Genomic DNA, 57,412 nt, shown 5'->3' with positions numbered 1-57,412 from the left:
TTACCGGCTGGCCGGACAGGACGACTACTTCGGGCAGCCGGTCCCGCCCCGGTAGCGGCCCACCACCAGTGCCGCCACGGCCACCGCGCCGCAACCCAGCACCATGGGCAGCGCGGCCGCCGCGAACGGCCGCTGCGCCGCCCATCCCGCCACCGCCAGCACCCACACCGCCGCCGCCACGACCCGGCCGCCCACCCCCACCGCTCGCAGCGCCACCGCCGCCAGGCCCAGGCACAGCACCTGGAGCAGCGGTGGCAGCGCGCCGAGCACCAGCTCGCGCCCCGCGGGCCCCACCCCGCCGGCGGCCCACCGCGCCAGGACCCCGGCCCCCGGCCCGCCCACCGGGTCGGGGCGCACGCCCACCAGCGGCGGCGCCGAGTGCAGGGCGGCGACCGTCACCAGCAGGGCCGCTCCGGTCAGGGCGGCACGCGGCCGCTCCAGCGCGACGGCAGCGCAGTGCACGACGACCAGCAGGACGCCCGCCGTGACGGTGACCGGCGGCAGCAGCGCCAGCAGCCCGGCCCCCGACAGGCGGCCGCCCCCGGAGACCCGCTCCCCGCCCCGGGCACCGGCCAGCGGCACCCAGAACAGCACGGCGGACAGCCCCAGCAGCAGCCACAGCCACCGGACATGCCACCGCTCGCCGCCCCCCTCGACGGGCCCGGCCGCCGGTACGCGCCCGGGCGGCCCGAGCGCCCGCTCCGCCGACGCGGCGGCACGCCGGCGCGCCCATTCGGTGCCGTACTCCGGCCCCTCGGCGCCCCTCCCCGCCCGGCGCCGCACCCGCCCCGGCGGCCGGCCGAGCAGCGCCCCGCGCAGTCCGGGAACCGACACCAGTGCCATCACCAGCATCGACAGCAGCACCGCGAGCCCCGCCCCGGCGATCCCGGCCGGGCGCATCAGCACGGCCGCGCCGCCGAGCACCAGCACGCACATCGCGCCCTGGACGAGGGCCAGTACGCCGGTGCGGCCCTGGACGCGCAGCACCCCGATGTACAGCTCCACGGCCACGCGCGGCAGGGCGGCCGCCGCCAGCAGCCGCAGCACGAGGCTGCCGTTCCCGGCGTACGCGGGACCGAACGGTGTCAGGATCTGCGGGGCGAACACCACCAGCACCAGCACCACCGGCACCAGCAGCAGCGCCATCCGCCGCAGCGCGCCGCGCACCCCCTCGGCCAGCGACTCCGGGCTGTGCGAGGCGTGCGCGGTGAGGGACGAGGCCATGTTGATGGCCATGAACTCCATCGTCCCGCCCACCGTGTACGCGGTGTAGAACCAGCCGTTGTGGGCGGCGTCGAAGCGGACGGCGACCATCACCGGCAGCAGGTTGATCATCGCCAGGCTGAACAGGGCGCCCACCGCGTCCCCGGCGAGGAACCGCCCCATCTCGCCGAGGACGGGCGGTTCCCGGTGCCGGTCGGCGGCGGCCTGGCGCGGGATGAGGCGGCGGAAGACCAGCCAGCCCAGCGGCAGTACGGACAGGGCGGTGGCGGCGGCCCACGAGACGAAGATCCCCAGGGCGGGCAGCGCGGTCGCGAAGACGACCAGGAGCAGCAGCTTGCCCGTCGAGAAGACGGCGTTGCCCACCGGCACCCACACCGCCTCGCGCAGCCCGGTGAGCACCCCGTCCTGGAGGGTGAGCAGCGCCCACGCCACGCACGCGACGGTGAAGAACAGGCCCGCGGCGGGCCCGCGCAGCGGCGCGTACGACGGCCCCCACAGGTCCAGCGTCAGCAGGAACGCCACGCTCGCCACCGCCACCACCAGCGAACTCACCGCGTAGGCGCGCCACACCAGCGGCCCCGTCGCCCGGCCGGCGCGCGGCACGTACCGCACCACCGCGCCGATCATGGTCGTGGCGGTGAGGGAGGAGAGCAGCCGCATCGCGGCGATGGCGGCCGAGCCCTGGCCGACGGCCTGCTCCGTGTAGTGGCGGGCGGCGACCAGCCAGAAGCCGAGGCCGAGCGCGGCGGAGACGCCGGTGGAGAGCATGAGGGCGTAGGCGTTGCGGAACAGCGAGTCGCCGCCGGCCCGCCCGTCCCGGGCGGCGCCCGCCGGCCCGGCGGCCCCCGCCCCGGTGCCCCGGCGGACCGCCGTGTCAGCCACCGCGGGGCGGCGCGGGCCGGGCGCCCGAGGCACGCAGGACCTCCAGGACCAGGTCCGCCCGGAGCGGGTCGGCGGGCAGCGCGTGGCGGGCGAACCAGCGGGCCGGCCCCGGCGCGGGGGAGGGGTCGACGAACGGTTCGCCGGCGTAGTCGTCCAGCGGCGGGTCGTAGAGGTAGCCGGTGGTCACCCGGGCCCGGGCGAGCGCGGCGACGGCCGCGTCCCGGTCGGCGACCAGGAGCGGGACGCGGAACAGCGGCCGCACCGGGGCGCCGGGTGCCGCCCACCGGGAGGCGAGGAGCTTCTCCGTGCCGGTGCGGTGGGCCGCCAGTGTCGCGCCGAGGCGCCCCAGGAGCCGCCGGGTGCGCCGCAGCCGGGCCCGCCCGGGGGTGAGCCGGTAGTCGTGCAGGTCGACCCGTACCCAGGAGTGGAAGGGGTCGAGTCCCGGGGCGCCGGCCAGGGCGGTCCTCAGCTCACCGGGGCGCAGGGGCATTCTGATCCCGGCGCGCTCCTCCTTTCCCAGCAGCCGCAGTCCGGCGCGCGCGGCCCGCACCAGGCGCAGGCCCCGCACGGCCGCCTCGGCGTAGGGGCGGACGGCGTGGGCGAGTTCGGCGCCGGCGCGGACGGGGTGCAGCAACGCGTCGCGGGCGCCGGCCAGTTCCGTACGCAGGCCGGCGTCCCGCACCGCGAGGAAGCCGCCGGTCCCGGCGCCGGTGTGCTTGGAGAGGCTGAAGACGGCGGCGTCGCCGTACGTGCCGACGGGCCGGCCGCCGACGGTGCTGCCGATCGCGTGCGCCGCGTCCTCCAGCAGCGGGATGCCCGACGCACGGCATCGGGCGGCCAGTTCCGGCGCGGGGTCGGGGTTCCCGTACAGGTTGGTGGTCAGGACGGCCGACAGCCCGCTCCACACGCTCTCGGGGACGGCCGCCACGTCGATCGAGGCGTCCAGGGGGTCGAGCGGTGCCATGACGGGACGCAGCCCGGCGGCCAGGACGACGAACAGGATGACGTCGTCGTTGACCGGCGACATGAGCACCCGGCCGCCGGGCGGGCACCAGTGGCGCAGCGCCACGTACAGCCCGAGCCGACAGGACGGCACGTACAGGCACTCCCTGCCGAGGCGCCCGCGCATCATCTCTTCCAGAGCGGCGTACACCATGTGGTCCCCCCTGAGCCCCGGCCAATGTGGCCCGAAAGGGACGAGGCCGTCAAGACGGCGAAAGGGCCCGTCCCTTGACGGAACGGGCCCTTCCAGGGCTTCCGCTGCTCCCGGGGCCGGTCTTCCGGCTTTCCGGGCTTCCGGGAGCGGGTGCGCGGGAAGCGGGTGCGCGCGGTCACTCGTCCAGGGTCAGGCCCTTGCGGAGTTTGCCCAGCGTGCGGGAGAGCAGGCGCGAGACGTGCATCTGCGAGATGTTGAGCTCCTCGCCGATCTCCGACTGGGTGAGCCCGGCGACGAAGCGCAGGGAGAGGATCTTCCGGTCGCGCGCCGGGAGCGAGGCGATCAGCGGCTTGAGGGACTCGATGTACTCGATGCCCTCCAGCCCGTGGTCCTCGTAGCCGATGCGGTCCGCCAGGGCGCCCTCGGTGTCGTCCTCCTCGGGCTGGGCGTCCAGCGAGCTGGCCGTGTAGGCGTTGCTCGCCGCCATGCCCTCGACGACCTCCTCCTTGGTGATCCCGAGCCGCTCGGCGAGCTCGGCCACGGTGGGGGAGCGGTCGAGCTGCTGGGCCAGCTCGTCCCCGGCCTTGGCCAGGTCGAGGCGGAGTTCCTGGAGGCGGCGCGGGACGCGCACGGACCAGGAGGTGTCACGGAAGAAGCGTTTGATCTCTCCGACGATGGTTGGCATCGCGAAGGTGGGGAACTCGACCCCTCGGCTGAGCTCGAAGCGGTCGATGGCCTTGATGAGACCGATGGTGCCGACCTGGATGATGTCCTCCATCGGCTCGCTGCGGGAGCGGAACCGGGAGGCGGCGAACTTGACCAGTGCGAGGTTGAGTTCCACGAGCGTGTTGCGGACGTACGCGTGCTCGTGCGTCCCTTCCTCGAGCGTTTCGAGGCGCGCGAAGAGCGTCTTGGACAGCGCCCTCGCGTCGAGCGGTTCGACGGTGTCGTACGGGGGGATGTCGGGCAGATCGAACCGGTCGGTCGCGATCCGCTCGTAACGGTGGATCTGCTGGGGCGGAGTTGCCGACGGCGCGTCCGGGGTACGCGTTTCGTCGAGCCGGGGTGACATGGTCTCCTCCATCGTTCTCGGCATATGGCCGCCGATGCCGAAAGAAAGTGGCTGCGGTGTGCGGCGCCTCCAAAGCCGGCCGTGTTGGTTGTGTCCTTACTAGCCCTACCCGCTTCGACTGGATCGTTGCAAGTGTCAATTGTCCCATATGTACGGTTTGTGGTTAAGTCTCGACTACCGGCCACCGTTCAGAAGGCGTAGGGTTCTACCGACTCAACGGCATCGGCGAAGAGGGACGGCATGGACCGCGGGACGGTCGGCAGCGCGAATCAGGGCCGGCTCAAGGTCGGGGTCCGGACGGATGGCCGCAGTGAGGTTCTCACGCCGGCGGGTGAGCTCGATCACCACACGGCCGAGCTGCTGCGCGAGCCGCTGGACTCCGCACTCGAACAGGGCCGCACACGCTTGGTGATCGATTGTTCGCAGCTTGCGTTCTGCGACTCCACCGGGCTCAACGTGCTGCTCGGGGCACGCCTGAAGGCGGAGGCCGCGGGCGGAGGAGTGCACCTCGCGGGCATGCAGCCCGTAGTGGCCAGGGTGTTCGAGATCACTGGTGCGGAGGCGGTCTTCACCGTCCACGACTCGGTGGAAGCGGCACTGGCCGACTGAAGCGACAAAGCGGGTGTCGTCCCGGATCGGCCGGGCAGAAGAACCCCGCGGCAACTGTACGGAGGGGCTCCACACTCTCTGTGACGGCCCTGTGGCTGCCCTGTGACGACGTAATGGCGACTTGGTGAATTCGGTGAGGTGAAGCGCTGATGGGTACCACCCAGCAGCATCCGCCGAGCGATCTCGGCCCCCAGCCGGACGGCTCCGCCCTCGGTGTCGGTGCCTCGGTCCCGGCCTCCCCCACCGCTCCCGCATCGCCGGAGATGAGGTCCGACATGTCAGGTGCGGTGTCCGGGCCCGGCCCCGGGGCCACGCCCGCGGGGCGCCGGACGCGGCGGCTCTCGCTGGGCAGCGCCAGCGGGATCGTTCCGCTCGCCCGGGACTTCACCCGGCAGGCGCTCTACGACTGGGGCTGGCTGCCGGCGGCCACCGCCGACCGGCGGGCCGCCGCCGAGGACGTCCTGCTCGTCGTCTCCGAACTCGTCACCAACGCGTGCCTGCACGCCGACGGCCCGGAAGAGCTCCGCGTCTCGCTGGACTCGAAGGTGCTGCGCCTGGAGGTCGAGGACCGGAGCGAGGGCCGGCCGGCGCCGCGCACCCCGCACCAGGCCGGACGCCCGGGCGGGCACGGCATGTTCATCGTCCAGCGCCTCTGTCTGGACTGGGGGGTGGTCCGGTCGGAGGACCTGCCCGGCAAGACGGTCTGGGCGGAACTGGCGGCCCCCGCTTAGCGCCCCGGATCCCCGGCGCGATGGTGGAGCACGGCGATACGCCGTGCTCTTTGTCTTTCCTCCCCACGACCGCGGGCCCGCCGCCCTCGTGCCGGTCGCCGGTACGGCGGAGGGCCGCCGTACCGGACGTGTCCGGTGCGGCGGCCCTCGGCGCGGGGTCGTACGTGTCAGCGCACGTTGCCCATCATCGTCCGGACCTTCTTGCGGTACATGTACACCGCCAGACCGGCCACGGCCGCCAGGGTCGCCTCCATGGCGATGATCCCGGTGCCGTTCAGGTCGACGCCCGCCAGGGACAGCAGACCCGTGGTGCAGTCACCGGCGGTGACCGCGAGGAACCAGACGCCCATCATCTGGGAGGCGTACTTCTGCGGCGCCATCTTCGTGGTCACCGACAGGCCGACCGGGGAGAGGCACAGCTCACCGATGGTCTGGATCATGTAGATCGAGACCAGCCACATCGGGGAGACCTTGGTGCCGTCGCCCGCCATGCCCATCGGGACGATGAAGACGAAGAAGGACGCGCCGACCAGGACCAGGCCCATCGCGAACTTCACGATGGTGTTGGGCTCCTGGTTCTTACGGGCCAGCCACAGCCACAGCCAGGCGAAGACCGGGGCCAGCGCCATGACGAACAGCGGGTTCAGCGACTGGTACCAGGTGGCCGAGAAGTCGAAGCCGAAGACGCTGCCGGCGGTCTTGTCGTCGGCGAACAGGGACAGCGTCGAACCGCCCTGGTCGTAGATCATCCAGAAGACGGCCGCGGCCACGAAGAACCAGATGTAGCCGTTCATCTTCGACTGCTCGGCGGACGACAGGTCCTTGTCGCGCTTGATGCGGACGAGGACGGCGACCGGGATGACCAGGCCGGCGAGGGTGAGCGGCACCAGGGCCCAGTTCAGCGTGTAGGCGCCCAGCGCGACCACGACGCCGTAGAAGACGGCGACGGCCAGGACGGCGCCGCTGACCTTGAGCAGCACCGCGCGGCGCTCCTCAGGGCTCAGCGGGTTCGGGACGACGCTGCTCTTCGGGCTCAGGTGGCGCGTGCCGAGCAGGAACTGGATCAGGCCCAGGCCCATGCCCAGCGCGGCGAGCGCGAAGCCGAAGTGCCAGTTGTGCTCCTTGCCGACCGTACCGATGACGAACGGGGCGACGAAGGCACCGAGGTTGATGCCGATGTAGAAGAGGGTGAAGCCACCGTCACGGCGCGGGTCCTCGGGACCGTCGTAGAGGTGGCCGACCATCGTGGAGATGTTGGCCTTCAGCAGACCCGAACCGGCCGCGACCAGGATCAGGCCGACGAAGAACATCGCCTGGCCGGGCAGCGCCAGGCTCAGGTGACCCACCATGATCACCGAGCCGGCGATGGCGACCGTCTTGCGGGCGCCCCAGACACGGTCGCCGAACCAGCCGCCCGGCATGGCCATCAGGTAGACCATCGACACGTAGACGGAGTAGATGGCCGTCGCGGTGGCGGCGGTCATCGCCAGGCCGCCGCCCTGGCTGCCCGTCGCGGCGTCGGCGCCGCCCGAGACCAGGTAGTACACGAGGAGGGCGCGCATGCCGTAGTAGCTGAAGCGCTCCCACATCTCGGTCAGGAAGAGAGTGGCCAGGCCGCGGGGGTGGCCGAAGAAGGCCTTGTCGCCGCCGGTGGTCCGGGGCGAGTCCTTCGTCAGGCTGGACGCCATGGTCGATCCTTGCTTGCTCGGGACGCGCGCGCTTCGTGAGCGGTCACGCGCCCGGTGGGGGGCGGCCGGCACCGGCACGGGCCCCGCCCCTACCCCCGCGCCCACGAGGGTCCGCTCCGTACGCGTACGGAGACGGGGGGACAGGCCGCACCGGGATCCACGCCCCGGCGGCGACATCGCGCCACGGGGCCCGGCCCACAGGTCATTCACTGTCTCGAGACCGGCCGGGCCGGCCTCACGCAGAAAGAGACCTTTGGCGCGTAGTGGGCCAAAGGTCCCCGGATAGTGCATCAGGCGTCTCGCCACCATACGACACGACAGGGATGCATATGGAAGGACTTGAGAGATGGATCACAGGTGTCGCTGGAACCGCCAGGCCTGTTTCCAAGGTATTCCGCTGGATGGCACCCCATAGTCGCAGGCCGTGTCGATCATCGTGCGATCCCCCCACGCCCCCTGACCGGCGCGGACTACCATCACCCCATGACCCGTGTACTGCTCGCCGAGGACGACGCATCCATCTCGGAACCGCTGGCCCGCGCCCTGCGGCGGGAGGGTTACGAGGTCGAGGTGCGGGAGGACGGACCCAGCGCGCTCGACACCGGGCTCCAGGGCCATGTCGACCTGGTCGTCCTGGACCTGGGGCTGCCCGGGATGGACGGCCTGGAGGTGGCCAGGCGGCTGCGCTCCGACGGCCTCACCGTGCCGATCCTGGTGCTCACGGCCCGCGCCGACGAGGTCGACACCGTCGTCGGGCTCGACGCGGGCGCCGACGACTACGTCACCAAGCCGTTCCGCCTCGCCGAACTGCTCGCCCGGGTCCGGGCCCTGCTCCGGCGCGGCGCCAGCGAACCCGCCCCCGCCCCCGCGACCCACGGCGTGCGCATCGACGTCGAGTCGCACCGCGCCTGGATGGGCGAAGAGGAGCTCCAGCTCACCGCCAAGGAGTTCGACCTGCTGCGGGTCCTCGTCCGCGACGCCGGCCGGGTCGTCACCCGCGACCAGCTCATGCGCGAGGTGTGGGACACCACCTGGTGGTCGTCCACCAAGACCCTCGATATGCACATCTCCTGGCTGCGCAAGAAGCTCGGCGACGACGCCGCCAACCCCCGCTACATCGCCACCGTGCGCGGCGTGGGCTTCCGCTTCGAAAAGAGCTAGGTACGCACCGTGCGCCGCCGTCTGATCAACTCCACGCTCGCCGTGGTCCTCGTCGTCATCGCCGTCTTCGGGGTCTCCCTCGTCATCGTCGAGACGCGCACCATCAGCAGCAGCGCGCAGGAGAGCGTGGACTCCGAGGCCGTACGGCTCGTCAGCATCGTCGAGAGCCGGCTCGTCGGCGGCGAGCCCGTCAACCCGGCCATCCTCGCCCGGCAGAGCGGCGCCAAGCGGTACGCCCTGGTCGAGATCCCCGGCCGCGCCCCCATCGAGATCGGCGTACGGCCCGGCGGCAGCGTCATCCGCGGCAGCGCCGACGGCAAGCGCGGCGAGAAGGTCACCGTCGAGGAGTCACGCTCCACGGTCACCCGCGAGGTCGGCCGCACCCTGCTGATCATCGGCGCCGTGGCGCTGCTCGCGGTGATCGCCGCCGTCCTCCTCGCCGTACGCCAGGCCAACCGCCTCGCCTCCCCGCTCACCGACCTCGCCGAGACCGCCGAACGGCTCGGCTCCGGCGACCCCAGGCCCCGCCACAAGCGGTACGGCGTGCCCGAGCTCGACCGGGTCGCGGACGTCCTCGACGCCTCCGCCGAACGGATCGCCCGGATGCTCACCGCCGAACGGCGGCTCGCCGCCGACGCCTCGCACCAGCTCCGCACCCCGCTGACCGCGCTGTCGATGCGGCTGGAGGAGATCTCCGAGACCGACGACCCGTCCACGGTCAAGGAGGAGGCGCACATCGCGCTCACCCAGGTCGAGCGGCTCACCGACGTGGTCCAGCGGCTGCTGACCAACGCGCGCGACCCGCGCAGCGGCTCGGCGGTCGCCTTCGACCTCGACGAGGTCGTCAAGCAGCAGATCGAGGAGTGGCGGCCGGCCTACCGCAGCGCGGGACGGGCGATCGTCCGGTCCGGCAAGGTCGGCATGCGGGCCGTCGGCACCCCGGGCGCGGTCGCCCAGGTGCTGGCCGCCCTGATCGAGAACTCGCTGATGCACGGGGGCGGCACCGTCGCCCTGCGCACCCGGGTCATCGGCAACCAGGCCGTCGTCGAGGTCACCGACGAGGGTCCCGGCGTACCGCCCGACCTGGGGGCGCGGATCTTCGAGCGGACCATCAGCGGCCGCAACTCCACCGGCATCGGCCTCGCCGTCGCCCGCGACCTCGCCGAGGCGGACGGCGGCCGCCTGGAACTGCTCCAGCAGCAGCCGCCGGTCTTCGCCCTGTTCCTCAGCCGCGAGGTGCGCGGCCGCGCCGAGCCCGAACCCCCGACCGTCCGCTAGGTCGTGTCCGCGACGTCTCGCCTGGCCCGCGGTGTCCCGCACACGGACACTCCCTAGCGCGCCCCCGCCCGAGGCCCGGCGACCGGCTCGCCGGCCGGCTCCGGCGCGTGGCGGCGCTGCTCCAGGAACGATTCGGCGGTCTGGACCGCCTCACGGGCCGGCAGCGTACGGAACACCCAGGTGCGGTACGACCAGAAGCGGAACAGGGTGGCCACACCGATGCCGAAGAACTTGAAGAAGTTGTTCTGCAACGGGCTGTCCCAGCCCATGCCGTACGTCGCCGCGTACAGCACACCGTTCTCGATCACCAGCCCGACCAGGCTGAACAGCAGGAAGAGCGTGAGCTCCTTCGTCCGCCCGCCCTTGTCGCGGTCCCGGTACGTGAAGTAGCGGAAGCCCACGTAGTTGAAGGCGATGGCGACGACCGTGGCGAGCAGGCTGGCCCGGACGACCGGCAGCTCCGTGGTGTGCCGCACCAGGTTGAAGACCGCCATGTTGACCAGCAGCCCGAGACCGCCGACCAGACCGAATTTGGCGATCTCGCGGACGAGCTGGTCCAGCCGCACCCGCAGTGCGCCTCGTTCACTCATGGTGATCTTTCAGCCCCGTCCGGTCGAGTGGGTCAACCAAGCCATGCTAACCACCGCCCCACGGCCCCGCTCGGGGACGGAGGAAAGGCCGCCGCCCGGGCCGGATACCCTAAGAGGGTGACGTTCCCGGTAGTAGGCATGGTGGGCGGCGGTCAGCTCGCCCGAATGACCCACGAGGCGGGCATCCCCCTCGGCATCAAGTTCAAGCTCCTCAGCGACTCCCCCCAGGACTCGGCGGCCCAGGTGGTGAGCGACGTCGTCCTCGGCGACTATCGCGACCTGGACACGCTGCGTGAGTTCGCACGCGGCTGCGACGTGATCACCTTCGACCACGAGCACGTCCCGACCGAGCACCTGCGGGCCCTGGAGGCGGACGGCATCCCCGTCCGGCCGGGGCCCGACGCGTTGGTGCACGCGCAGGACAAGGGGGTGATGCGCGCCAAGCTCGACGAGATCGGCGCCCCGTCCCCGCGCCACCGCATCGTGACGGACCCGGCGGACGCGGCGGCCTTCGCCGCCGAGACCGGAGGGTTCCCGATCATCCTCAAGACCGTGCGCGGCGGCTACGACGGCAAGGGCGTGTGGTTCGTCCGCTCCGAGGACGAGGCGCGCGACCCGTTCCTCGCGGGCGTGCCGGTCCTCGCGGAGGAGAAGGTCGACTTCGTCCGCGAGCTGGCGGCGAACATCGTCCGCTCCCCGCACGGCCAGGCCGTGGCGTACCCCGTCGTCGAGTCCCGCCAGGTCGACGGCGTCTGCGACACGGTCATCGCCCCGGCGCCCGACCTGTCGCCCGACCTGGCCGGCCAGGCACAGGAGCTGGCGCTGCGCATCGCCAAGGAGCTGGGCGTCGTCGGCCACCTCGCCGTCGAGCTGTTCGAGACCCGCGACGGCCGCATCCTCGTCAACGAGCTGGCGATGCGCCCCCACAACTCCGGCCACTGGACCCAGGACGGCGCGGTCACCTCACAGTTCGCCAACCACGTACGGGCCGTCCTCGACCTGCCGCTGGGCGACCCCCGTCCGCGCGCCACCTGGACCGTCATGTGCAACGTGCTCGGCGGCGACTTCCCCGACATGTACCGGCCCTACCTGCACTGCATGGCCCGGGACCCCCAGCTCAAGATCCACATGTACGGCAAGGACGTGAAGCCCGGCCGCAAGGTGGGCCACGTCAACACCTACGGCGACGACCTCGACGACGTGCTGGACCGCGCGCGTCACGCCGCCGGCTACCTGCGAGGGACGATCGTTGAGTAACCCACAGGACACCCCGCTCGTGGGCATCGTCATGGGCTCCGACTCCGACTGGCCGGTCATGGAGGCCGCGGCCTCCGCGCTCGACGAGTTCGAGATCCCCTACGAGGTCGACGTCGTCTCCGCGCACCGGATGCCGCGCGAGATGATCGCGTACGGGGAGCGCGCCGCCGAGCGCGGCCTCAAGGCGGTCATCGCGGGCGCCGGCGGTGCCGCGCACCTGCCCGGCATGCTGGCCTCCGTCACCCCCCTGCCGGTCATCGGCGTCCCCGTCCCGCTGAAGTACCTGGACGGCATGGACTCCCTCCTGTCGATCGTCCAGATGCCGGCCGGGGTCCCCGTGGCCACCGTCTCGGTCGGCGGCGCGCGCAACGCGGGCCTCCTCGCCGCGCGGATCCTCGCCACCTCCGACCCGGACCTGCTCTCCCGGATGACCGACTTCCAGCAGGAGCTCAACGACCAGGCCACCGAGAAGGGCAAGCGGCTGCGGGCGAAGGTCGAGGGTTCGGCGTCGTTCGGTTTCGCCAAGTGACGCGGCCCGTGGACGAGGCGCGCGAACTGCTCGCCTCGTACCCCGTGGTCGACGGCCACAACGACCTGCCCTGGGCGCTGCGGGAGAACGCCGGCTACGACCTGGACCGCCTCGACGTCGCGGCGGACCAGACCGGCCGGCTCCACACCGACATCCCCCGGCTGCGGGCCGGCGGGGTCGGCGCCCAGTTCTGGTCGGTGTACGTCCGCACCGGCATGGCCGGCGACGACGCGGTCAGCGCGACGCTGGAGCAGATCGACTGCGTCGACCGGCTCCTCGCCCGCCACCCGGCGGACCTGGCGCCCGCGCTGACGGCCGACGACATGGAGGCCGCCCGCGCCTCCGGCCGCATCGCCTCGCTCAAGGGCGCCGAGGGCGGCCACTCCATCAACAACTCGATGGCCACCCTCCGCGCCCTGTACGCGCTGGGCGTCCGCTACATGACGCTCACGCACAACGACAACGTGCCCTGGGCCGACTCCGCCACCGACGCCCCCGGCGTCGGCGGCCTGTCGGCCTTCGGCCGCGAGGTCGTCCGGGAGATGAACCGGCTCGGCATGCTGGTGGACCTCTCGCATGTCGCCGACACCACGATGCGCGACGCGCTGGCGACGTCCGAGGCGCCGGTGATCTTCTCCCACTCGTCCTCCCGGGCCGTGTGCGACCACCCGCGCAACATCCCGGACGACGTCCTGGCCCTGCTCCCCGCGAACGGGGGCGTCGCCATGGCCACGTTCGTCCCCAAGTTCGTCCTCCCCGCCGCCGTCGAGTGGACCCGGCGGGCGGACGACAACATGCGGGCGCACGGCTTCCACCACCTGGACACCACACCGGAGGCGATGCGCGTCCACGCGGCCTTCGAGGAGGCCGACCCCCGGCCGGTCGCCACCGTCGCCACGGTCGCGGACCACCTGGACCACATGCGCGAGGTCGCGGGCATCGCGCACGTCGGCATCGGCGGCGACTTCGACGGCACGGCGTTCACGCCGGAGGGCCTGGAGGACGTGGCGGGCTACCCGAACCTGATCGCGGAGCTCCTCACGCGCAAGTGGTCGCGCACCGACATCGCGAAGCTCACATGGGAGAACCCGGTGCGGGCCCTGCGCGACGCGGAGTCCGTCTCCCGCGCCCTGTCCCACCGCGCCCCCTCCACCGCCACGCTCCCCACCCCCGACGCCTGACCCCGCGGGCACGCCCCGGTACGGCCCCGCCCCCGGTACGGCCCCGCCCGTGTCCCTGCTGGGCGGCGCCTGCCGGTGGGTGAGGGCGCGTCACCCGAACGCAGTACGTCACCGAGACCGCCGTACCGGCTCGTGCCACCTTGGCCGTACGGAACAACGGCTCGTCGTGACACCCCGGAGCGGAGCTCCCCCATGGCAGACCTTCAGGACCACCCGTACGCGGACCCCTCCGCGATCGGTGAGCTCGACGACCCGCCCGACGGTCTCGCCGAGGCGCCCACCCCGGCCGAGGTCGACCTCGAGCGGGCCCGTGTACTGCTCGCCGCGCAGCTCGTGGTCGACGGCCACAACACGCTCGCGCAGGAGCTGGACCGCACGCACTGGCACGACCTCCAGTACGGCTCGGCGCTCCTCGACACCGACATCCCCCGCATCCGCGCCGGCGGCGTCGGCGCGCAGTTCTGGTCGCTGCACGTGGCGCCGGGCCCGTCGGCCGTGCAGGAGACGCTGGACCGAATAGACGCCGTGTCCACCCTGATCGCGTCGTGCCCCGAGGCCCTGCGGCTCGCGCTGACCGCCGCCGACATGGTCCAGGCCCGCGACTGCGGGCGGATCGCGTCCCTGCTGGGTCCGGTGTCGGGCGCCGCCCTGGGGGACTCGCTGGGCACGCTCCGCGCCTACCACGCGCTCGGCGTGCGGAGCGTGAACATCGCCGGTACGCCGTGGACGGCCGATCCCGACGGGCTGACGCCGTTCGGGGAGGAGGCGGTGCGCGAGATGAACCGCCTCGGTGTCCTGGTGGACCTGTCGGGCGCCTCGGAGGCCACCATGGACCGGGTCCTGGACGTGTCCAAGGCGCCGGTCATCCTGTCCCACTCGGCGGCCCAGGCCCTCACACCGCACACGGCCAACGTCCCCGACGACGTGCTGCGCCGGCTGCGCGCGAACGCCGGTGTGTGCATGGTGAGCTTCGCCCCGGACCAGGTCACCCGCCGGGCCGACCAGCCCGCCACCCTGTGGGACGTGGCCGACCACGTGGAGCACGTGCGGGAGGTCGCCGGACCGGAGAGCGTGGGCCTGTCGGGTTCCTACGGCATGACAACCGACGCCCCGCACACGATCGGCCTGGAAGACGCGTCGTGCTACCCGAACCTGATCGCCGAGCTGCTGCACCGGGACTGGGCCGAGGCCGATGTCGCCGCCCTGACCTGGGGCAACGCGGCCCGTGTCGTACGGGAGGCGGCGAACGCCGCGCAACCGGCGTAGCCCATGGCGGGCCGGCCGCCAGGCCCCGGAACCGTCAGGCCCCGGAACCGTCAGGCTCGGCAGAGGCAGAACGGGTGCCCCGCGGGGTCCGCGTACACCCGGAACCCCCGCTCGCCCCCCTTGTCGTCGACGTCCAGCGGCCGCGCGCCCAGCGCGAGGACCCGCTCGTGCGCGTCGTCCATGTCCTCGACGTCCAGGTCGAGGTGGAGCTGCTGGGCGTTGCGGTCGGCCCGGGGCCACTCGGGCGGGCGCAGGTCCGTCGCCCGCTGGAACGCCAGCCGCTGCCCGTCCGGCAGGTGGAGGTCGATCCAGTGGTCGTCCTCGGTCTGGTCGTCCTTGATCTCGCCGCCGAGGACCGCGGCGTAGAACTCGGCGAGCCGGCGCGGCTCGGGGCAGTCGATCGCGGTGAGCGTGAGCGTCGCAAAAGCCATGGCGCCCGGGTGCCCGTGCGGCGGGCGGCCATGCCTGCCGTGGGGTCCGGCCCGGGGGCGTCCCCCCCCCATGCCGCCGCAGGGGTCAGGCCCGGGGGCGGCCCATCGCGCGGAAGGTCCAGCCGGCCTCGCGCCAGCGGTCGGCGTCCAGGGCGTTGCGGCCGTCCAGGATGATCCGGGCGGCCGCGGCCTCGCCCAGCTCGGCCGGGTCGAGCTCGCGGAACTCGCGCCACTCGGTGAGGTGCAGCACGACGTCGGCGCCGCGCACCGCCTCCAGGGCGGTGTCGGCGTACCCGAGGGTGGGGAAGATCCGCTGCGCGTTGTCCATGCCCTTGGGGTCGTACACGGTGACCTGGCCGCCCTGGAGGTGGATCTGGCCGGCCACGTTCAGCGCGGGCGAGTCGCGGACGTCGTCGGAGTCGGGCTTGAACGTCGCGCCCAGCACCGCCACGCGCTTGCCCAGGAACGCGCCGTCGCCGAGGGCCTCGCGGGCCATGCCGACCATCTGGCCGCGGCGGCGCATGTTGATGGAGTCGATCTCACGGAGGAAGGTCAGTGCCTGGTCGGCGCCCAGCTCACCGGCCCGGGCCATGAAGGCCCGGATGTCCTTGGGGAGGCAGCCGCCGCCGAAGCCGATGCCGGCCCGCAGGAACTTCGCGCCGATCCGCTCGTCGTGGCCGATGGCCTCGGCGAGCTTCACCACGTCGCCGCCGGCGGCCTCGCAGACCTCGGCCATGGCGTTGATGAAGGAGATCTTGGTCGCCAGGAAGGAGTTCGCGGCGGTCTTCACCAGCTCCGCCGTGGGGAAGTCGGTCACCACGAACGGCGACCCCTCCGCCATCGGTGTGGCGTACACCTCGCGCAGCAGCTTCTCGGCGGCCGCGCTCTCGACCCCGACGACGATCCGGTCCGGGTGCAGGGTGTCGCGGACGGCGAAGCCCTCACGCAGGAACTCGGGGTTCCACGCCAGTTCCGCGTCGGCGCCCACCGGCGCCCGGTCGGCCAGGAGCCGGGCCAGCCGCTCCGCGCTGCCGACCGGCACGGTCGACTTGCCCACCACCAGCGCGGGGCGCCGCAGGTGCGGGGCCAGCGAGCCGAAGGCGGCGTCGACGTACCGCATGTCGCACGCGTAGTCCCCGTGCTTCTGGGGCGTGTTCACGCACACGAAGTGGACGTCGCCGAACTCGCCGACCTCCTCCCAGGAGGTGGTGAAGCGCAGCCGCCCGGTGGATCCCTCGATGCCGGCGACGTGCTTGCGCAGCAGGTCCTCCAGCCCCGGCTCGTACATGGGGACGCGTCCCGCCGAGAGCATCTCGATCTTCTCGGGGACGACGTCCAGACCGAGGACCTCGAAGCCGAGCTCCGCCATGGCCGCCGCATGGGTGGCGCCGAGGTATCCGGTGCCGATCACGGTGATCTTGAGGGCCATACGGTGCTCCATTGACGTACGGGAGGGAGTGCGGGCCCGAGCATAGTCGTGCCCGCGGCCGGGCACGGTTCCCGCAGGACCGGCGCTGTCGTCAAGCTCACGTATGCCTGGCCCGGCCGCTCCCACTAAAATTCGGGTTACTTAACGGTAGTTAGCAGCAGCTCAGGGGAGTGAGAGATAGTGGCGGGAACGCCTGACTTCGATCTGTACCGCCCGTCCGAAGAGCACGACATGCTCCGGGACACCGTCCGCTCGCTCGCCGAGGCCAAGATCGCGCCGTTCGCCGCCGCGGTGGACGAGGAGGCCCGCTTCCCGCAGGAGGCGCTCGACGCGCTCCTCTCCTCCGACCTGCACGCCGTGCACGTCCCCGAGACCTACGGCGGCGCGGGCGCCGACGCCCTCGCGACCGTGATCGTCATCGAGGAGGTCGCCCGCGTCTGCGCCTCGTCCTCGCTGATCCCGGCCGTGAACAAGCTGGGCTCGCTGCCGGTCATCATCTCCGGCTCCGAGGAGCTGAAGAAGAAGTACATGACCCCGCTCGCCAAGGGCGACGGCATGTTCTCGTACTGCCTCTCGGAGCCCGACGCGGGCTCCGACGCCGCCGGCATGAAGACCAAGGCCGTCCGCGACGGCGACTTCTGGGTCCTCAACGGCGTCAAGCGCTGGATCACCAACGCGGGCGTCTCCGAGTTCTACACGGTCATGGCCGTGACCGACCCGTCCAAGCGTTCCAAGGGCATCAGCGCCTTCGTCGTCGAGAAGTCCGACGAGGGCGTCTCCTTCGGCGCGCCGGAGAAGAAGCTCGGCATCAAGGGCTCCCCGACCCGCGAGGTCTACCTCGACAACGTCCGCATCCCCGCCGACCGCATGATCGGCGAAGAGGGCACCGGCTTCGCCACCGCGATGAAGACCCTGGACCACACCCGCATCACCATCGCGGCCCAGGCGCTCGGCATCGCCCAGGGCGCCCTGGACTACGCCAAGGGGTACGTCCAGGAACGCAAGCAGTTCGGCAAGCCGATCGCCGACTTCCAGGGCGTCCAGTTCATGCTGGCCGACATGGCGATGAAGATCTCCGCCGCCCGCGCCCTCACCTACCAGGCCGCCGCCGCCTCCGAGCGCGGCGACGCCGACCTCACCTACCTGGGCGCCGCCGCGAAGTGCTTCGCCTCGGACATCGCCATGGAGGTCACCACCGACGCGGTGCAGCTCCTCGGCGGTTACGGCTACACCCGCGACTACCCGGTCGAGCGCATGATGCGCGACGCCAAGATCACCCAGATCTACGAGGGCACCAACCAGGTCCAGCGGATCGTGATGGCCCGCAACCTGCCGTAACACCCCCGCACACCGCACGACGGCCCCCGGCGCTCCGCCGGGGGCCGTTGCGGTTAGGCTGCGCTGCCGCACACCAGCACAGCACCAGTGGGAGTCCTCATGAGTGTGGATCGCCAGATCTCCGCACTGCTCAAGCAGATAGCGACCCAGGACGTCGTGGTCGTCACCAACGAGTTCTCCCACGCGGGACGAGCCGCCACGCTCGCGCACGTCGTCGAGCACTACGGCTTCGAGTACGCCGAGACCCGGCGCGAGGGGCACAACAGCCGCACCCTCGCGGTCTACCTGTACCGCGACCCCGCCCCCGAGGCCCGCGCCCGGGAGGCGGCGACCATCGCCGCGCACCCGCGGGCGGGCATGGGCGGTACGGTGCCCGGGCTCCAGCCCGGGACGCTGAAGCCGACCGCCGAGGCGGCGGAGGCGGTCGCCCGGACGAAGGACCGCATCGGGTACGACGTCATGACGCAGATGGCCGGTGCGCGCAAGATGGGCTTCGCCTGGGTGTGCGTGGCCGCCCTGGTGGTGACTCTGCTGATCTGCGGGATGTACGTCGGCGCCCTCGCGGGCGGCGCCGCCCTGGCGGGCCTGCTGGTGGGCGGTGTCAGGATCAGCGAGGCCCGCCGGGAGCGCATCGCCCAGCGCCTCCGCGCGGCCGGCTTCGTACCGGTGCGCGACGAGGACGGCCGCTGCCGCTTCCTCCGCCCCGGCCAGCAGCTCCCCGGCCACACGAACCCCTTCGCCGTCTGACACCCGGGCGCCCGCCGGGTTCGTGGTGGTGGCACCACCACGACAAGCAGGCACTCCCGGGGCGGGGCGGGGCCGGACAGGCTGCTGGCATGACGATCAAGCACCTCGCCGCCGCGACGCTCGCCGCCGCGGCGCTCCTGTCCACGACGGCCCCCGCCGCGCCCGTGGGCACCGCGGCGTACGCCCACGCGCCCGCCCCGGTGCCCCGGGAGATCACCGGACACGCCCGCTCGCTGCACCCGGAGGGCATCGCGTGGGACCCCACCCGCCGGGCCTTCCTGGTGTCGTCCGTGCGGCACGGCACCGTCTCCGTCGTCCGGCCCGACGGGCGTACCAGCACGCTCGTCAGTGACCCGCGCCTGGTCTCCACGTACGGCGTGCACGTGGACGCGGCGCGCGGGCGTCTCCTCGTCGCGTACGCCGATCTCGGGGTCGCCGAGCGGTCGGGTCCCGGCACCGCGCACCGGACCGGTGGGCTCGGGATCTACGACCTGCGCACCGGGCGGCCGCTGCACCTGGTGGACCTCACCGCGCTCTCGCCCCACCAGCAGCGGTACGCCGTCAATGACGTGGCGGTCGGGCCGGACGGCACTGCGTACGTCTCGGACGTGAGCGGCGACGCCCTCTACCGGGTCGACCGGCACGGCCGCGCCTCCGTGCTGGTCCGGGACGCCCGGCTCACCGACGGCCACGGCACCGGCGTCAACGGGCTCGTCGTCCACCCGGCCGGCCATCTGCTCGCCGTCAACTACGGCGACGGCCGCCTGCTGCGCGTACCCCTGCGCGACCCCCGCCGCCTCGGCGAGGTCGCCCTGCCCGCGCCCCTGTACGGAGGCGACGGGCTCGCCCTGAGGCCGGACGGGGCCCTGGTCGCGGTGACCAACGACCTGGCCAACCCCAGGGGCGCCGACGCCGTCCACGTCCTGCGCTCCGGCGACCACTGGCGCACCGCCCGGGTGGCGGCCGGCGGCCCGTGGCCGGTGCGGGGCCCGTCGACGGTGGCGCACTCGCCGTACGGCGACCACGTGCTGAGCGGGCGCCTGGAGGTGGTGTTCGGGCCGGACGGCCGGACCGCGGACGACTTCGTCGTACGGCGCCGGTGAGACCGGCCGCCGGCCCCGGGGGGCGTGCCCAGCTCGTGTCCGCGAAGTCTCGCCCGCCCTCCGGGCGGACGCCGTACTTCGCGGACACCCCCTAGTTGCCGGTGACCGTGACCTTCTCGTCGTTCTGGATCTGCCTCACGAGCTGCTGCACCTTCGTCTTGTCCCAGACGAGGTTGCCGCCGCGGCTGCCGTTGATCGGCATGTTCATCGACACACCGTCGCCGCCGCTGATGCCCTTCATCGCGAAGAACATCTCGCCCAGGTCGAACAGCGACATGTCCTCGTCGACGATCAGCGTGTCCAGCCCGGCGCCCATCATGGGGTAGAGCTTGAAGGGGTTCAGGATCGTCCCCGGCGTCGCCGCCTGGCTGGCGAGCGCGGACAGGAACTTCTGCTGGTTCTTCGTCCGCGCCAGGTCGGACTCGGCGAACGCGTACCGGGTGCGGACGAAGGCGAGGGCCTGCTCGCCGTTGAGGGTCTGCTTGCCGGCCTGGAAGTCGGCCCCGGACTTCTTGTCCTTGAAGCCCTTCTCGATGTTCATCTCCACACCGCCGAGCGAGTCGACGATGTTGGCGAAGCCCGCGAAGCCGATCTCGGCGTAGTGGTCGATGCGCAGCCCGGTGTTGTGCTCGACGGTGCGGACCAGCAGCTCGGGGCCGTCCTCCGCGTACGCGGCGTTCAGCTTCACCCGGCGGCCCTGGGCCGGGAAGGTCTTGCCGGACTCGGAGCCGACGAACTTGGGGATCTCCACGTCGGAGTCGCGGGGCAGCGAGATCATGGTGTTGCCGCTGCCGCAGGCCGCCAGGATCATCATCGAGTCGGTGCGCTTGCCCTCGGCGGAGCCGGTGTGCAGCTTCTTCTTCTCCTCGGCCGTCATGCCCTCACGGCTGTCGGAGCCGACGATCAGGTACGTCGTGCAGTCGCCCTCCTGCGGGCGGTCGATGACCTTGGAGAGGTCGACCTCGCGGCGCATCCTGCCGTCGGCCCAGAAGTACGTGCCGACGCTGGTGCCGAGGACCGCGACCAGCAGCACGATGGAGCCGATCTTGATGCGGCGGCGCCAGTCCGGGGCGGGTCCGGGCGCCCGGACGGAACCCCGGTCCGGGACGAGGGGGCCGCCGCCACGGCCGCCGCCCTGGGGCGTGCCGTAGACCTGCCCGGTGTTGTAGCCGCTGTCGTAGGCGTCGTCGTACCCCTGCGACTGCTGCTGCGGGACCGGCGGGCGCCGCGGCGGCGCGGAGGGGCGCCGGACGTGCCGCATCACCCGGGCGCCCTCGGGCTGGGCGTCGGCGCTGCCACGGCCGTGACGCGCGTTGCGGTCGTCGGACCATCCTTCGGGCCAGTCGTTCATGCGGAACAGTGTGCAGGCCGCCGCCCGGGGCCCGACAGGGTGGGTGGGGAATCGGGCCAGGGCTGTAGCCAAGCTGATGCAAATACGGGGCGGGACGGACTCGGGCATAGGGTGGAGGGCATGACAGATCAGGCCTCCGAGCTGCGGGGAAAGCCGACCGCGGCATCCCGCACCACCCTCAGCCACATCATGACCGGCAGTGACACCAACCTCCTGGGTACCGTGCACGGCGGCGTGATCATGAAGCTGGTGGACGACGCGGCGGGCGCCGTCGCGGGCCGCCATTCCGGCGGTCCCGCCGTGACCGCGTCCATGGACGAGATGGTCTTCCTGGAGCCGGTCCGCGTGGGCGACCTGGTCCATGTGAAGGCGCAGGTGAACTGGACGGGACGGTCCTCCATGGAGGTCGGCGTCCGGGTGCTGGCCGAGCGGTGGAACGAGTCCACGCCGCCCACCCAGGTCGGCTCGGCCTACCTGGTGTTCGCCGCGGTCGACGCGGACGGCAAGCCGAGGCCCGTCCCGCCGGTGGTCCCGGAGACCGAGCGTGACAAGCGCCGCTACCAGGAGGCGCAGATCCGGCGCACGCACCGTCTCGCGCGCCGCCGGGCGATCAAGGAGCTCCGCGAGAAGCGTGCGGCGGAGGGCCTCGACGAGGACTGACCCCGACGCTGCCCGCCCGCGCGCGTGCAGGACACCGCGGGCCAGGCGAGACTTTCCGGACACTCCCTAGGCGCAGATCACCTGGTCACCGGTGACCGCGCCGAACTCGCCCTGGAAGGCGTCCTCCGCCCGGACCGGGAGGACCCCGGTGAAGTTCGCGCCGGCCGTGACCTTGAACACCGGGCCCTGGCCCCACGCCGGCCGCAGCTCGCAGCCCGGCAGCGCGGTGGCCAGGGAGCGGGCCGAGCGGTCCCAGCGGGGGTCGAACCACACGATGGTGCGGGACAGGTTCCGCCGCGGCCAGTTCAGCGCCGCCGCGTTCGTCCGGAAGCCGGTCGCCCGCAGCCCCGCGTCCAGGCGGGCGCCCAGGCCGGGCACCCGGGTGCCGTTGTAGACCTGCACCCGGATCTGCTGGGGCGAGACCTCCACCAGCTTCTTGCGGACGCCGCCGCGTCCCGCGTACGGGGCGAGCGGCTTGTCCGCGCGTACCGCCGCGAACAGCTTCTTCGCCTTCACCGGGTCCCACTTCACGGTGGAGCCGATGCCCTTGACCGGGAAGCTGACGCTGCTGACGGGTACGGAGGTGAATTCCGACGACGCCGCCGTGAAGCCCCGCATCGCCTTCGCCAGGGCCAGCATCTGCTCCGCGCCGAAGCCCTCGTCGGCCCGCACGGAGCTGAGCATGGAGGTGACGACCTGCTGGAACCGCACCGGATTCAGCAGGGTGCCGTTGCTCGTCCCCTGGTCGATGAGGGCCGCCATGAACCGCTGCTGGCGCTGCATGCGCCCCAGGTCGGACGCCCCGTCGACATGGCGGGAGCGCACGTACTGGAGGGCCTGGCCGCCGTCCAGCTTGTGGGTGCCGGCCGCGAGGTCCAGGCCGGTGTACGCGTCCTTCATCGGCTTGGCGGTGCAGATCTCCACGCCCCCGATGGCGTCGACGGTCCGCATGAAGCTGGTGAAGTCCAGCTCCAGGTAGTGGTCGATCTTGACGCCGGTCATGTGCTCGACGGTCCGTACGGTGAGGTTCGGCCCGCCCTCCGCGTAGGCGGCGTTCAGCTTCACCGGGTGCCGGTGGTGGTGCTTGCCGGTGGTGGCGTCGGTGTGGGGCGGAATCTCGGCGTACGAGTCGCGGGGGAGCGACACCATGCTGGCCCGCTTACGGTCGGCGGAGACGTGCAGCAGCATGATCGTGTCGGTGCAGCGGCAGGGCGCGCCGCCGAGCCGGTACTTCTCCTTCTCCCGCGGCGTGATCCTGTCGCGCCCGTCGGTGCCGACCACCAGGATGTTCGTGCCGTGCCCCGGCGCGGGGCGGTTCTTCATGTCCTTGAACGGATCGACCCGGCCGATCTCGGTGTCCAGCCCGGTCACGATGGCGTGCCCGATCCCGCCCGCCGCCAGCACCAGCACCGACAGGGCCGTCGCCGCCCGCGCGCCCCACCGGGTGCGTCCGGGACGTCCCCTCCGCACGGCCGGTGCCGGCGCCTGGGCCCGTCTCGGCCGGCCGGGGGCGGGCGGCCGGGGAGGGGCGGGGCGGCGGGGCGGCGTGGGCACGAAGGACACCTCCGCGGGCGGCTGGGGGAATAGTGAGCACAGTAGGCCCATACGATCAGCGGCCGTCCGCGCCACCCGGGCGGCGCGCATCGCTGTCCCCCGTTCGCGGTAACGTGGCCGGTCGACACTGCCGTCTTCCGGGGGGCGACCCCCGTAACCCCCGAGGAACCATGCCCCAGCCGCTGCCCCCGGTCTCCGTGATCATGCCGGTCCTCAATGAGGAGCGGCACCTGCGCGCCTCGGTCCGTCACATCCTCGAGCAGGAGTACGACGGCGAGATGGAGGTGGTGATCGCCCTCGGCCCGTCCACGGACCGTACGGACGAGATCGCCGCCGAGCTCGTCCGCGAGGACCCCCGTGTCCACACGGTTCCCAACCCCACCGGGCGCACGCCCGCGGCGCTCAACGCCGCGATCAAGGCGTCGCGTCACCCGATAGTGGTACGGGTCGACGGGCACGGCATGCTGTCGCCGAACTACATCGCCACCGCCGTGCGCCTCCTGGAGGAGACGGGCGCCCAGAACGTGGGCGGCGTCATGCACGCCGAGGGCGAGAACGACTGGGAGCACGCGGTCGCCGCCGCGATGACCTCGAAGATCGGCGTCGGCAACGCGGCCTTCCACACCGGTGGTGAGGCGGGCCCGGCCGAGACGGTCTACCTGGGCGTGTTCCGCCGCGAGGCGCTCGAACAGCAGGGCGGCTACAACGAGGAGTTCATCCGCGCCCAGGACTGGGAGCTGAACTTCCGCATCCGCGAGGCGGGCGGCCTGATCTGGTTCTCGCCGGAGCTGCGGGTCCAGTACCGGCCCCGGCCGAGCGTGCGGGCGCTGGCCAAGCAGTACAAGGACTACGGCCGCTGGCGGCACGTGGTCGCCCGCTACCACCAGGGCTCCATCAACCTCCGCTACCTCGCCCCGCCGACCGCCGTCTGCGCCATCGCGGCGGGCCTCGTCGTGGGCGCGACGCTGACCCCGTACGGCCTCGTGGTGCCGGGCGGCTACCTGGCGGCGATCGTCGCCGGCTCGGTCCCGGCCGGCAAGGGCCTGCCGCTCAAGGCGCGGCTCCGGATCCCGCTGGCGCTGGCGACGATGCACATGTCGTGGGGGTACGGCTTCCTCACCAGCCCCCGTTCGCTGGCGAAGAGGGTCATCGCCAGCCGCCGCCCGGCGGTCGTCCGGACGGCGGCGTAGCGCCGGTTCACCAGGTGAAGTTGGGGTCGACCGTCATGCAGCCGGACTGGTCGGCCCTGCTGGTGTTCGACCCGGGTGCCTTCCCGGTGGCCTTGGGCTTCGGGTAGACGTCGCCCTCGCGCCAGTCGGCGCCCACGATCAGGGTGATGCCCTGGACCTCGTCGGACTTCTGCACCGAACCCACGGGGATCCCCAGCGCCTTGGCGACCGCCTGCGCGTCGCCCTCCAGGTCCGCGCTCGGGAACCGGACGACCGTCTTGGCCTGCCGCGGGGCGGCTGTATCGGCCTTGGCCTGGGTGTAGCCCTTGGCGGCCAGCAGCCCGGCGACCGTGGTCGCCCGCCCCTGGGCGGAGCCGTACTGGTCGGTGTAGGTGCCGTTCTGCACCATCACCGCGGTCTCGGCGGGCGCGGCCGCCGCGTCCTTGGAGGCGGCGGGCGTGGCGCGCTTGGACGGCTTGCCGTCGAGCGGGATGTCCTCGCGGATCATCCGGAACAGTTCCTCGGCCTCACCGGGCGTCGGCTCCACCTTGCCCGCCCGGCGGGTCGAGTAGAAGTTCGGCATGGTCGTCATGGTGATGCGCCCGGTCGGGACGCTGCGGAGTTCCTCGGCCAGGTCGTACAGCTTGCCGATGGTGTCGAGCCCGGTGTCCACGGTGAGCGCGTCGGTGGCCGCCTCCGCGAGCTTGCGCAGCTTGTTCGGGTCGGTGAGCTTGGCGTTCTTGCGCAGCTCGCGGACCATCGAGTTCATGTACATGTGCTGGGCCTTGGCCCGCTCCAGGTCCGTGCCGCCCACCCAGCCGTAGCGGGTGCGCAGCCACTGGAGGGCCTGCTTGCCCTTGACGGGGTGGGTGCCCCTGGGGAGCTTCAGGCCGGAGCCCTTGCCGTCGAAGGTGCGGGACTCGATGTTCTTGTCCACGCAGACGGGCACACCGCCGACCGCGTCGGCCATGGAGACCACACCCGCGAAATCGATCATCATGAAGTGGTCGATGGGGATGCCGGTCAGCTCGACCCACGTGGCCACCGTGCAGCCGGGGCCGCCACGGTCCAGTGACTCGTTGGTCTGGGCGAACTGGCGTTCCTTGTAGACCTTCCCCTTCGCGTCCACGCACTCCGGGATCTTCAGCATGGTGTCGCGGGGCATGCTGACCACGGAGATGTTGCTGCGGTCCGCGGAGAGGTGCACCAGCATCTGTACGTCGGCCAGCGGCGGGCCGTCGAAGGTGTCCCGGCCGCCGCCCAGGTCCTGGTTCTCCTTGGAGTCCCGGGCGTCGGAGCCGATCAGCAGGATGTTCAGCGGTGTCTGGCCCGCGGCGTTGGCCTTGTGCTCGGGCATCCCGTTCTTGCCGAGCGTCAGGTCTTCCTTCTTGATCTTGCTGTTGAGGTGCTCGTAGTAGAGGTACCCGGCGCCGGCCGTGCCCAGTATCAGCAGCGACAACACCGAGGCGCTCCACCGGAGCACCCGCCGCTTGCCGCTCTTGCCGTTCCCGGAGCGCTTTCCGGCACGGCGGTGCCCGCCGGCGCCGCCGGCGCGGCGACGGCCGTCGCCGGTTCCGCCGGTTCCGCCGGAGGCGTGGTCGGCCGCCCCCGGTTCCGCCGGTCTCGCCGGCTCCTCCGTGTCGCCGCCCGGCGCGTCACCGTGGTGACCGTCCTCCCAGCCGCTCCCACGGGCGTGCGGAACGCGGTCCCGCGTTCCCTCCCCACGCACGCTGCTGTGTCCCACCCCAGGTCCCCCTGTCGTTCAGGAACGCGTCATTCCGCGCATACCTGTTTGTCTGCCACTACCTTCTGCACACCCTCCGGCGCCTTCGCCGGACCGGTGATGGGCACCCCGGCGCCCTTGAAGTCCCCGCCGAGGGTGAGCTTCATCGGCTCCCTCTCCCCGGCGTCCTCCGTTCCCTGCTTCAGCGCCGTCGCGGGCAGACCCATCAGGTCCGCGAGCTTGCGGGCCTGGTCGGCCTGGTTCGGCGCGAACTCCAGGGTCGTCTTCGCGATCTCCCGCGGGGCGTTGCTCTTGTTCGAGGACTTGAGCACGCCCTGCTCGTTCTGGAGCCAGCTGATGGTCGCCTGCGCGCCGCCCGTACGGCCGCTGCCGTTGTACACGTCCACGCGCACCTGGGAGGCCTCCGCCCGCGCGCCCTTGAGCAGCGCGGCCTGGGCGTTCTTGGCGTCCTTCTCCTTCTTCTTCACCTCGGTGAGCGAGATGTCGTTCTGCATCATCGAGAACAGCGGCCGGGCCTTCTCCTCGTTGACCACGACCGTCGCCTTGACCGTCTCGGCCGGGTTGTCGACGACGGGCAGCGTGGTGAAGGTGATGTTCTTGGGATTCACCTTGGCCAGCTCCGAACCGAGGTCCTGGAGCTTCTTGATGCTTCCTATCCCCGTGTCCACGGTCAGCGCCTCGGTGGCGGCCTCCGCGAGGTCGAGCAGCTTCGACGGACTGGTCAGCGTGTCGCTGGACTTCATTTTGCGGATCATCGAACCGAGGAACTGCTGCTGCGTCTTGATGCGGTCCAGGTCGCTCTCGTTGCCGAAGGCGTGCCGGGTGCGGACGAAGGCGAGGGCGTCCTCGCCCTCGATGACGTGCTTGCCCTTGGTGAGCTTCAGTTTCGACTGCTTGTCGTCGACGTTCTTGGCCACGCACACCTCGACGCCGCCGATCGCCGACGTCAGCGTCTTCACCGCGTTGAAGTCGGCCATCATGAAGTGGTCGACGGTCAGCCCGGTGATCTCCTTGACCGTGCGCATGGTGCAGCCGGGGTCGCGTCCGGCCTGCCCGAGGCTGGTGTTGAACCGGACGTTCTGCTCACCGGGGATCACCTCGGTGCCGTCGGCGGTCTTCGTCTCGCAGTCGGGGATGTCGGTCATGAGGTCCCGCGGGATGGACATCGCGGTGGCGTTCGTCCGGTCCTTGGAGACGTGGAAGAGGATCGTGGTGTCGGCGTGGCCCGCGCTGTTCTTGTCGCCGTAGCCCGCGTTGCCGTCGCCGGTCCGCTTGTCGGTGCCGATGACCAGGATGTTGATGGCCTGGTCCTTCTTGAAGCCGCCGCTGCCGGCACCCGCGATGTCGACGGTGCTGATGTTGCCGTTGAGGTGCTCGTAGTAGGCGTACGCGGTGACGGCGAGCGCGACGACCATGCCGGCCGTCACCCCGCTCGTCCACTTCAGTGCCTTCTTCTTGCGGGACTGCTGCGGTTTGCGCTTGCGGCGGCCGGCCGCCTGGGCCGCACCGCCGCCGGGTCCGTCCGGAGCGCCGCCGCTGCGGCGCCTGCGCTGGCCGGGGACACCGGCCGTACGGCTGCCGGGCGTGTCGGCCGCGGGGGTCGCTCTCGGGGAGCCGGCTCTCGGCGAGGGTGTTCTCGACGTGGTGGTGCCACGGCGGCCGGTGGGGCGGGACGACTGCGCCGACGGCGCCGACTGCCCAGCGGAATGGTCCAGTCGCAGTTCGTAGTTACCGGTCTGCGGGTTGAGCACCCACTGGTCGGCGGGGTCGATATCGTCCGCCCGTCCACGGCTGTGCGCGTCCACGGTTGCTTGAGTCCTCCGTCGGTGCCACGCGAGGCGCCTCCCCCCAGGCGCTCGGTTCCACGATCCTCGAGTGCGCGACCTCACGGCCGGGAGCACCGGATCGCGTCACACTATCCGCCCAGTTCAACGTGGGGCGACGCCCGTGACAAATTCCACGCCCCTTACAAGGGGGCAATCCACCCAATCCACATGGAGTGCCACGCGCTCTTTGGGCATCGCTTTACTCGCAGCCACCACCCGCACCGCTACCTGCACGCGCCGGCGGCCGCGTTGGTGCCGGTGAAGGTCGGCGTCACGGAAGGGCTGGCACCCCTCTTGCGCCGGCTCCCCGCCGGTTCCTCTCCGGCGGACTCGTTCTGCCCGTCACCGGGCACGACCACGACCGGCTTGTCGTCCCGCAGCCGCTTGAACAGGCTGTTCGCTCGCGGTTGTACGAGTTCGTCACGATTGGGGTTGTTGCGGTACGGGCGTCGAGGAACGGTCAGGAACTGCACCTTTTCGGTCGGTACGTTGCGCAAGGCGCGGGACAGGTCGTACAGGTCCTTCAACGAGTCCAGGCCCGGATCGGTGGTGACCGCCTTGGTGGCCGCGTCGAGCACCGGGTAGAGGCGCGTGGGGTTCAGCAGCACCCCGTTGCTCTGCACCTTGTTGATGAGCGCCCCCAGGAACTGCTGCTGGCGGCCCATGCGTTCGGTGTCGCTGCCGTTGCCCAGGGACTTGCGGGCCCGTACGTACCCGAGCGCCTGCTCGCCGTTGAGCGTCCGGGCCCCGGCCTTCAGGTGGACGTGCGCGTCCCGGTCGTGGACGGGCCGGGTGACGCAGACCCGCACGCCGCCCACCGCGTCCACCATGTCCTTGAAGCCGCGGAAGTCGATCACCACGTGGTGGTCGATGCGGATCCCGGTGAGCTTCTCCAGCGTACGGACCGTGCAGGCCGTGCCCCCCAGCCCGAACGCCCAGTTGAACTGGGCGAACTGCGGGGCGGTGCGGGTGCCGTCCCGCTTGCGGCAGCTCGGGACGTTCACCATCAGGTCGCGCGGCACCGACACCGCCGTGACGCTCCGCCCGTGGGCGGCCAGGTGCAGCAGGATCGTCGTGTCGGAGCGCTGCACGCCCTTGTCCCGGCCGTACTGGGAGTTGCCGCTCCCGGCGCGGGTGTCCGATCCGATCAGCAGGATGTTCCGCGCGCCCCGCACCAGGGAGTCCGGGCGCTCCCTCGCGTAGCGCTCCAGTTCGGCGGCGGCGGAGGCGTCGGTGGTGATGTTCCGGTCCAGCTTCTTGTACAGCCACCAGCCGGCGCCGGCCGCCACCAGCACGACGAGGGCCCCCGCGAAGGCGACCACCCGCAGACCGTGCCGCCGGAAGCGGGCCACGCGGGAGGCGGAGGCGGACGGCACCCCCGGTGCCGGGGGCGCGGGCGCGGCGGGTCCCGGGGGCGGGGCCCCGGGGGGAGTGGCTGCCGAGGGAGCGGCCTTCGGAGGTGCCGGTTCCGGGGACGCCGTACGCGGGGGCGCGGCCTTCGAGGGACGCGTCCCGTTGTGGACCTGGCCGCCCGAGGGGGGCGGTGTACGGCGCCGGCGCTTCTTGCCGCTCCGGCCGCCGCCCCGGGGCGCCGCGCCGCCGCCACCGGCCGGCCGGTCCGACGGGACGTCACCGGCCGGCCCGCCGGGACCGGACGCCCCTGCTGGGGGGTCCGGCTCCGGGGGCGTACCAGCGCTGTCCGTCACGTCGTCCGTCCGTCCTTCGCACGAGGGGGTGTGCACCGATCATCCATCGCGGACGGCGCCGGAACCCGGGGGACTCGGCGCGCGGTGCGCCGGACGGGTGGACTTCAGACCAGAGTGCTGGTGATCCGCTCGCTCTCGACCCGCTTGGCGAGCCCCTCCGGCGACAGCCGCTCCAGGTTCCGGCACAGCACGACCGACGCGCCGGCCGCCAGCGGCGCGTACAGCCCCGCCGACAGCCCCTCCCAGGTGCCGTACGGCAGCGCCGACAGCAGCCGCGCCCCGCCGGCCAGGCCCAGCCGGACCCCGTCCTCGCGCGCCCGGTCCACGACGTCCGCACCGGACAGCTCCGTACCGCCCACGACGAGCGCCGGGGCGTCCGGGTCCACCGGGACGTACGGCGCGAACACGTCGCCCTGCGTGGGGACCTCCACCGCGTAGTCGTCGTACCCGGCCGGCGGGGCGGGGAAGCGGCGGCCCAGCGGCGCCAGGGACAGCGCCAGACGCTCACCGCGGCAGGCCAGGCCCTCCTCCAGCCGGTCCGGCCCGGCGACGACGTGGTCGGCGGCGGCGGGGTCGCCGCCGACATCGGCCACCACGCCCACCGAGGCGCAGGCGACCAGCCAGACGGCGGTCTGCCAGTGCGCCGGCAGGAGCAGCGCGACCCGGTCGCCGGGCTCGGCGGACAGGCCGTCCTGGAGGAGGTTGGCCGTCTTGGCCACCCAATTGGCGAAAGTGGCCACCGACAATTCGACGCGCTCACCGGTGGCGTCGTCGTAGTAGGTGACCAAGGGGCGGGCCGGGTCCGCGGCGAGCGCGGATCGCAGCAGGTCGGCGGGGGTACGGTCGCTGGCGTTCACGCGCGCCAGGGTACGCGCGCCGGGCGGGCGGGGTCCGCCGTACCGGTGACGTCCGTCCACCGGTCGGACCGACGGGCCGTCGGTTTCCCGGCGGGCGGTACGCGTCCGCCCTGCCGAGGATCGCCCCATGCGTGCCTACCTTGCATCCTCGATCGGCGTCGCCTGCGCCGCGGCCCTCGTGCTCCCGCTCCCGCTCGCGCTCCCCGCGAGCGCCACCCCCGCCGTGTCCCACGCCCCCGCCGCCCCGGCCCTCCCCGCCGCCCCGGCCTCCGCCTCCGGCGGCGTACCGGTCCCCGGCTCCACCCAGTCGCTGCCGCTCGCGGCGCTCCCCGCCGAGCGGGCGACCGGCGCCGCCCGGAAGGGGCTGACCCGCCGGGACGTACGGCCCTTCTCGCTGATCGGCGTCATCTGGGACGACCCGGACGCCGAGCTGCACGGCTCGGTCCAGGTCCGCACCCGCGCCTCCGGCACCGACAACTGGTCCGGCTGGCAGTCCGTCGAGACCCACAACGACGCCCACGCCGCCGACCCCGGTACGCCCGAACGCGACTCGGGCACCGTCCGCGGCTCCACCGCCCCCCTGTGGGTCGGGGCGTCGGACGGTGTCGAGGTCCGCGTCCGGGCCGAGGCCCCGCGCTCGGGCGCCACCCCCGGGCCCCTGCCGCGCGGGATGCGCATCGAACTGGTCGACCCCGGGGACGAGCCCGCCAGCGAGCCGGCCGGCGAGGACACCGCCCAGGGGCCCGAGGTCCCCGAGGGCACCGACACCGGCACCACCACGTCCGGTCAGGTCCCCGTCCCCGCCGCGGCGCTGACACCCGAGGAGTCGGCCGCCTCCGCGGTCAACGCCGAACTCGTGCCGCTCGGCGCGACCGAGATCCCCGAGCTGACCAAGGAGGAGACGGAGGCCGCGTTCGCCGACCAGTTCGGCGAGGAGGCCGTGGCCGCCAAGCCGCACATCGGCCCCCGGCCCCGCATCGTCACCCGCAAGGGCTGGGGAGCGGACGAGCGGCTGCGCGAACGCAACTTCGTCTACACCAGGTCCGTCCAGGCGGCCTTCGTGCACCACAGCGCCACCGGCAACAACTACTCCTGCAAGCAGGCCCCGTCCGTTCTGCGCAGTATCTACCGCTACCACGTCAAGAGCAGCGGCTGGCGTGACTTCGGCTACAACTTCGCCGTCGACAAGTGCGGAAACATCTACGAAGGGCGTGCGGGAGGCGTGGCCAAGGCGGTGCTGGGCGCCCACACCCGGGGCTTCAACACCAACAGCATGGGCATCGCCGTCCTGGGCACGTACAGTCGGTCCACCCCGCCCGCCGCGGCGGTGACGGCCGTCGCACGGCTGACGGCGTGGAAGCTCGGGCTGTACGGAAAGGATCCGCGGGGGAAGTCCACCCTGACCTCAGGTGGCGGAAACCTGTACAAGAAGGGCACGAAGGTCAGGCTCAACGCCATCTCCGGGCACCGGGACGGCTTTTTGACCGACTGCCCCGGCGAACGGCTCTACGACAGGCTCGGCTCGGCCCGCAACGCGTCGGCCAAGTACCAGGGCCGGTGACGGCGACCGGGACGGCTGTACCGAACGGTCTGCATACACTGTCCGGTCGTATCGGTCATATGACCGATGTGGCCCATCGACCGGACCCAGCAGGAAGCAGAGACGACAGGTGACAGAAGCGATCCTCCTGGTCGGTGGCAAGGGCACCCGGCTGCGTCCGATGACGGTCAACACGCCCAAGCCGATGGTCCCGGCGGCGGGCGTCCCGTTCCTCACGCACCAGTTGGCCCGGGCCCGCGCGGCGGGCGTCGAGCACATCGTGCTGGCGACCTCGTACCTCGCCGAGGTCTTCGAGCCGTACTTCGGCGACGGTTCGTCGCTCGGCCTGCACATCGAGTACGTCACCGAACGCGAGCCGCTCGGCACGGGCGGCGCGATCCGCAACGTCGCCTCACGCCTGCACTCGGGACCGGACGAGCCGGTCCTCATCTTCAACGGGGACATCCTGACCGGCCTGGACATCCGGGCCCTGGTGGCGACCCACGAGACGTCCGGCGCGGACGTCTCCCTCCACCTCACCCGCGTCGAGGACCCGCGCGCCTTCGGACTGGTCCCCACCGACTCCACCGGGCGGGTGACGGCCTTCCTGGAGAAGCCGCAGACGCCCGAGGAGATCGTCACCGACCAGATCAACGCGGGCGCCTACGTCTTCCGACGGTCCGTCATCGACACCATCCCGACGGGCCGCCCGGTCTCGGTCGAGCGGGAGACGTTCCCCGACCTGCTGGCGACCGGCGCCCACCTCCAGGGCATGGTCGACTCCACGTACTGGCTGGACCTCGGCACGCCGCAGGCATTCGTCCGCGGCTCCGCCGACCTCGTCCTCGGCCGCGCCCCGTCCCCCGCGGTCCCGGGCCGCCGCGGCGACCGGCTCGTCCTCGACGGCGCCTCCGTCGCCCAGGACGCCAAACTCACCGGCGGTACGGTCATCGGCGCCGGCGCGACGGTCGGCGAGGGCGCCCGCGTCGACGGCAGCACCGTCCTGGACGGCGCGGTCGTCGAGGCCGGCGCGGTGATCACCGACTCCCTGATCGGCGAGGGCGCGCGGGTCGGCGCCCGCACCGTCCTGCACGGAGCGGTCGTCGGCGACGGCGCCCACGTGGGCGCCGACAACGAACTGCGCGACGGCGTCCGCGTGTGGTGCGGCGCCCGGCTGCCGGACGGCGCGGTCCGCTTCTCCTCGGACCAGTAGGGCCGCGCTCCCCGGGTGCCCGGGGGCGGCGCCCCGGGCGGGGGCTTACCCTCGTAGGACCCCGACCGGGGCCGCCCCGACTCCGAGGACCGTACTTCCGTGGCAGGCCGTTACGCCCCGCGCCCGACCCGCACCAGCGTGCGCGGCGGGCACGTCGGCATACCCGCCGCCCGGCAGGCCCCGGCCGCGCCCGTCGCGCCCGCCTCCGCCGCGCCGCGCTCCCGGTCCTGGACGCCCCCGTTCCCCCTGGACCTGGGGCTCGTCCTGGGCCCGCTGCGGCGCGGCCCGGCCGACCCCACGTTCCGTACGGCACCGGACGGCTCCGTCTGGCGCACCAGCCGCACCCCGGCCGGCCCCGGCACCCTGCGGGTCACCGCGCGGGGCGGCACCGTCGAGGCCCAGGCATGGGGCGCGGGCGCGGAGTGGCTCCTGGACCGGCTCCCGGCGCTCCTCGGCGCGGAGGACGACCCGTCCGCGTTCACCCCGCGCCACCGGCTGCTGGCCGTCACCGAGCGGCGCCGCCCGGGTCTGCGGCTGACCCGCACCGGGCTGGTCATGGAGTCGCTGATCCCCTCGATCCTGGAGCAGAAGGTCACCACGGACGAGGCGTACCGGGCCTGGCGCCTGCTGGTACGGAAGTTCGGCGAGCCGGCCCCCGGCCCGGACGAGCGCCTGTACGTCATGCCGGAGCCACGCACCTGGGCGCTCATCCCGTCCTGGGAGTGGCACCGCGCGGGCGTGGACTCCAAGCGCTCCGACACGGTCGTGCGCGCCGTCCGGGTGGCCCGCCGCCTGGAGGAGACGGCCGCCATGGAGCCCGAGCCGGCCCGCCGGCGCCTGGAGCTGATCCCGGGCATCGGCCCCTGGACGTCCGCCGAGACGGTCCAGCGCAGCAACGGCGCCCCCGACGCGGTGACCACCGGCGACTACCACCTGCCGAGCATCGTCGGCCACGCCCTGGCCGGCCGCCGGGACGCGGACGACGACGAGATGCTGGAGCTCCTCGCCCCGTACGCGGGCCAGCGCCACCGTGCCGCCCGCCTCGTCCTCCTCAGCGGCCGCACCCCGCCCCGCCACGGCCCCCGGTTCACCCCCGGCAACATCGCGGCGCTCTGACCGGGCGGGGTCGCCGTGGGATCCGCTCCGTGGCGGATCCCGCCACCCCGCGGCGCCGCCGTACCGTCGCCACCGCCCGTACGCCCTCGTACCGCCGGACGCCCCGTACCGCCCCCGCCGGGGGGCGACGTCACCGCACCTCGACGAACCCGTCCGCCTCCCGCGCCGCCCGCGGCGCGGGCACTCCGGCCGGGCGCCCCACCGCCACCGCGCCCATCGGGTCCCAGTGGTCCGGCAGGTCCAGCACCTCACGGACGACGTCCCGGCAGAACATCGTCGACGACACCCACGCCGACCCCAGCCGCTCACCCGCGAGCGCGACCAGGAAGTTCTGTACGCCGGCCCCGGCCGCGACCACGAACATCTCCCGCTCCGCCCCGTCGCGCCGGGCGTCCCCGTACCGGTGGGAGCCGTCCATCACCAGGCAGGGCACCACCAGGTAGGGCGCCCGCCGCAGCACGTCCCCGCGGCGCACCCGCCGTGCGATTGCGTTCTCGTCGAGACCGTCGGCCCGCAGGTCGGCCACCCACGCGTCCCGCATGGCGTCCAGCAGCCGCACCCGCGACGCGGCCGACTCCAGCAGCACGAACCGCCACGGTGTGGTGTGGTGCGGCGCGGGCGCCGTCAGGGCCGCGGCCACGGCCCGCCGCACCGCACCGGGGTCCACGGGGTCGTCCGTGAAGTCCCGTACCGTGCGCCGCTGCGTCACCGCCTCCCGCACCGCCTCCGACGTACCGAGCCGGAACATGTCGTCCGCCGCGTCCCGCACCAGCGCCCGCGCGCCCTCCGCCCCGTCCTGGACGAGGTGCGCGAGGCCCCGCACCACCGCGACGGGCAGCCCCGCCGCCTTGCCCTTCACCAGGTCCCCGGCCGCCGCGAGCTCGTCCGCCCCGGCGACCACCGTCGCCACCAGCGGGTTGCCGTACGCGTCGGTGCCGCCGCGCAGGTCGTCCAGCACCCGCACCCCGGCCGCGCCGATGGCCATGTCGGTGACCCCACTGCGCCAGGGACGCCCGGAGGTGTCCGTGACGACGACGCCGACGTCCACGCCGAGAGCGTCCCGCAGCCCGTCGCGGATCGCCCCCGCGGACGCGTCCGGGTCCTCCGGCAGCAACAGCACCGTCCCCTTGGGGGTGTTGGACGCGTCGACCCCGGCGGCGGCCATGACCAGGCCCTGCCGGTTCTCGACGATGCGGAGCGGGCCGCGCCGGGCCACCACCCGTACCGTCTCGGCGTCGATCGCCGCCTCGCGGTCGTCCGCCGCGACGACCCGCCCCTCCGCCTTGCTGACGATCTTGGACGTGACGAGCAGCACGTCGCCGTCGGCCAGTCCCGGCCCGCCGGTGCTGACGCCGGTGGCGACGGCGGCGGCGATCAGCTTGGCGAGGTCGTCCCCGGGCCGCACCTCCGGCAGTCCCGGCAGCGCCCACACCCGGTACGACGGGGTCGTCACGCGCGGACCTCCTCGGCGAGGGCCAGCGCCTCGCGCGCCATCGCCGCCGTGGCGTCCACGTCGGTCATCATCAGCGGCACCGCACGGCACCGGATCCCCGCCGCCTCGACCTCGGCGACCGTGCCCGCGTCCACCGTGTCGACGAGCCAGCCGTCGAGCAGCCCGGAGCCGTAGTGCCGGGCGACCGCCGCGGCCGTGGCCTCGACGCCCACCGCGGCGAGCACCTTGTCGGCCATGCCGCGCACCGGCGCGTCCCCGACGATGGGGGACAGGCCCACCACCGGTACGCCGGCGTCGGCGATCGCCTCGCGGATGCCGGGCACGGCGAGGATGGTCCCGATGGACACCACGGGGTTGGACGGCGGGAAGAGCACGACGTCGGCCTCGCCGATGGCCTCCAGCACCCCGGGCGCGGGCGTGGCCTGCTCGGCGCCGACCGGCACCACGGCCTGCGCGTCCACGGAGGCGCGCAGCTTCACCCAGTACTCCTGGAAGTGGATGGCCCGGCGCTCGCCGTCGAGCTCGACGGCGACATGGGTCTCCACCCGGTCGTCGGACATCGGCAGCAGCTGCACGCCCGGCTTCCAGCGGGCGCACAGCGCCTCGGTGACGGCGCTCAGCGGGTAGCCGGCGCCGAGCATCTGGGTACGGACGATGTGGGTGGCGAAGTCCCGGTCGCCGAGGCCGAACCACTCGGGCCCGACGCCGTACGCCGCGAGCTCGCCCTTGACGTGGAACGTCTCGTCCGCCCGCCCCCAGCCCTGCTCCTCGTCGATGCCCCCGCCCAGGGTGTACATCACGGTGTCGAGGTCGGGGCAGACCTTCAGCCCGAACAGATGGATGTCATCACCGGTGTTGCCGATGACCGTGATGTCCGCGTCGGGCGCGGCCTGCTTGAGGCCGCGCAGAAAACGGGCACCGCCGATGCCGCCGGCCAGAACCACAATGCGCATGGGCACAGTCTGTCAGCCGGACGCCGAACGCTCGGAGCGGGTCAGGCGGTGACGGCGTCCCGCGGCTCCGGGGTGGAGCAGGTGGCGGGGTGCATCGGCATGTCGGTGAGGCCCGGGTAGTAGACGTGCAGGCTGACGGCCGGTTCGAGTGAGTCGTTGACCACGTCGTGCGCGTATCCCGGTGCGAATACGCGCTGCGCGCCGGCGGTGAGCAGACGCGTGCCCTTTTCCGTACGTTCCGTCAGCTCGCCCTCGAGGACGGTCAGTACGCCGGAGGACTCGCCGTGATCATGCATACCTGCGCCCTGACCGGGCACCCAGGACAGCAGCCAGACCTCATAGCCGGGTCCGGTGTGCAGCCGGTGGTACCAGCGGGTGGTGGCGTCGTACTCGACGAGGTGGGCCCACTGCGACCGATCGGCGGCGATGGCGCGGGCCAGGCCGACGAACTCGGCCACGGTGGAGGGGTGCTCCTTGGCGGGCTGGAGAAGGTGCTGTACGGCGAGGATGTCGCCGGCGATCTGGAGGTCGCTGTCGCTGTTCATGGTGCGGGGGTTCCTCGGGAGAAACGGGTCCGGAGGCCGGAAGCGGTACACGCGGAAAAGGCGGGAGACAGACGCGGGGCGGGGCGCTGGAGCGCTACGGCATCAACAGCTGGAACAGCGACAGCGACAGCGACAGCGACGGAGCGGCTGGAGAGCCGGGGCAGCGCTGCGGGACCCGCGGACGCGGGTCGTGAGGGGCGCTGTGGTCGCTGGCATGCAATCAAAGGTGACCGGCTCGATAACGTCTGTCAACCCAATGCCCGATTTGGCGGCAATGTTTCACCTCATCCGGTTACTCCGTCCGGAGAAAGGTTTGTGCTGGGAGGGGCCGGGACACATGCCGCAGCAACCACCCGCGCAAACGTCGTCGTGCTCCCGTGACCTGACTGTGATCCGGGTCGCTTCGCCGGCTCGACCGCAACAAGATCGAATCGGCGAACGTCCTCCCTTGGTGAGGTGGTGAAAGGGAGGTTGCGGGCGGGGCAGCGGCTTGTGTCTCATTTTTGCTGATTTGAACACTTTCCGCATAGCCTTGGTTCCGCAGAGTGAATACCGGGCTCGATAGCAGATCCCAGCTTGACTGGCCCGGAGCACCGCACTTGTAATTTCACTCGTGTCGTTCGGCCGATAAATTCGACAATCGGTCACGTCACGGGGACGCAAAGACCGACGAGGGGCGCACATGACCGAGTTGTTCCAGGAACTGCTGGTCGAGGACGCGGATGAGGAACTGGGCTGGCAGGAGCGCGCGTTGTGCGCCCAGACGGATCCGGAGTCCTTCTTCCCCGAGAAGGGCGGATCCACCCGCGAGGCCAAGAAGGTCTGCCTCGCCTGCGAAGTCCGTTCGGAATGCCTCGAGTACGCGCTCGCCAATGACGAAAGATTCGGAATCTGGGGCGGTCTGTCGGAGCGGGAACGCCGCCGTCTGAAAAAGGCCGCCGTCTGATTCACCGCCCGGACGGCCACCACCCCGGCCGCGCCGCGGCCCCCGACGCCCCACGGCGCCCCCACCGGGCCGCCCAGGCCGCCGGCCCTCCCACCCGCAGCCGCCGAAACCCGCGCCCACCCGTAGGCGGGGGGCGGCCCGGACGGGGTTCACACCCGCCCTCCCCCCGGCCACCCGGGGAGACGACGCCAGGATCCGGCCGGTTCGCGGCCGATCCTGCCCCCCACTCGCCGCCGCACCACCCGGCCCCGCCACCTGGGCGGGGCGGTGCCCGCCTACCCGCCCACCGGGCCCGCCGTGCGGACAGGCGCCCACGCGGGCTGCCCGGCTCCCAGCCGCCGACGGCTGATACCGGACCCACCTCCGCCGCCCTGGGGAGACGCCCACGCGCGGCTGCCCGCTCCCGCACCGCCCCCAGCCGCCGACGGCCGACAGCCGCACCGGGAGGTCCCTCGGGCGCCCCACCCCCCCCCGGCCGCGCGGTCGCCGACGGCTGACAACCGCGCCGGGGACCCCTGCGTCCCTCCGCTCCCGCCGTGCGGGGAGATCCACGCGGGGCTGCCCGCTTACCCGCCGCCCCCCAGCCGCCGGTGGCCGACAACCGCACCGGGAGATCCCGCGGTGGCCCCGCCCCCGGGCCCCCGCTCCCGCTTTCCGCCCTCGGCCCGCAGCCGCCGACGGCGCTGTGGCCGCACGGGGAGACCGGCACTGATCCCTCCTCCCGCACGGTGGTGCGGGTGGGAACACCAGCCCGGCCGTCAGGCCGGGCGCATCCCACCGCCCCGCACCCGCGGGCGCACCCCCGCACCCCACCGCCCCGCCGGCGCCCGCGCGCACACCGCCCCCGGGGCCGGCGGCCCGGACATCCCGTCCGCCCGGGGGCATCCCGCCCGCCCCGGGGCCGGCCGCCCGGCCGGAGAACGGGCCGCTGTCCACAGGCGGCGGACCGCCGTCCTGGCAGCCATTAGTGTGGGCCTCCGTCCGAGACGCTCCGACGCCCCCCGCGGGCGACCCCCGGCCGGAGGGCCCGTAACCCGATGTCCGCCACCACAGCCGCGTTCACCACCGCTTCCCCCACGCAGCAGCCCGAGTTCCCGCGGCACGTCGTCACCGCCGTGCTGGTGTCCCACGACGGCGCCCGGTGGCTGCCGGACGTCCTCGCCGGGCTGCTCGGGCAGGAACGCCCCGTACAGAACGTCGTCGCCGCCGACACCGGCAGCGCCGACGACTCCGCGCGGCTGGTCACCGAGGCCATCGGCGACGAGCGGGTGCTGCACCTCGCGCGGCGCACCGGCTTCGGCGCCGCCGTCGACGAGGCCGCCCGCACCGCGCCGGTCCTCGGCCCCGAGGAACTGCCGTACCTGAAGCGGCCCAGCGGCTGGGACCCGGTCAGCCGGACGTGGCGCGACGAGGCGTACGACATGCCCGAACTGCCGCACGGGGAGCCCGTCCAGTGGCTCTGGCTGCTCCACGACGACGCCGCCCCCGAGCCCGGCGCCCTCGCCGAACTGCTCCGCGTCGTCGACGGCGACGAGTACGCCGCGATCGTCGGGCCCAAGCTGCGCGGCTGGTACGACCGCAAGCAGCTCCTCGAAGTGGGCGTCTCCATCGCCAACAGCGGCCGCCGCTGGACCGGCCTCGACCGGCGCGAGCAGGACCAGGGCCAGCACGACCAGGTCCGCTCGGTCCTGTCCGTGTCGAGCGCCGGGATGCTCGTCCGCCGTGACGTCTTCGAGGAGCTCGGAGGCTTCGACCGCCGCCTGCCCCTGATGCGCGACGACGTCGACCTGTGCTGGCGCGCCCACTCCGCCGGCCACCGCGTCCTCGTCGCCCCCGACGCCGTCCTCCGGCACGCGGAGGCGTCCGCCCGCGAGCGGCGCACGGTCGACTGCGCCGGCCGCTCCGTCGCCAGCCCGCACCGCGTCGACAAGGCGGGCGCCGTCTACACGCTGCTCGCCAACGCCCGCGGTGTCGCCTTCCCCTGGGTCCTCCTCCGCCTCGTCGTGGGCACCCTGCTGCGGACCCTCGCCTACCTGGTGGGCAAGGCGCCCGGCCAGGCCGTCGACGAAGTGATGGGCCTGTTCGGCACGTTGCTGCGGCCCGAGCGGATCATCGCGGCCCGCCGCCGCAGACGCGGGAGGACCGTCGAGGCGTCCGAGCTGCGGCCGCTGTTCCCGCCGCCGGGCGCCACCGTCCGCGCCACCGTCGAACAGGTCATGTCCAACTTCGGCGGTTCGGACGCCGATTCGGGCGGCTCACGGCACGGCGCCGTGGAGTCGGGCCCCGGCGGCGACGACGCCGACTACCTGGAGATCGAGCAGTTCGCCCGCCTGAAGAAGATCGCCCGCAAGCCGGGGCCGGTCCTCTTCGCGCTGCTGCTCGTGGCGTCGGTGGTCGCCTGCCGCGGCCTGTTCGGCGGCGGCTCCCTCGCGGGCGGGGCACTGCTGCCCGTTCCCGACGGCGTGGGCGCCCTGTGGAGCCGGTACGCGGACGCCTGGCACCCGCTCGGCACCGGCGGCACCCAGACCGCCCCGCCGTACCTGGCGGTCCTCGCCGCCCTCTCCGCGCTGTTCCTCGGCTCGACCGGCCTCGCGGTCACCGTGCTGCTCGTCTGCTCGGTGCCGCTGGCCGGCATCACCGCGTACTTCGCCTCCCGGTCCCTGGTCGAGTCCCGGCTGCTGCGCGCCTGGGGAGCCGTCGCGTACGCCTTCCTGCCCGCCACGACCGGCGCCCTCGCGACCGGCCGGCTCGGCACGGCCGTCCTGGCCGTCCTGCTGCCGCTGATCGCCCGGGCCGCCGTCGCCGCGCACGGACTGCGGGGCGACGCGCGCGGAAGCTGGCGCGGCACCTGGGCGTACGCCTTCCTGCTGACCTTCACCATGGCGTTCACACCCGTCGTGTGGCCGCTCGCGGTCGTCCTCGGGGTGGCGGTGCTGGTGCTGCGGCGCGGTGACGTCGTGGCGTACGGACTGCGTTTCCTCGCCGTCGCCGGCACACCGCTGCTGCTGCTGGCCCCCTGGTCCCTGTCGCTGCTGACCGATCCGGCCGCCCTCTTCCGGGAGGCCGGGATGGTCGTCGGGACAGGAGAGGCGTCCCCGCTCGACCTGCTCGGCGCCTCGCCGGGCGGGCCGAGGACGGTGGGCGGCCTCGTCCTGATCGGTCTGGTGCTCGCGGCGCTGGCCGCCCTGCTGCGCGCCGAGCGGCGGTTCGCGATCCGTACGGCTTGGGTCGCGGCCGTGGCCGCCCTGGTCCTCGCGGTGCTGGTGAACGGCTCGGGCGGCGGCTCCGGCTGGGCCGGGCCCGCCACCCTGGTGTACGGCGCCGCGCTGCTGGCCGCCGGGATGCTGGGCGCGGAGGGCGGACGTACGCGCGTCGCGTCCCAGAGCTTCGGCTGGCGCCAGCCCGTCGCCGTGCTGATCGCGCTGGCCGCCGCCGCCGGACCGGTCGTGTCCGCGGCCGGCTGGATGATCGGCGGCGCGGCGGGCCCGCTGGAGCGGCGCGACCCGGTCCAGGTGCCGGCGTTCGTCGCCGAGGAGAGCGACACCCGGGACCAGCCGCGCACCCTGGTCCTGGGCGGCGCGACGGCGGCCGAGGTGCCGTACACCCTGGTCCGCGGCTCCGGCGCCCGGCTCGGCGACGCCGAGCTGACCGCCGCCGGCGGTGGCGACGCCCGTCTGGACAAGGTCGTCGCCAACCTGGTCGCCGGGTCCGGCGCGGACCAGACGGACCAGCTGAGCGGCTTCGCCATCCGCTACGTCCTGGTCCGGGACGGGGCGCCGCGCCAGATGAGCCGCGTCCTGGACGCCACACCGGGCCTCACCCGGCTCAGCCAGCTCGACGGCAGCGCGCTGTGGCGGGTCGACCGTCAGGTCGCGCGGGCCACCATCGTGCCCGGCGGCAACGGCGGCAACGGCGACGGCGGCAACGGCGACGGCGGCAAGGGCGAGCGGCTGCCGGTGGCGGCCGGTCCGGTCGAGGCGCACACCGAGATCCCGGCGGGCGGCGCCGGCCGGGTCCTGCGGATCGCGGACCGCGCGGACGAGGGCTGGCAGGCCACCCTCGACGGCCGGTCGCTGGAGAAGACGGTCGTCGACGGCTGGGCGCAGGGCTTCGAGCTGCCCGCCGAGGGCGGCCGCCTGGACCTGACGTACGAGGACCCGCTCGGCCACACCGTCTGGATCTGGACCCAGTGCTTCCTGGCCGTGGTCCTGCTCGTGCTGGCCCTGCCCGGGCGGCGCCGGGACGTGGACGACGACCTGCCCGAGGAGGAGCAGCCCGCGGTGACCGCCGAGGACCTCGCCGGTGACGGCCGCCGGGCGCGCCGGCTGCGGGCGGCGGCCGCCGCGGAGGCCGAGGCGGCGGAGGCCGAGGGCGTGAAGGCGGAGGCCGAGGCGGGGACGGCCGCGGTGACCGAGCCGGCCGCCGCGCCCGCGTCCGTACCGGACACCGATCCGTACGTGGTGCAGGGCGTCCCGCGCCAGCCCTCCTACGGGGAGTGGGACGGCCAGGCGTACGCCGCGTACCCCGCCGACCAGCAGCAGTACCCGGCCGACCAGCAGCAGTACCGGGCCGACCCGTACCAGCAGGGTGCCGGACACCAGCAGTACCCGCAGTACGACCCGTACCAGCAGCAGCCGTACCAGCAGGGCGGCTACGAGCAGGCCCCGTACCAGCAGCCGTACCCCCCGGGCCCCTACGAGCAGGGGCAGGGCCACTACGACCCGAACCAGAACCACGACCAGAACCAGGACCCGTACGGGCAGCAGGGCTACGGCTACGGCCACGAGTACGACGACGAGCAGCGTCCCGACGGGAGCAGCAACCAGTGAACCGCACCACCCTCTCCCTGGCCGCGGCCGTCACCGCCCTCGCCGCGGTCACCGGTTTCGCCGCCCTGACCGCCCCCGGTGACGACGCGGCGGCACCGGCGGCCGCCCGGTCCGCCACGCGGCTGCCGGTCGAGCGCTCCAGCCTGCTGTGCCCGGCACCCAGCAACTCGGAGGTCGCCGAGACGGTGTACACCTCGTTCACCCCGCCCGGCGCCGGTGGCGGCACCGGCGCGGCGGGCGCCGAGGCCTCCGGCCGGGCGGAGCTGAAGCCGTCCGCCGCCACCGCGGGCGAGACGACGGCGGACGGGAAGAAGGCCGCCACCCCGAAGAAGGCGCCGGCCGCCGACAAGGCCGTGCTGACGCTCACCCAGCCCGGCAGGCCGGTCTCCGCCGAGGCCGACGGCGGTGACGCTCCGGCCCTGGTCGGCTCCGCCGCCGGCCGGCTCGCGCCCGGCTGGACCACCCAGCAGACGACCAAGGTCCCGGCGGGCGGCGGGCGCGGGATGCTCGGCGTGAGCTGCACGGCGCCGGACACCGACTTCTGGTTCCCGGGCGCCTCGACCGCCGCCCAGCGCTCGGACTACGTCCACCTGACCAACCCCGACGACACGGCCACCGTCGTCGACATCGAGCTGTACGGGCCGAACGGCGCCCTGAAGACGCAGCTCACCGAGGGCGTCACCGTCCCCGCCCGAACCGGCGTGCCGGTCCTGCTGTCCACCCTGACCACCGATCCCGCCGCCGAGGACGTGACGGTCCACGTCACCACCCGCAGCGGCCGGGTGGGCGCGGTGGTGCGCTCCGCCGACGAGAAGCTCGGCAGCGACTGGCTGCCCGCGTCGGCCGACCCGGCGGGGACGCTGGTGCTGCCCGGCATCCCGGCGGACGCGACCTCCGTACGGCTGGTGGCGTACGCGCCGGGTGAGGCGGACGCCGACCTGAAGATCCGGCTGGCGGGCCCGACCGGGTCCATCAGCCCGGCCGCGGCCGAGAGCCTGCACGTCAAGTCGGGGATGACCGCGGCAGTGGACCTCCAGGACGTCACGCGCGGCGAGGCCGGTTCGCTGCTGCTGTCCCCGGCCCGCAAGGGACGGGCCACCCCGGTGGTCGCCGCGCTGCGGGTGGTGCGCGGCAAGGGCGACGACCAGGAGGTGGCGTTCATCCCGGCGACCGGGCCGGTGGGGGAGCGGGCGACGGTCGCGGACAACCGGGCCAAGGGCACCACGCTGTCGCTGACCGCGCCCGGCGCGAGCGCCGAGGTGAAGGTCACCGCGTCGGCGGGCACCGAGGGCGGGACGCCCACGACCAAGACGTACACGGTCAAGGGCGGGACGACCCTGGCGGTCACGCCGCCGGTGCCGGCCGGGCTGAAGGGCTCGTACGCGCTGACCGTCGAGTCGGTCTCGGGCGGCCCGGTGCACGCGGCGCGGACGCTGGCCGAGCCGGACGACGGCGTCCCGATGTTCACGGTGCAGACCCTCGCCGACGACCGGGGCACGGTGGAGGTCCCGGCCGCCCGGCAGGACCTGACGGTCCTCGTCGACTAGCCGGCCCACCGCCACCACCCCCGGCGGACCAGGCCGCCCGCGCGCGTACCGGCGACGCCCGGTCGGCCCGGCCGCCCGCCCGCGTCCGTACCGCGGCGCGGACCAAGCCCCGCCCGCGCCCGTACCGGCGTCGGCCCGGCTAGTCCTGCCCGTACCGGGGGTCGACCGACTCGGGGGACAGCCCCAGCAGCTCGGCGACCTGCTCGACCACGACCTCGTGGACGAGCAGGGCCCGCTCGTCGCGGCTCTTGGCGCGCAGTTCGACCGGCCTGCGGTAGACGACGATCCGCGCGGGCCGGTCGCGTCCGGCCGGGACCGAGACGCCCAGGGGTACCGACTCCTCGGGTGCCACCGGCACCTCCAGGACCAGGAAGTCGACGTCGGCGAGCTGCGGCCAGTGCCGCTCCAGCCGTTCCACCGAGTCCTGGACCAGATCGCGGAAGGTGTCCGCGCGGCTGGCGGAGAGCGGTACCTGCGGCGGGGCGACGGGCCCGCGCATGCCGCGGCCGTGGCGGTCTCGGCGGCGCGGCCGGGGCTCGGCCGGACGGGGCGGTACGGGACTGTCCATCACTTGAAGCAGCGTAGCTCCCCCCGGCACACGGCGATCGTGCCGCGCGCCACGCCCGGCCTGTGTCGTTCTTTGCACATTCCGGCCATGCTTCGGCGTGATTCTGCTCCGTCATCCGATCGGTCGGCTCGTGAGGATTGACCGGATTCGTTCGGTGTGGTGTTCGGCCGGTCGACCGCCCGGAACCCCGGCCGATACCTTCCCCGCAGGTCAGCCGAGCGTTTCCGAAGCCCCCTGTGCGGGACGTCACACCGCGACACGGGCGAGTGACCTGGTCGAGAGTCGTCGCGGCCCGCTCAAGAGTGCGGTACCGTCCAACGTCGTGAGCCCTGTACGTCGCTGTTCGCGCACCGCGTGCGGCCGCCCTGCCGTCGCGACACTGACGTACGTCTATGCCGACTCGACAGCGGTCCTCGGCCCGCTCGCCACCTACGCCGAACCCCACTGCTACGACCTGTGCGCCGAGCACAGCGAGCGCCTGACCGCGCCGCGCGGCTGGGAGGTCGTCCGGCTCTCGGACGGTTCCGCCCCCGCCCGCCCCAGCGGCGACGATCTCGAAGCGCTCGCCAACGCCGTACGGGAAGCCGCCCGCCCCCAGGAACGCGCGGCCCAGGCCGGCGGCAAGCCCGGCGGCCGCGCCGGCGACCCGGTCGAGGTCGGCCGCCGCGGCCACCTGCGGGTCCTGCGCTCTCCCGACTCCTGACCGCCCGCCCCGTACGGGTAGTTTGTGTGCTCCACCTCGGGTGGACACACAGGGCTTGCAGGAGGGTGCGGGGAAGTGACAGCTGATCTGTCTGGTGGTCTGTCTCGTGATCTGTCGGGGATCGTGAAGGCGTACGACGTCCGCGGAGTGGTCCCCGACCAGTGGGACGAGCCGCTGGCGGAGCTGTTCGGCGCGGCGTTCGTCGAGGTGACCGGCGCCGACGCGATCGTGGTCGGCCACGACATGCGTCCCTCGTCGCCCGGGCTGTCCGGCGCGTTCGCGCGCGGTGCCGCCCGCCGGGGCGCGGACGTCACCCTGATCGGCCTGTGCTCCACGGACCAGCTCTACTTCGCGTCGGGGCGGTTCGGGCTGCCGGGCGCGATGTTCACGGCCTCGCACAACCCCGCCCAGTACAACGGCATCAAGCTGTGCCGCGCCGGTGCCGCCCCGGTCGGCCAGGACACGGGCCTCGCGGAGATTCGCGCGCTCACCGAGGAGTGGCTGGCGACCGGCGCCCCCAAGGCGGCGGCGACGCCCGGCACGCTCACCGAGCGGGACACCCTCGCCGACTACGCCGCCCACCTGAAGACCCTGGTGGACCTCACCTCCGTCCGGCCGCTGAAGGTCGTCGTGGACGCGGGCAACGGCATGGGCGGCCACACCGTCCCCACCGTGTTCGACGGCCTGCCGCTGGACCTGGTGCCGATGTACTTCGAGCTGGACGGCACCTTCCCCAACCACGAGGCCAATCCGCTGGACCCGGCCAACCTGGTGGACCTCCAGCGGCGGGTGCGGGAGGAGGGCGCCGACCTGGGCCTGGCCTTCGACGGCGACGCCGACCGGTGCTTCGTGGTCGACGAGAAGGGCGACCCGGTGTCGCCGTCCGCCATCACGGCGCTGGTCGCGGCGCGCGAGCTGGCCAGGAACGGCGGTACGGGCACGATCATCCACAACCTGATCACCTCCTGGTCCGTCCCCGAGGTCGTCCGCGAGAACGGCGGGACGCCGGTGCGGACCCGGGTCGGCCACTCGTTCATCAAGCAGGAGATGGCCCGTACCGGCGCGATCTTCGGCGGTGAGCACTCCGCCCACTACTACTTCCGCGACTTCTGGAACGCCGACACCGGCATGCTCGCCGCCCTCCACGTGCTGGCGGCCCTGGGCGGCCAGAGCGGCCCGCTGTCGCGGCTGGTCTCCTCCTACGACCGCTACACCGGCTCCGGCGAGATCAACTCCACGGTCGCCGACCAGCCCGGCCGCACGGCGGCGGTCCGCGAGGCGTTCGCCTCCCGCGACGGCGTCACCACCGACGACCTCGACGGCCTCACGGTCACCGGCCCGGACTGGTGGTTCAACCTCCGCCCCTCCAACACCGAGCCGCTGCTCCGCCTCAACGTCGAGGCGCGCGACAAGCCGACCATGGCCCGCGTCCGCGACGAGGTCCTCGCCCTCGTCCGCACCCCGTAGCACTCGCCCGAACATTCGCCCGCGGGCGAACCGGGCGCTCCACCGGGGGGTGGAGCCCCCGGTTCGGGGAAGACGGCCCCACGGGGACGATCCCCGGCCCGGGCGACCCGGGGTCCGGCCCGTGGCAGGGCGGTCGCCGGGGAACGGGACAACCCCCGCCAAAGCCGCGGCGTGCGGTGGCCCGGCGGTAGGCTGACGAGGCCCGACGCGCACCACGCGGCGCGCGTCACGCACCACCGCGCACGGCACCACGGCCGGCGTACAACAGCACACCGCACCACACCGCTACACCGACACACCGCACAGCGCGGGCAGCGCACAGCGCGCCGCCCCACCCACCCGCTCGAAGGGACCCACCCCATGCCGCTCGAAGCCGGCCTCCTGGAGATCCTCGCCTGCCCGGCCTGCCACGCCCCGCTCAGCGACCGCACGGCAGCCGAGGAACCCGAGCTGATCTGCACCGGCAGGGACTGCGGCCTGGCCTACCCCGTACGGGACGCCATCCCGGTCCTCCTCGTGGACGAGGCCCGCCGCCCCTCCTGACGGCGCACCGCGACGCGCTCCGGCCGGACGCACCGCGACGCACGCCGCTCACCCCGGCGCCGCGCCGCGCCGCCCCGGCCGTACCGCCGAGCCGCAACCGCGCCCGCGCCACCGCACCCCACCCCGCACGGCGATCGGAGGCCCCACCTCATGCTCGACGAGACGCTGCTCGACGACCCGGACGCCCTGGCCCGGGTCGACCGCCGAGGTCTCCTCCGCGGGGCCGCCGAAGCCGGCGCGCGCGTGCGGACCGCCGCCCGCCACGCCGCCGAAGCGGGCGTCACCGAGCTGAACCCCGAGGGACGCCCCCGCGCCATCCTCACCGCCGGGCCCGGCACCGCGGCCGCCTGCGTCGCCGACATGGTCGCCGCCCTGGCCGGCGCCGCCGCCCCGGTGGCCCGCCTGCACTCGACCGGCGTGGCCGCCGCCCCCGGCGCGCTGCGCTGGACGCTGCCGGGCTGGACCGGCTCCGTCGACCTGCTGCTGATCACCACCACGGACGGCACCGAACCGGGCCTCGCGCTGCTCGCCGAGCAGGCCTACCGGCGCGGCGTCACCGTCGTCGCCGTCACCCCCCGGCGCTCACCGCTCGCCGAGGCCGTCGACACGACGCACGGCCTGGTCGTCCCGATGGCGACCGCCCCGCACGAGCTGACCGACGAGGAGGCCCAGCAGGCGGGCCCCGCCGCCCTGTGGGCCCTGCTCACCCCGCTCCTCGCGCTCCTCGACCGCGTCGGGCTCGTCGACGCCCCCGCCGACACCCTCCAGCGGGTCGCCGACCGGCTCGACCGCACCGCCGAGCGCTGCGGACCGGCCGTCGCCACGTACGGCAACCCGGCCAAGACCCTCGCCGCGGAGCTCGCCGACAGCCTCCCGCTCGTCTGGACCGAGGGCGCGACGGCAGCCCCGGTCGGCCGCCGGTTCGCCGCCGTACTGGCGGAGCTGGCCGGCCGCCCGGCCTTCGCGGCGGAACTCCCCGAAGCACTCGCCGCCCACCGGGGACTGCTGTCCGGCGACTTCGCGGGCGGCGCCGACCCCGACGACTTCTTCCGGGACCGCGTCGAGGAGGCACAGGCCCTCCGCGCGCGCGTGGTACTGCTCCGCGACCGCCCCGCGGGCGGCCTCACCGCCGCGCCCGCCGCCCGCGAGCTCGCGCTCGGCCACGACACCACCATCAGCGAACTCGAACCCGAGGACCCCACGGCGGCCGCCCCCGACCCGACGGCCGACGAGGGCACGCCCCCCGGGAACGGAGCTCCCGGAGGCCCCGCGTCCGGCGGCCCCGCCCCCGGCGACGGCACGCCAGGCGACGGCACGCCCGGCCCCGGCAGGCCCGGCGGCGAGGGCGTCACCGACCTGGAAGCGTTCGCCGAACTGCTCGCGGTCACCGACTTCGCGGCCGTCTACCTGGCGCTGGCCTCCCGTCTCCACACCCCCTGAGCCCCGCCGCCGGCCACCACCCCGGCCGCGAGGCACGCAAGACGCAAGGAAAGACGACGCATGGACCGCCTCTCCAACACCGTCCGCCCGTACGCCTGGGGCTCCACGACGGCCATCCCGGAACTGCTCGGCGTCGCCCCCACCGGCGAACCCCAGGCCGAGATGTGGATGGGCGCCCACCCCGGCGCGCCCTCCCGCGTCACCCGCGCCGGGCAGGCGGAACAACCGCTGTCCGCCGTCATCGAGGCCGACCCGGAACGCGAACTCGGCCCCGCCACCGTCGCCCGGTTCGGCCCCCGCCTGCCCTTCCTCCTCAAGATCCTCGCGGCCGGTGCCCCGCTCTCCCTCCAGGTCCACCCCGACCTCGCCCAGGCACAGCAGGGCTACGCCGCCGAGGAGCGCGCCGGCATCCCCCTCGACGCGCCCCACCGCAACTACAAGGACGCCAGCCACAAACCCGAACTCATCTGCGCCCTCACCCCCTTCGAAGGCTTCTGCGGCTTCCGCGTCCCCGACCGGACCGCCGAACTCCTCGCCGCGCTGGAAGTCGACTCCCTCAAGCCGTACGTCGACCTCCTCCACGCACACCCCGAGGACGCCGCCCTCCGCGAAGTCCTGACGGCCGTCCTGTCCGCCGACCCCGCCGAGATGGCGGCCACCGTCACCGAGACCGCCGCCGCCTGCGACCGGCTCGGCGGCGCCCACGCCCCGTACGCCGTCCTCGCCCACCACTTCCCCGGCGACCCCGGCGTCCTCGCCGCCATGCTGCTCAACCACGTCCGGCTCCAGCCCGGGGAGGCGCTCTACCTCGGCGCCGGAGTGCCGCACGCCTACCTCGGCGGCCTGGGCATCGAGCTGATGACCAACTCCGACAACGTCCTCCGCTGCGGCCTGACCCCCAAGCACGTCGACGTCCCCGAACTCCTCCGCGTCGTCCGCTTCGAGGCCCACGACCCCGGCATCCTCCGCCCGGAAGCCTCACCCTCCGGCGAGGAGGTCTACGAAACACCGATCGACGAGTTCCGCCTCTCCCGGTACGTGCGCTCCGAAGGCGCCGCACCCACCGACATCACCGCCCCCACCCCCCAGATCGTCCTCGCCACCTCCGGCACCCCGCGGACGAACGACCTGCCCCTCGCACCCGGCCGGTCCGTCTTCATCCCGGCGGGCGAAAAGGTCGAACTGTCCGGTACGGGCACGGCGTTCCGAGCCACAGTGGTGGTCTGACGCACCGCCCGTCACCGCTCCTGCAACAATGTGCGGCCGTACGAACCACCCCCCAGCAGCATCCAGAAGGGACACCCGCACGCATGAGCGCGTCAGGCGGAACCAAGGCGATCGTTGCGGCGCTCGCCGCGAACCTCGCTATCGCGGCGAGCAAATTCGTGGCGTTCCTCTTCAGTGGTTCGTCCTCCATGCTCGCCGAGAGCGTCCACTCGCTGGCCGACTCCGGCAACCAGGGGCTGCTGCTCCTCGGCGGCAAGAAGGCCCAGCGCGAGGCCACGCCCCAGCACCCCTTCGGCTACGGCCGTGAGCGCTACATCTACGCCTTCCTCGTCTCCATCGTCCTCTTCTCCGTCGGTGGCATGTTCGCCATCTACGAGGGCTACGAGAAGATCAAGCACCCGCACGAGATCGAGGCCTGGTACTGGCCGGTCGGCGTCCTCGTCTTCGCGATCATCGCCGAGAGCTTCTCCTTCCGGACCGCCATCAAGGAGTCCAACCCGCTCCGCGGCCAGCTCTCCTGGAAGGAGTTCGTCCGCCGCGCCAAGGCGCCCGAGCTCCCCGTCGTCCTCCTGGAGGACCTCGGCGCCCTGGTCGGCCTGATCCTGGCCCTCGTCGGCGTGGGTCTGGCGCTGGTCACCGGCAACGGCGTCTGGGACGGCATCGGCACCCTCTGCATCGGTGTCCTGCTCATCGTGATCGCCATCGTCCTGGCCGCCGAGACCAAGTCGCTGCTGCTCGGCGAGTCCGCCGGCATCGACGAGGTCAAGAAGATCGAGCAGGCGCTCGTCGACGGTGACACCGTCACCGGCATCATCCACATGCGCACGCTCCACCTGGGCCCCGAGGAACTGCTCGTCGCCGCCAAGATCGCCGTGCAGCACGACGAGACGGCCGCTCAGGTGGCCGCCGCCATCGACGCCGCGGAGGCGCGCATCCGCGATGCCGTACCGATCGCCCGGGTGATCTACCTGGAACCGGACATCTTCCAGGCGTCCAAGGCCGGCGGCACCACCGCCCCCTGACCCGGCGAAGGCCCCCGCTCCCCCGAGGAGTGGGGGCCTTCCTCATGCCCCGGCCGTCACCCCCGCGTCCCGGCCGTCACCCCCGCACTCCATCCGGCGCCCGCACGGGCCCGGCGCCCGGTCAGCCACCCGGCGAGCCCGAGCGCGCCCCCGACGACCAGGGCGACCGCCCCGGCGACCGCTCCCACACCGAGCAGGACCGGCGCCGCGTTGCTCCGCAAGGCCCGCTCGCCCACCGCGGCCAGCGGCACCGTCCCACCGGGGCTCTCGTCCCGGAAGTAACGCGAGTCCCGCGAGTTGCCCCGGTTGTCCCCGAGCACGAACACCCGGCCCGGCGGCACCGTCACGTCGTACGGCATCCGGTCGACGACCGGGTCGGCGCCCCCGAGGTACGGCTCCGCCAGCGGCTTCCCGTTCAAAGTGATCCGGCGGCCGTCACTGACCACCCGGTCGCCCCCGACCCCGACGACGCGCTGCACCACGAGCGCGCCCGCGTACCGCTCCGGCATCCGGTAGGCCACCACATCCCCCCGCCGTACCTCGGACGGGCCGACCTTCTCGAACAGCACGCGGCTGCCCGGCGCGTACGTCGGCTCCATCGACGCCGAGGCGATCGTGTGGCCCGCGTACCCGCCGAGGAAGCCCAGCCCGCATCCCACGAGCAGCACCGCCCCCAGGGGAACCAGCACCCATCCGGCGATCCTCAACCCACGTCCCGGTCCCATGTCCCGCTCCCCTTCGCTCGTTCCCGACCGTCCGAAGACGCTCCATGATCGGCCCCGCCCCGCGCTCCTCCACGGCCGGATCCCCGGATCCGATCCCGGGCGGACTGTGGGCCGCCGGACCGATCGGTGTAGATTCGTGACAGAGCCAGACGTCGCTGCTGATGGCGGTCGGGCGGTCCGCGACGGACCGGCCGAGGGAGAGAGGGCCTCCGACGACTGCACTGCGGGTACCGGGCATGCTTGTGTCCAGCTACCTCGCAGAGCCAGCCGTACCCACCCTCGACCCAACACGAGGAGCAGCTCGAAATGACGACTGTCGCCAACCGACAGGACTTCAAGGTCGCCGATCTCTCCCTGGCCGAGTTCGGCCGCAAGGAGATCACCCTCGCCGAGCACGAGATGCCGGGCCTGATGGCGATCCGCAAGGAGTACGCCGAGGCCCAGCCGCTCGCCGGCGCCCGCATCACCGGCTCCCTGCACATGACCGTGCAGACCGCCGTCCTGATCGAGACGCTGGTCGCCCTCGGCGCCCAGGTCCGGTGGGCCTCCTGCAACATCTTCTCCACCCAGGACCACGCCGCCGCGGCCATCGCGGTCGGCCCGAACGGGACCCCGGACAACCCGCAGGGTGTCCCCGTCTTCGCCTGGAAGGGCGAGACGCTGGAGGAGTACTGGTGGTGCACCGAGCAGGCGCTGACCTGGCCGGACACCGCCACCGGCGGCCCGAACATGATCCTGGACGACGGCGGTGACGCCACCCTGCTCGTCCACAAGGGCGTCGAGTTCGAGAAGGCCGGCGAGGCCCCGGACCCGTCCACCGCGGACAGCGAGGAGTACGGCCACATCCTCCGTCTCCTCAACCGCACCCTGACGGAGAACCCGCAGAAGTGGACCCTCCTCTCCTCGGAGATCCGTGGTGTCACGGAGGAGACCACGACGGGCGTCCACCGCCTGTACGAGATGCACCGTGACGGCACCCTGCTGTTCCCGGCGATCAACGTCAACGACGCCGTCACCAAGTCGAAGTTCGACAACAAGTACGGCTGCCGCCACTCGCTCGTCGACGGCATCAACCGCGCCACCGACGTCCTCATCGGCGGCAAGGTCGCGGTCGTCTGCGGCTACGGCGACGTCGGCAAGGGCTGTGCGGAGTCCCTCCGCGGCCAGGGCGCCCGGGTCATCGTCACCGAGATCGACCCGATCTGCGCGCTCCAGGCGGCGATGGACGGCTACCAGGTCACCACGCTGGACGAGGTCGTCGGCACGGCCGACATCTTCATCACCACCACCGGCAACAAGGACATCATCATGGCCTCCGACATGGCCAAGATGAAGCACCAGGCGATCGTCGGGAACATCGGCCACTTCGACAACGAGATCGACATGGCCGGCCTGGCCAAGATCCCCGGCATCGTCAAGGACGAGGTCAAGCCGCAGGTCCACACCTGGACCTTCCCCGACGGCAAGAAGATCATCGTGCTGTCGGAGGGCCGCCTCCTCAACCTGGGCAACGCCACCGGCCACCCGTCCTTCGTGATGTCCAACAGCTTCGCGGACCAGACGCTGGCGCAGATCGAGCTCTTCACCAAGCCCGAGGAGTACCCGACCGACGTCTACGTGCTGCCCAAGCACCTCGACGAGAAGGTCGCCCGTCTGCACCTCGACGCGCTCGGCGTGAAGCTCACCACGCTCCGCCCCGAGCAGGCCGCCTACATCGGTGTCGAGGTCGACGGCCCCTACAAGCCCGACCACTACCGCTACTGACGGCGCCCGTGCACTGACGCACGTCAGCAACGGCCGGTGAACGGCCGGCAGGTACCCAGGCAGGCCCCCGCACCCCCGTGCCGGGGGCCTGCCCCGTACCGGGCGTTCCCCTACCGCCGATCCCGAGGACCCGAGGACCCATGCCCCGCGGCCGCTATTCGCTCCATGACCCGCACGATCACACCCCCCTCGGTGAAGAGCACTTCAACTGCGCGCCCGGCCCCTCCGGCTGGCGCTACGTCTCGCAGACGACCACCCCCTCCGGCGACCACGCCGGCTCAGTCGACCTGACCCTCGACGACCTCGGCCGCCCCATCCGCCTCGAACTCCACGCCGCGAGCTGGCAGGTCCGCGGCGCCGCCCTCGACGGAGTGACCTGGGTCCGCACCGACCCCACCGGTGCGTACGCCACCGAAGGCAATGTGCGCGCCCACGCCTTCACCGGCACGTCCCCCGCGTTCCTCGTCGCGACCTCACGCCTGCTGCGCCTCACCCCCGCTTCTCCCCCCACCCGGGTACGGCTCGTCGCCTTCACGGACCCGGTCCTCGCCCCCCTCACGGTCGACCAGTCCTGGGCCCTGATCGGAAGTGAAGCGCACACCACTGACAACGGCCCCCTGATGGTGGACGAATACCAGGTCAGCGCCCTCGACACGGGCGAACGGCACACGGTCCACCTCGCCGGTGACGTGGTCCTCGCGGCCCCCGGCATCGAGCTCGAGGACCTCGAGACCCCGCCGTCGGTCTTCCCCTGATCCCGCCGCGCCCGGCGCGGCTACGCCGGCGGCGCGAACCCGGTGGCGCGCGCCGCACCCCCGCCTTCGCCATCCGCGCCCGCGGTTCCCGCGTCCGCCGCCGGCACACCGCCCCCGACGACCGCGCCCGCCCCCGCCGAACCGCCGCTCCCGTCCGCCGGACCGCTCCCGTCCGCCGGACCGCCCCCGCCCGGCCTCGCCCCGCCGTACGGCGTGCCGCCTCCGCCCGGCACCGCCACCACGGGGCGCCACCCGCCGGCCGCCGGGTCACCACCCGAGGCCACGCCCCGGCCGCCCGCACCGACCCCGCCGCCCGGGGCGAAGGCCCGCCGCGCGTCCCGGGCCTGCCGCTCGTGCACGACCGCGGCCAGGAAGTCCGCCGCGGGCACCCCCGGCGGCGGAGGCGTACCCGTCCGGGCCACCAGGTCGTTCGCCAGCCGCTCGCCCAGAGCCCGCCGCACCCCGGGGTCGAGCTGCCCCATCCGCGTCAGGTACTGCCGCACTGCCAGCCACAGCCCCTCCGGCACCGCCGACAGGTCCAGCTGCGCGAACCGCCCGACGAGCCAGGGCGGCGGAGGCGGGACGGGCACCGTCCGGGCCGCCGGAACCCGCTCCCGGACGACCAGCGTCCCCGCGAAGACGTCACCGATCCGCCGGCCCCGGGCGGACACCAGCGAGGCGATGCAGGCCACGACACCGAACGTCATCAGGATCTCGACGACCCCCATCGCCCCCCGCACCAGCGCGTGCCGGAACCGGATCGGCCCCCCGTCGTCCCGTACCACCCGCAGCCCGCACGCCAGCTTGCCGAGCGACCGCCCGTGACTCAGCGTCTCCACGGCGATGGGACCGCCCACCAGCACCAGCAGGAAGGCGGCGATCGACACCGCCGTCACGGCCGCCTCGTCCAGCGACGCCGTGGCCATCGCCAGCCCGACGGATATCAGCAGATAGGCGGCCCACACCACGACGAGGTCGACGAGGAGGGCCAGCGCCCGGCTCGGCAACCTGGCCGGCCGCAAGCCGAGTACGACCGCGTCCCCCGTCACAACCCCGCTCACGGCAGCCACCCTTCTCCGACCTACCCCGACCCCACCGCACGCCAGTCTGCCAAGCTGACCATCAGCGCGCCGCCGTAGGACGAACCGTACGCACCAGTGCCTGGAGCAGCAGCCGATCATGGACCTCGACGTCTACGTCACCGCCCACCGCGCCGAGTGGGACCGCCTGGAGCACCTCCTGGGACGCGGCCGCCACCTCACCGGCGCCGAGGCCGACGAACTGGTCGCTCTCTACCAGCGCACCGCCACCCACCTCTCCCTCATCCAGTCGAGCGTCCCCGACCCGCTGCTCACGGCCCGGCTCACCCAGCTCGTCGCCCGTGCCCGGGCCACCGTCACGGGCACCCGCCGGGCCTCCTGGCGGGACGCGGTCCGCTTCCTGACGGCCGGGTTCCCCGCCGCGGTCTACCGCTCACGGCACTGGTGGATCCCGACGGCCGTCCTGTCCACGCTCCTGGCGGCGGTCATCGGCTGGTGGATCGGCACCCACCCGGAGGTCCAGGCATCCATCGCGGCCCCCGAGGAACTCCGCCGGATGACCCGGCCGGGCGGCGAGTACGAGACGTACTACTCCAGCCACCCGGCCGCCTCCTTCGCCGCGCAGGTGTGGACGAACAACGCGCAAGCGGCCGCCATGTGCCTGGTTCTCGGGGCGTTCCTCTGCGTCCCCGTGCTGTGGATCCTCTTCCTCAACATGCTCAACCTCGGCGTGGGCCTCGGCCTGATGTCCTCGGCCGGCCGCCTCGACACCTTCCTGGGCCTCCTCCTCCCGCACGGCCTGCTCGAACTCACCGCGGTGTTCGTCGCCGCCGGCACCGGCCTCCGACTCGGCTGGACCCTCATCGACCCGGGCCCCCTGCCCCGCCGCACCGCCCTGGCCCAGCAGGGCCGCGCCGCCCTCGGCATGGCCCTCGGCCTCGCCCTGGTCCTCTTCGTGTCGGGTGTCATCGAAGGCTTCGTCACCCCTTCGGGCCTTCCCACCTGGGCCCGCATCGCCATAGGCATCGCCGCCGAGCTGGGCTTCCTCGCGTACGTGTACGTCCTCGGCGGCCGCGCCGCCCGGGCCGGCGACACGGGTGACGTCGAGTCCACCGGCCGCAGCGCCGAGCTGCCCACGGCGGCCTGATGTGCGTCGGCCCCCGGTCGCCTGCTAGTCTCCTCTTCGCCCACAAAACCCGTTGACACGGGTGGCAGGGGGAGGTAGATTTGAACGGTTGCCTCGGGCTGGACAAGTTCGGGCCTGATCGTTTAGAGTCTCTCTCGCTCCGATCGGAATGGAATTCCACGGAGCCGATCCGATTCCCATCCGAATCACGAACGCCGATTAGCTCGGCGGAAATGATTCTGATAAAGTCGGAGCAGCCGAAAGGCAAAGGCCCTCCAACGGCCACCGGAAACAGAATCCGAACCGGAAACGGAACGGAAAACGGATCTGGTAAGGTTGGAAACACGAAAT

General features: G+C 73.2%; 48 protein-coding genes (1 of these 48 cut by a window edge). 29 read left to right on the top strand and 19 right to left on the bottom strand.

Going from position 1 to position 57,412, the window contains the following annotated elements; genetic code table 11:
- Positions 1-55: the end of a glycoside hydrolase family 26 protein gene (locus ACZ7LK_RS20060; RefSeq protein ID WP_469463398.1), read on the top strand. It extends 1,058 nt beyond the left edge of the window; the window shows 55 of its 1,113 coding nt (coding positions 1,059-1,113); the start codon falls outside the window, past its left edge; its stop codon occupies positions 53-55.
- Here the strand turns inward: ACZ7LK_RS20060 and ACZ7LK_RS20055 are convergent.
- The 3 genes from ACZ7LK_RS20055 to ACZ7LK_RS20045 all read right to left on the bottom strand — a co-directional run bounded on the left by ACZ7LK_RS20055 (position 25) and on the right by ACZ7LK_RS20045 (position 4,334).
- A complete protein-coding gene (locus ACZ7LK_RS20055) occupies positions 25-2,106 on the bottom strand; it encodes a lipopolysaccharide biosynthesis protein (protein ID WP_471142317.1) in 2,082 nt (693 codons plus the stop codon). The genes ACZ7LK_RS20060 and ACZ7LK_RS20055 overlap by 31 nt on opposite strands.
- The gene (locus ACZ7LK_RS20050; protein WP_471142839.1) at positions 2,099-3,235 is read right to left on the bottom strand and encodes a DegT/DnrJ/EryC1/StrS family aminotransferase; all 1,137 of its coding nucleotides are present in this window, start codon (positions 3,233-3,235) and stop codon (positions 2,099-2,101) included. The genes ACZ7LK_RS20055 and ACZ7LK_RS20050 overlap by 8 nt, the downstream gene beginning before the upstream one ends.
- Positions 3,236-3,437: 202 nt before the next feature.
- Positions 3,438-4,334, bottom strand: a complete 897-nt coding sequence (locus ACZ7LK_RS20045; protein WP_392275322.1) for an RNA polymerase sigma factor SigF — start codon at positions 4,332-4,334, stop codon at positions 3,438-3,440.
- A gap of 240 nt (positions 4,335-4,574) precedes the next feature.
- Here ACZ7LK_RS20045 and ACZ7LK_RS20040 point away from each other — a divergent pair, with 240 nt between their 5' ends.
- Positions 4,575-4,943: an STAS domain-containing protein gene (locus ACZ7LK_RS20040; RefSeq protein WP_392275260.1), complete on the top strand. Its 369-nt coding sequence runs from the start codon at positions 4,575-4,577 to the stop codon at positions 4,941-4,943.
- 149 nt (positions 4,944-5,092) lie between these two features.
- Entirely contained in the window at positions 5,093-5,674 is a 582-nt protein-coding gene (locus ACZ7LK_RS20035) for an ATP-binding protein (RefSeq protein WP_392275261.1), read from the top strand.
- A gap of 167 nt (positions 5,675-5,841) precedes the next feature.
- On the opposite strand, the gene ACZ7LK_RS20030 is transcribed toward ACZ7LK_RS20035, so the two are convergent.
- Positions 5,842-7,362, bottom strand: a complete 1,521-nt coding sequence (locus ACZ7LK_RS20030) for a peptide MFS transporter (protein ID WP_392275262.1) — start codon at positions 7,360-7,362, stop codon at positions 5,842-5,844.
- Between the two features lie 483 nt (positions 7,363-7,845).
- Here ACZ7LK_RS20030 and ACZ7LK_RS20025 point away from each other — a divergent pair, with 483 nt between their 5' ends.
- Positions 7,846-8,523, top strand: coding sequence for a response regulator transcription factor (locus ACZ7LK_RS20025; RefSeq protein WP_392275263.1), 678 nt, complete (start codon positions 7,846-7,848; stop codon positions 8,521-8,523).
- 9 nt (positions 8,524-8,532) lie between these two features.
- Entirely contained in the window at positions 8,533-9,801 is a 1,269-nt protein-coding gene (locus tag ACZ7LK_RS20020) for an ATP-binding protein (protein ID WP_392275264.1), read from the top strand.
- A 53-nt stretch (positions 9,802-9,854) separates the two neighbouring features.
- On the opposite strand, the gene ACZ7LK_RS20015 is transcribed toward ACZ7LK_RS20020, so the two are convergent.
- Positions 9,855-10,391 (bottom strand): GtrA family protein, encoded by a 537-nt coding sequence (locus ACZ7LK_RS20015; protein ID WP_392275265.1) that lies wholly within the window; start codon positions 10,389-10,391, stop codon positions 9,855-9,857.
- 138 nt (positions 10,392-10,529) lie between these two features.
- On the opposite strand from ACZ7LK_RS20015, the gene ACZ7LK_RS20010 reads away from it, so the two are divergent.
- The 4 genes from ACZ7LK_RS20010 to ACZ7LK_RS19995 all read left to right on the top strand — a co-directional run bounded on the left by ACZ7LK_RS20010 (position 10,530) and on the right by ACZ7LK_RS19995 (position 14,624).
- Positions 10,530-11,648 carry a 5-(carboxyamino)imidazole ribonucleotide synthase gene (locus tag ACZ7LK_RS20010; protein ID WP_392275323.1) on the top strand — a complete coding sequence of 373 codons (1,119 nt, stop codon included), beginning with the start codon at positions 10,530-10,532 and terminating at the stop codon, positions 11,646-11,648.
- A gap of 31 nt (positions 11,649-11,679) precedes the next feature.
- The gene (purE, locus tag ACZ7LK_RS20005; RefSeq protein WP_392275324.1) at positions 11,680-12,177 is read left to right on the top strand and encodes a 5-(carboxyamino)imidazole ribonucleotide mutase; all 498 of its coding nucleotides are present in this window, start codon (positions 11,680-11,682) and stop codon (positions 12,175-12,177) included.
- The gene (locus tag ACZ7LK_RS20000; protein ID WP_469463397.1) at positions 12,174-13,358 is read left to right on the top strand and encodes a dipeptidase; all 1,185 of its coding nucleotides are present in this window, start codon (positions 12,174-12,176) and stop codon (positions 13,356-13,358) included. The genes purE and ACZ7LK_RS20000 overlap by 4 nt, the downstream gene beginning before the upstream one ends.
- Before the next feature lie 192 nt (positions 13,359-13,550).
- The gene (locus ACZ7LK_RS19995; protein ID WP_469463396.1) at positions 13,551-14,624 is read left to right on the top strand and encodes a dipeptidase; all 1,074 of its coding nucleotides are present in this window, start codon (positions 13,551-13,553) and stop codon (positions 14,622-14,624) included.
- Positions 14,625-14,674: 50 nt separating this feature from the next.
- On the opposite strand, the gene ACZ7LK_RS19990 is transcribed toward ACZ7LK_RS19995, so the two are convergent.
- Both ACZ7LK_RS19990 and ACZ7LK_RS19985 read right to left on the bottom strand, forming a co-directional pair.
- On the bottom strand, positions 14,675-15,055 hold the full coding sequence (locus tag ACZ7LK_RS19990; protein WP_392275268.1) for a VOC family protein: 381 nt from the start codon (positions 15,053-15,055) through the stop codon (positions 14,675-14,677).
- Positions 15,056-15,140: 85 nt separating this feature from the next.
- Complete coding sequence (locus ACZ7LK_RS19985) at positions 15,141-16,484, bottom strand: UDP-glucose dehydrogenase family protein (protein ID WP_471142309.1); 1,344 nt, start codon at positions 16,482-16,484, stop codon at positions 15,141-15,143.
- Between the two features lie 180 nt (positions 16,485-16,664).
- Between ACZ7LK_RS19985 and ACZ7LK_RS19980 the strand changes: the two genes are divergently transcribed.
- From ACZ7LK_RS19980 to ACZ7LK_RS19970, 3 genes are all read left to right on the top strand, one after another.
- Complete coding sequence (locus ACZ7LK_RS19980; protein WP_392275270.1) at positions 16,665-17,822, top strand: acyl-CoA dehydrogenase; 1,158 nt, start codon at positions 16,665-16,667, stop codon at positions 17,820-17,822.
- Between the two features lie 99 nt (positions 17,823-17,921).
- Positions 17,922-18,569: a hypothetical protein gene (locus tag ACZ7LK_RS19975; protein WP_392275271.1), complete on the top strand. Its 648-nt coding sequence runs from the start codon at positions 17,922-17,924 to the stop codon at positions 18,567-18,569.
- Between the two features lie 89 nt (positions 18,570-18,658).
- The gene (locus ACZ7LK_RS19970) at positions 18,659-19,672 is read left to right on the top strand and encodes an SMP-30/gluconolactonase/LRE family protein (RefSeq protein WP_471142306.1); all 1,014 of its coding nucleotides are present in this window, start codon (positions 18,659-18,661) and stop codon (positions 19,670-19,672) included.
- Between the two features lie 91 nt (positions 19,673-19,763).
- Here ACZ7LK_RS19970 and ACZ7LK_RS19965 read toward each other — a convergent pair whose 3' ends face one another.
- Positions 19,764-21,023, bottom strand: a complete 1,260-nt coding sequence (locus tag ACZ7LK_RS19965) for an LCP family protein (RefSeq protein ID WP_471142303.1) — start codon at positions 21,021-21,023, stop codon at positions 19,764-19,766.
- 120 nt (positions 21,024-21,143) lie between these two features.
- Here ACZ7LK_RS19965 and ACZ7LK_RS19960 point away from each other — a divergent pair, with 120 nt between their 5' ends.
- Entirely contained in the window at positions 21,144-21,683 is a 540-nt protein-coding gene (locus tag ACZ7LK_RS19960) for an acyl-CoA thioesterase (RefSeq protein ID WP_156694013.1), read from the top strand.
- 66 nt (positions 21,684-21,749) lie between these two features.
- Here ACZ7LK_RS19960 and ACZ7LK_RS19955 read toward each other — a convergent pair whose 3' ends face one another.
- Positions 21,750-23,237: an LCP family protein gene (locus ACZ7LK_RS19955; RefSeq protein ID WP_469463394.1), complete on the bottom strand. Its 1,488-nt coding sequence runs from the start codon at positions 23,235-23,237 to the stop codon at positions 21,750-21,752.
- Positions 23,238-23,407: 170 nt separating this feature from the next.
- Here ACZ7LK_RS19955 and ACZ7LK_RS19950 point away from each other — a divergent pair, with 170 nt between their 5' ends.
- Positions 23,408-24,427 (top strand): glycosyltransferase family 2 protein, encoded by a 1,020-nt coding sequence (locus tag ACZ7LK_RS19950; RefSeq protein WP_471142299.1) that lies wholly within the window; start codon positions 23,408-23,410, stop codon positions 24,425-24,427.
- Between the two features lie 7 nt (positions 24,428-24,434).
- Here the strand turns inward: ACZ7LK_RS19950 and ACZ7LK_RS19945 are convergent, their stop codons facing one another.
- The 4 genes from ACZ7LK_RS19945 to ACZ7LK_RS19930 form a co-directional block, all read right to left on the bottom strand.
- Positions 24,435-26,150: an LCP family protein gene (locus tag ACZ7LK_RS19945; RefSeq protein WP_392275276.1), complete on the bottom strand. Its 1,716-nt coding sequence runs from the start codon at positions 26,148-26,150 to the stop codon at positions 24,435-24,437.
- A 29-nt stretch (positions 26,151-26,179) separates the two neighbouring features.
- Positions 26,180-27,955 carry an LCP family protein gene (locus tag ACZ7LK_RS19940; protein WP_392275277.1) on the bottom strand — a complete coding sequence of 592 codons (1,776 nt, stop codon included), beginning with the start codon at positions 27,953-27,955 and terminating at the stop codon, positions 26,180-26,182.
- Positions 27,956-28,200: 245 nt separating this feature from the next.
- Positions 28,201-29,328: an LCP family protein gene (locus tag ACZ7LK_RS19935; RefSeq protein WP_471142296.1), complete on the bottom strand. Its 1,128-nt coding sequence runs from the start codon at positions 29,326-29,328 to the stop codon at positions 28,201-28,203.
- Between the two features lie 458 nt (positions 29,329-29,786).
- On the bottom strand, positions 29,787-30,539 hold the full coding sequence (locus tag ACZ7LK_RS19930) for a TIGR03089 family protein (protein ID WP_392275279.1): 753 nt from the start codon (positions 30,537-30,539) through the stop codon (positions 29,787-29,789).
- Between the two features lie 127 nt (positions 30,540-30,666).
- On the opposite strand from ACZ7LK_RS19930, the gene ACZ7LK_RS19925 reads away from it, so the two are divergent.
- From ACZ7LK_RS19925 to ACZ7LK_RS19915, 3 genes are all read left to right on the top strand, one after another.
- Positions 30,667-32,100 carry a peptidoglycan recognition protein family protein gene (locus tag ACZ7LK_RS19925; RefSeq protein ID WP_471142293.1) on the top strand — a complete coding sequence of 478 codons (1,434 nt, stop codon included), beginning with the start codon at positions 30,667-30,669 and terminating at the stop codon, positions 32,098-32,100.
- A 109-nt stretch (positions 32,101-32,209) separates the two neighbouring features.
- A complete protein-coding gene (gene manB / locus ACZ7LK_RS19920) occupies positions 32,210-33,292 on the top strand; it encodes a mannose-1-phosphate guanylyltransferase (RefSeq protein WP_471142289.1) in 1,083 nt (360 codons plus the stop codon).
- 99 nt (positions 33,293-33,391) lie between these two features.
- Positions 33,392-34,408, top strand: coding sequence for a DNA-3-methyladenine glycosylase family protein (locus ACZ7LK_RS19915; RefSeq protein WP_392275282.1), 1,017 nt, complete (start codon positions 33,392-33,394; stop codon positions 34,406-34,408).
- Between the two features lie 130 nt (positions 34,409-34,538).
- Here the strand turns inward: ACZ7LK_RS19915 and ACZ7LK_RS19910 are convergent, their stop codons facing one another.
- From ACZ7LK_RS19910 to ACZ7LK_RS19900, 3 genes are read right to left on the bottom strand one after another with little or no spacing between them, the layout of a single operon-like run.
- Entirely contained in the window at positions 34,539-35,861 is a 1,323-nt protein-coding gene (locus tag ACZ7LK_RS19910) for a coenzyme F420-0:L-glutamate ligase (RefSeq protein ID WP_471142285.1), read from the bottom strand.
- Entirely contained in the window at positions 35,858-36,814 is a 957-nt protein-coding gene (cofD, locus tag ACZ7LK_RS19905) for a 2-phospho-L-lactate transferase (protein WP_471142282.1), read from the bottom strand. The genes ACZ7LK_RS19910 and cofD overlap by 4 nt, the downstream gene beginning before the upstream one ends.
- A 41-nt stretch (positions 36,815-36,855) precedes the next feature.
- Positions 36,856-37,359 carry a cysteine dioxygenase gene (locus ACZ7LK_RS19900; RefSeq protein ID WP_392275285.1) on the bottom strand — a complete coding sequence of 168 codons (504 nt, stop codon included), beginning with the start codon at positions 37,357-37,359 and terminating at the stop codon, positions 36,856-36,858.
- Positions 37,360-38,041: 682 nt separating this feature from the next.
- Here ACZ7LK_RS19900 and ACZ7LK_RS19895 point away from each other — a divergent pair.
- The 3 genes from ACZ7LK_RS19895 (at position 38,042) to ACZ7LK_RS19885 (ending at position 44,681) form a co-directional block, all read left to right on the top strand.
- Complete coding sequence (locus ACZ7LK_RS19895; RefSeq protein ID WP_023588371.1) at positions 38,042-38,305, top strand: WhiB family transcriptional regulator; 264 nt, start codon at positions 38,042-38,044, stop codon at positions 38,303-38,305.
- Between the two features lie 1,037 nt (positions 38,306-39,342).
- Positions 39,343-43,134, top strand: a complete 3,792-nt coding sequence (locus ACZ7LK_RS19890) for a glycosyltransferase family 2 protein (RefSeq protein WP_471142276.1) — start codon at positions 39,343-39,345, stop codon at positions 43,132-43,134.
- Positions 43,131-44,681: a DUF5719 family protein gene (locus tag ACZ7LK_RS19885; protein ID WP_392275287.1), complete on the top strand. Its 1,551-nt coding sequence runs from the start codon at positions 43,131-43,133 to the stop codon at positions 44,679-44,681. The genes ACZ7LK_RS19890 and ACZ7LK_RS19885 overlap by 4 nt, the downstream gene beginning before the upstream one ends.
- Positions 44,682-44,820: 139 nt before the next feature.
- Here the strand turns inward: ACZ7LK_RS19885 and ACZ7LK_RS19880 are convergent, their stop codons facing one another.
- The gene (locus ACZ7LK_RS19880) at positions 44,821-45,249 is read right to left on the bottom strand and encodes a metallopeptidase family protein (RefSeq protein ID WP_469463430.1); all 429 of its coding nucleotides are present in this window, start codon (positions 45,247-45,249) and stop codon (positions 44,821-44,823) included.
- A 271-nt stretch (positions 45,250-45,520) separates the two neighbouring features.
- On the opposite strand from ACZ7LK_RS19880, the gene ACZ7LK_RS19875 reads away from it, so the two are divergent.
- The 6 genes from ACZ7LK_RS19875 to ACZ7LK_RS19850 all read left to right on the top strand — a co-directional run bounded on the left by ACZ7LK_RS19875 (position 45,521) and on the right by ACZ7LK_RS19850 (position 51,651).
- Positions 45,521-45,952 carry a DUF3499 domain-containing protein gene (locus ACZ7LK_RS19875; protein WP_392275326.1) on the top strand — a complete coding sequence of 144 codons (432 nt, stop codon included), beginning with the start codon at positions 45,521-45,523 and terminating at the stop codon, positions 45,950-45,952.
- Positions 45,953-46,051: 99 nt separating this feature from the next.
- Positions 46,052-47,419, top strand: a complete 1,368-nt coding sequence (locus tag ACZ7LK_RS19870) for a phosphomannomutase/phosphoglucomutase (protein WP_469463429.1) — start codon at positions 46,052-46,054, stop codon at positions 47,417-47,419.
- 360 nt (positions 47,420-47,779) lie between these two features.
- Entirely contained in the window at positions 47,780-47,962 is a 183-nt protein-coding gene (locus ACZ7LK_RS19865) for a Trm112 family protein (protein WP_471142272.1), read from the top strand.
- Positions 47,963-48,112: 150 nt separating this feature from the next.
- Complete coding sequence (locus ACZ7LK_RS19860) at positions 48,113-49,402, top strand: SIS domain-containing protein (RefSeq protein WP_392275289.1); 1,290 nt, start codon at positions 48,113-48,115, stop codon at positions 49,400-49,402.
- Between the two features lie 60 nt (positions 49,403-49,462).
- On the top strand, positions 49,463-50,629 hold the full coding sequence (gene manA, locus ACZ7LK_RS19855; RefSeq protein ID WP_471142269.1) for a mannose-6-phosphate isomerase, class I: 1,167 nt from the start codon (positions 49,463-49,465) through the stop codon (positions 50,627-50,629).
- Between the two features lie 83 nt (positions 50,630-50,712).
- A complete protein-coding gene (locus tag ACZ7LK_RS19850) occupies positions 50,713-51,651 on the top strand; it encodes a cation diffusion facilitator family transporter (protein WP_469463387.1) in 939 nt (312 codons plus the stop codon).
- Positions 51,652-51,707: 56 nt separating this feature from the next.
- Here the strand turns inward: ACZ7LK_RS19850 and lepB are convergent, their stop codons facing one another.
- Complete coding sequence (gene lepB / locus ACZ7LK_RS19845) at positions 51,708-52,340, bottom strand: signal peptidase I (RefSeq protein WP_471142266.1); 633 nt, start codon at positions 52,338-52,340, stop codon at positions 51,708-51,710.
- A 342-nt stretch (positions 52,341-52,682) separates the two neighbouring features.
- Here lepB and ahcY point away from each other — a divergent pair, with 342 nt between their 5' ends.
- A complete protein-coding gene (gene ahcY, locus ACZ7LK_RS19840) occupies positions 52,683-54,140 on the top strand; it encodes an adenosylhomocysteinase (protein ID WP_469463386.1) in 1,458 nt (485 codons plus the stop codon).
- A 140-nt stretch (positions 54,141-54,280) separates the two neighbouring features.
- Positions 54,281-54,895: a hypothetical protein gene (locus ACZ7LK_RS19835; protein ID WP_469463385.1), complete on the top strand. Its 615-nt coding sequence runs from the start codon at positions 54,281-54,283 to the stop codon at positions 54,893-54,895.
- Positions 54,896-54,915: 20 nt separating this feature from the next.
- On the opposite strand, the gene ACZ7LK_RS19830 is transcribed toward ACZ7LK_RS19835, so the two are convergent.
- Positions 54,916-55,956: an RDD family protein gene (locus ACZ7LK_RS19830; RefSeq protein ID WP_471142264.1), complete on the bottom strand. Its 1,041-nt coding sequence runs from the start codon at positions 55,954-55,956 to the stop codon at positions 54,916-54,918.
- Between the two features lie 118 nt (positions 55,957-56,074).
- Between ACZ7LK_RS19830 and ACZ7LK_RS19825 the strand changes: the two genes are divergently transcribed.
- Complete coding sequence (locus ACZ7LK_RS19825; RefSeq protein WP_471142261.1) at positions 56,075-57,082, top strand: stage II sporulation protein M; 1,008 nt, start codon at positions 56,075-56,077, stop codon at positions 57,080-57,082.
- Positions 57,083-57,412 lie beyond the last annotated feature (330 nt).

The sequence above is a fragment of the Streptomyces sp. NPDC039423 genome (assembly GCF_055598725.1).
This window is presented reverse-complemented; position numbering and strand designations above follow the sequence as displayed.

What these genes read in the sequence shown, in the direction of transcription:
- ACZ7LK_RS19950 (WP_471142299.1), top strand. Translation starts at nt 23,408, where the DNA reads ATGCCCCAGCCGCTGCCCCCGGTCTCCGTGATCATGCCGGTCCTCAAT.
- ACZ7LK_RS19985 (WP_471142309.1), bottom strand. Translation starts at nt 16,484, where the DNA reads ATGGCCCTCAAGATCACCGTGATCGGCACCGGATACCTCGGCGCCACC.
- ACZ7LK_RS19925 (WP_471142293.1), top strand. Translation starts at nt 30,667, where the DNA reads ATGCGTGCCTACCTTGCATCCTCGATCGGCGTCGCCTGCGCCGCGGCC.
- purE (WP_392275324.1), top strand. Translation starts at nt 11,680, where the DNA reads ATGGGCTCCGACTCCGACTGGCCGGTCATGGAGGCCGCGGCCTCCGCG.
- ACZ7LK_RS19995 (WP_469463396.1), top strand. Translation starts at nt 13,551, where the DNA reads ATGGCAGACCTTCAGGACCACCCGTACGCGGACCCCTCCGCGATCGGT.
- ACZ7LK_RS20015 (WP_392275265.1), bottom strand. Translation starts at nt 10,391, where the DNA reads ATGAGTGAACGAGGCGCACTGCGGGTGCGGCTGGACCAGCTCGTCCGC.
- ACZ7LK_RS20040 (WP_392275260.1), top strand. Translation starts at nt 4,575, where the DNA reads ATGGACCGCGGGACGGTCGGCAGCGCGAATCAGGGCCGGCTCAAGGTC.
- ACZ7LK_RS20010 (WP_392275323.1), top strand. Translation starts at nt 10,530, where the DNA reads ATGGTGGGCGGCGGTCAGCTCGCCCGAATGACCCACGAGGCGGGCATC.
- cofD (WP_471142282.1), bottom strand. Translation starts at nt 36,814, where the DNA reads ATGCGCATTGTGGTTCTGGCCGGCGGCATCGGCGGTGCCCGTTTTCTG.
- ACZ7LK_RS19975 (WP_392275271.1), top strand. Translation starts at nt 17,922, where the DNA reads ATGAGTGTGGATCGCCAGATCTCCGCACTGCTCAAGCAGATAGCGACC.
- ACZ7LK_RS19850 (WP_469463387.1), top strand. Translation starts at nt 50,713, where the DNA reads ATGAGCGCGTCAGGCGGAACCAAGGCGATCGTTGCGGCGCTCGCCGCG.
- ACZ7LK_RS19970 (WP_471142306.1), top strand. Translation starts at nt 18,659, where the DNA reads ATGACGATCAAGCACCTCGCCGCCGCGACGCTCGCCGCCGCGGCGCTC.
- ahcY (WP_469463386.1), top strand. Translation starts at nt 52,683, where the DNA reads ATGACGACTGTCGCCAACCGACAGGACTTCAAGGTCGCCGATCTCTCC.
- ACZ7LK_RS19825 (WP_471142261.1), top strand. Translation starts at nt 56,075, where the DNA reads ATGGACCTCGACGTCTACGTCACCGCCCACCGCGCCGAGTGGGACCGC.
- ACZ7LK_RS20050 (WP_471142839.1), bottom strand. Translation starts at nt 3,235, where the DNA reads ATGCGCGGGCGCCTCGGCAGGGAGTGCCTGTACGTGCCGTCCTGTCGG.
- ACZ7LK_RS20030 (WP_392275262.1), bottom strand. Translation starts at nt 7,362, where the DNA reads ATGGCGTCCAGCCTGACGAAGGACTCGCCCCGGACCACCGGCGGCGAC.
- ACZ7LK_RS19890 (WP_471142276.1), top strand. Translation starts at nt 39,343, where the DNA reads ATGTCCGCCACCACAGCCGCGTTCACCACCGCTTCCCCCACGCAGCAG.
- ACZ7LK_RS19895 (WP_023588371.1), top strand. Translation starts at nt 38,042, where the DNA reads ATGACCGAGTTGTTCCAGGAACTGCTGGTCGAGGACGCGGATGAGGAA.
- ACZ7LK_RS19965 (WP_471142303.1), bottom strand. Translation starts at nt 21,023, where the DNA reads ATGAACGACTGGCCCGAAGGATGGTCCGACGACCGCAACGCGCGTCAC.
- ACZ7LK_RS19960 (WP_156694013.1), top strand. Translation starts at nt 21,144, where the DNA reads ATGACAGATCAGGCCTCCGAGCTGCGGGGAAAGCCGACCGCGGCATCC.
- ACZ7LK_RS19880 (WP_469463430.1), bottom strand. Translation starts at nt 45,249, where the DNA reads ATGGACAGTCCCGTACCGCCCCGTCCGGCCGAGCCCCGGCCGCGCCGC.
- ACZ7LK_RS19900 (WP_392275285.1), bottom strand. Translation starts at nt 37,359, where the DNA reads ATGAACAGCGACAGCGACCTCCAGATCGCCGGCGACATCCTCGCCGTA.
- ACZ7LK_RS19835 (WP_469463385.1), top strand. Translation starts at nt 54,281, where the DNA reads ATGCCCCGCGGCCGCTATTCGCTCCATGACCCGCACGATCACACCCCC.
- ACZ7LK_RS19865 (WP_471142272.1), top strand. Translation starts at nt 47,780, where the DNA reads ATGCCGCTCGAAGCCGGCCTCCTGGAGATCCTCGCCTGCCCGGCCTGC.
- ACZ7LK_RS20045 (WP_392275322.1), bottom strand. Translation starts at nt 4,334, where the DNA reads ATGTCACCCCGGCTCGACGAAACGCGTACCCCGGACGCGCCGTCGGCA.
- ACZ7LK_RS20025 (WP_392275263.1), top strand. Translation starts at nt 7,846, where the DNA reads ATGACCCGTGTACTGCTCGCCGAGGACGACGCATCCATCTCGGAACCG.
- ACZ7LK_RS20035 (WP_392275261.1), top strand. Translation starts at nt 5,093, where the DNA reads ATGGGTACCACCCAGCAGCATCCGCCGAGCGATCTCGGCCCCCAGCCG.
- ACZ7LK_RS19990 (WP_392275268.1), bottom strand. Translation starts at nt 15,055, where the DNA reads ATGGCTTTTGCGACGCTCACGCTCACCGCGATCGACTGCCCCGAGCCG.
- manA (WP_471142269.1), top strand. Translation starts at nt 49,463, where the DNA reads ATGGACCGCCTCTCCAACACCGTCCGCCCGTACGCCTGGGGCTCCACG.
- ACZ7LK_RS19860 (WP_392275289.1), top strand. Translation starts at nt 48,113, where the DNA reads ATGCTCGACGAGACGCTGCTCGACGACCCGGACGCCCTGGCCCGGGTC.